50 protein-coding genes (1 of these 50 cut by a window edge) are annotated in these 57,127 nt (G+C 69.1%); 15 read left to right on the forward strand and 35 right to left on the reverse strand.

Annotated elements, in window-relative coordinates:
- Window positions 1-117: 117 nt before the first annotated feature.
- Genes AB0N89_RS27600 through kdpF form a run of 6 tightly spaced genes read right to left on the reverse strand, consistent with a single transcriptional unit; the run spans window position 118 to window position 7,875 of the window.
- On the reverse strand, window positions 118-819 hold the full coding sequence (locus AB0N89_RS27600; protein WP_364209866.1) for a response regulator: 702 nt from the start codon (window positions 817-819) through the stop codon (window positions 118-120).
- Window positions 816-3,401 carry a sensor histidine kinase KdpD gene (locus AB0N89_RS27605; protein WP_364209869.1) on the reverse strand — a complete coding sequence of 862 codons (2,586 nt, stop codon included), beginning with the start codon at window positions 3,399-3,401 and terminating at the stop codon, window positions 816-818. Before AB0N89_RS27605 ends, AB0N89_RS27600 begins: the two co-directional genes overlap by 4 nt.
- Before the next feature lie 5 nt (window positions 3,402-3,406).
- Complete coding sequence (locus AB0N89_RS27610; RefSeq protein ID WP_364209872.1) at window positions 3,407-4,018, reverse strand: potassium-transporting ATPase subunit C; 612 nt, start codon at window positions 4,016-4,018, stop codon at window positions 3,407-3,409.
- 4 nt (window positions 4,019-4,022) lie between these two features.
- Window positions 4,023-6,116, reverse strand: a complete 2,094-nt coding sequence (kdpB, locus tag AB0N89_RS27615) for a potassium-transporting ATPase subunit KdpB (RefSeq protein WP_364209875.1) — start codon at window positions 6,114-6,116, stop codon at window positions 4,023-4,025.
- Window positions 6,113-7,774: a potassium-transporting ATPase subunit KdpA gene (kdpA, locus tag AB0N89_RS27620; RefSeq protein ID WP_364209878.1), complete on the reverse strand. Its 1,662-nt coding sequence runs from the start codon at window positions 7,772-7,774 to the stop codon at window positions 6,113-6,115. Before kdpA ends, kdpB begins: the two co-directional genes overlap by 4 nt.
- Window positions 7,774-7,875: a K(+)-transporting ATPase subunit F gene (gene kdpF, locus AB0N89_RS27625; protein ID WP_364209881.1), complete on the reverse strand. Its 102-nt coding sequence runs from the start codon at window positions 7,873-7,875 to the stop codon at window positions 7,774-7,776. Before kdpF ends, kdpA begins: the two co-directional genes overlap by 1 nt.
- A gap of 344 nt (window positions 7,876-8,219) precedes the next feature.
- Here kdpF and asnB point away from each other — a divergent pair, with 344 nt between their 5' ends.
- Entirely contained in the window at window positions 8,220-10,052 is a 1,833-nt protein-coding gene (gene asnB, locus AB0N89_RS27630) for an asparagine synthase (glutamine-hydrolyzing) (RefSeq protein ID WP_364209884.1), read from the forward strand.
- Here asnB and AB0N89_RS27635 read toward each other — a convergent pair.
- Genes AB0N89_RS27635 through AB0N89_RS27650 form a run of 4 tightly spaced genes read right to left on the reverse strand, consistent with a single transcriptional unit; the run spans window position 10,007 to window position 13,067 of the window.
- Complete coding sequence (locus tag AB0N89_RS27635) at window positions 10,007-10,993, reverse strand: ABC transporter permease (RefSeq protein ID WP_364209887.1); 987 nt, start codon at window positions 10,991-10,993, stop codon at window positions 10,007-10,009. The two genes, asnB and AB0N89_RS27635, sit on opposite strands and share 46 nt — an antisense overlap.
- A 14-nt stretch (window positions 10,994-11,007) precedes the next feature.
- Window positions 11,008-11,802, reverse strand: coding sequence for an ABC transporter permease (locus AB0N89_RS27640; RefSeq protein ID WP_364209890.1), 795 nt, complete (start codon window positions 11,800-11,802; stop codon window positions 11,008-11,010).
- A 9-nt stretch (window positions 11,803-11,811) separates the two neighbouring features.
- Window positions 11,812-12,675 (reverse strand): ABC transporter ATP-binding protein, encoded by an 864-nt coding sequence (locus AB0N89_RS27645; RefSeq protein ID WP_364209893.1) that lies wholly within the window; start codon window positions 12,673-12,675, stop codon window positions 11,812-11,814.
- Window positions 12,672-13,067 (reverse strand): GntR family transcriptional regulator, encoded by a 396-nt coding sequence (locus AB0N89_RS27650; RefSeq protein WP_005154882.1) that lies wholly within the window; start codon window positions 13,065-13,067, stop codon window positions 12,672-12,674. Before AB0N89_RS27650 ends, AB0N89_RS27645 begins: the two co-directional genes overlap by 4 nt.
- Window positions 13,068-13,485: 418 nt before the next feature.
- Between AB0N89_RS27650 and AB0N89_RS27655 the strand changes: the two genes are divergently transcribed.
- Entirely contained in the window at window positions 13,486-16,473 is a 2,988-nt protein-coding gene (locus AB0N89_RS27655) for a BTAD domain-containing putative transcriptional regulator (protein ID WP_364209898.1), read from the forward strand.
- On the opposite strand, the gene AB0N89_RS27660 is transcribed toward AB0N89_RS27655, so the two are convergent.
- From AB0N89_RS27660 to AB0N89_RS27670, 3 genes are all read right to left on the reverse strand, one after another.
- Entirely contained in the window at window positions 16,470-17,003 is a 534-nt protein-coding gene (locus AB0N89_RS27660) for a hypothetical protein (RefSeq protein ID WP_364209901.1), read from the reverse strand. The two genes, AB0N89_RS27655 and AB0N89_RS27660, sit on opposite strands and share 4 nt — an antisense overlap.
- Before the next feature lie 350 nt (window positions 17,004-17,353).
- Window positions 17,354-18,355 (reverse strand): Gfo/Idh/MocA family oxidoreductase, encoded by a 1,002-nt coding sequence (locus tag AB0N89_RS27665; RefSeq protein ID WP_364209904.1) that lies wholly within the window; start codon window positions 18,353-18,355, stop codon window positions 17,354-17,356.
- A 4-nt stretch (window positions 18,356-18,359) separates the two neighbouring features.
- The gene (locus tag AB0N89_RS27670; protein WP_364209907.1) at window positions 18,360-19,364 is read right to left on the reverse strand and encodes a LacI family DNA-binding transcriptional regulator; all 1,005 of its coding nucleotides are present in this window, start codon (window positions 19,362-19,364) and stop codon (window positions 18,360-18,362) included.
- 113 nt (window positions 19,365-19,477) lie between these two features.
- Between AB0N89_RS27670 and AB0N89_RS27675 the strand changes: the two genes are divergently transcribed.
- The 7 genes from AB0N89_RS27675 to iolD are packed head-to-tail and all read left to right on the forward strand — an operon-like array spanning window position 19,478 to window position 26,867.
- Window positions 19,478-20,377: a sugar phosphate isomerase/epimerase gene (locus tag AB0N89_RS27675; RefSeq protein ID WP_364209910.1), complete on the forward strand. Its 900-nt coding sequence runs from the start codon at window positions 19,478-19,480 to the stop codon at window positions 20,375-20,377.
- Between the two features lie 24 nt (window positions 20,378-20,401).
- Window positions 20,402-21,388 carry a substrate-binding domain-containing protein gene (locus tag AB0N89_RS27680; protein ID WP_364209913.1) on the forward strand — a complete coding sequence of 329 codons (987 nt, stop codon included), beginning with the start codon at window positions 20,402-20,404 and terminating at the stop codon, window positions 21,386-21,388.
- Window positions 21,385-22,419, forward strand: a complete 1,035-nt coding sequence (locus AB0N89_RS27685) for an ABC transporter permease (protein WP_364209916.1) — start codon at window positions 21,385-21,387, stop codon at window positions 22,417-22,419. Before AB0N89_RS27680 ends, AB0N89_RS27685 begins: the two co-directional genes overlap by 4 nt.
- Window positions 22,416-23,201 (forward strand): ATP-binding cassette domain-containing protein, encoded by a 786-nt coding sequence (locus AB0N89_RS27690; RefSeq protein WP_364209919.1) that lies wholly within the window; start codon window positions 22,416-22,418, stop codon window positions 23,199-23,201. The genes AB0N89_RS27685 and AB0N89_RS27690 overlap by 4 nt, the downstream gene beginning before the upstream one ends.
- Window positions 23,198-24,130, forward strand: a complete 933-nt coding sequence (iolC, locus tag AB0N89_RS27695) for a 5-dehydro-2-deoxygluconokinase (RefSeq protein ID WP_364209922.1) — start codon at window positions 23,198-23,200, stop codon at window positions 24,128-24,130. Before AB0N89_RS27690 ends, iolC begins: the two co-directional genes overlap by 4 nt.
- Complete coding sequence (iolB, locus tag AB0N89_RS27700; protein ID WP_364209925.1) at window positions 24,127-25,017, forward strand: 5-deoxy-glucuronate isomerase; 891 nt, start codon at window positions 24,127-24,129, stop codon at window positions 25,015-25,017. The genes iolC and iolB overlap by 4 nt, the downstream gene beginning before the upstream one ends.
- Window positions 25,014-26,867 carry a 3D-(3,5/4)-trihydroxycyclohexane-1,2-dione acylhydrolase (decyclizing) gene (gene iolD, locus AB0N89_RS27705; protein ID WP_364209928.1) on the forward strand — a complete coding sequence of 618 codons (1,854 nt, stop codon included), beginning with the start codon at window positions 25,014-25,016 and terminating at the stop codon, window positions 26,865-26,867. The genes iolB and iolD overlap by 4 nt, the downstream gene beginning before the upstream one ends.
- 48 nt (window positions 26,868-26,915) lie before the next feature.
- Here the strand turns inward: iolD and AB0N89_RS27710 are convergent, their stop codons facing one another.
- The 4 genes from AB0N89_RS27710 to AB0N89_RS27725 form a co-directional block, all read right to left on the reverse strand.
- Window positions 26,916-27,776 (reverse strand): NAD(P)-dependent oxidoreductase, encoded by an 861-nt coding sequence (locus AB0N89_RS27710; RefSeq protein WP_364209931.1) that lies wholly within the window; start codon window positions 27,774-27,776, stop codon window positions 26,916-26,918.
- A gap of 103 nt (window positions 27,777-27,879) precedes the next feature.
- A complete protein-coding gene (locus tag AB0N89_RS27715) occupies window positions 27,880-28,458 on the reverse strand; it encodes a TetR/AcrR family transcriptional regulator (RefSeq protein WP_364209934.1) in 579 nt (192 codons plus the stop codon).
- A gap of 47 nt (window positions 28,459-28,505) precedes the next feature.
- Window positions 28,506-29,252: an arylmalonate decarboxylase gene (locus AB0N89_RS27720; RefSeq protein WP_364209937.1), complete on the reverse strand. Its 747-nt coding sequence runs from the start codon at window positions 29,250-29,252 to the stop codon at window positions 28,506-28,508.
- A gap of 17 nt (window positions 29,253-29,269) precedes the next feature.
- On the reverse strand, window positions 29,270-33,061 hold the full coding sequence (locus AB0N89_RS27725; protein WP_364209940.1) for an amino acid adenylation domain-containing protein: 3,792 nt from the start codon (window positions 33,059-33,061) through the stop codon (window positions 29,270-29,272).
- Between the two features lie 315 nt (window positions 33,062-33,376).
- On the opposite strand from AB0N89_RS27725, the gene AB0N89_RS27730 reads away from it, so the two are divergent.
- On the forward strand, window positions 33,377-34,243 hold the full coding sequence (locus AB0N89_RS27730) for an alpha/beta fold hydrolase (RefSeq protein WP_364209943.1): 867 nt from the start codon (window positions 33,377-33,379) through the stop codon (window positions 34,241-34,243).
- On the opposite strand, the gene AB0N89_RS27735 is transcribed toward AB0N89_RS27730, so the two are convergent.
- From AB0N89_RS27735 to AB0N89_RS27755, 5 genes are read right to left on the reverse strand one after another with little or no spacing between them, the layout of a single operon-like run.
- Window positions 34,212-35,270 carry an NAD(P)-binding domain-containing protein gene (locus AB0N89_RS27735; RefSeq protein ID WP_364209946.1) on the reverse strand — a complete coding sequence of 353 codons (1,059 nt, stop codon included), beginning with the start codon at window positions 35,268-35,270 and terminating at the stop codon, window positions 34,212-34,214. The genes AB0N89_RS27730 and AB0N89_RS27735 overlap by 32 nt on opposite strands.
- A gap of 42 nt (window positions 35,271-35,312) precedes the next feature.
- Window positions 35,313-35,954 (reverse strand): SRPBCC family protein, encoded by a 642-nt coding sequence (locus AB0N89_RS27740; RefSeq protein ID WP_364209949.1) that lies wholly within the window; start codon window positions 35,952-35,954, stop codon window positions 35,313-35,315.
- A gap of 18 nt (window positions 35,955-35,972) precedes the next feature.
- Window positions 35,973-36,827 carry a xanthine dehydrogenase family protein subunit M gene (locus AB0N89_RS27745; protein WP_364209951.1) on the reverse strand — a complete coding sequence of 285 codons (855 nt, stop codon included), beginning with the start codon at window positions 36,825-36,827 and terminating at the stop codon, window positions 35,973-35,975.
- On the reverse strand, window positions 36,824-39,262 hold the full coding sequence (locus AB0N89_RS27750) for a molybdopterin cofactor-binding domain-containing protein (protein ID WP_364209953.1): 2,439 nt from the start codon (window positions 39,260-39,262) through the stop codon (window positions 36,824-36,826). Before AB0N89_RS27750 ends, AB0N89_RS27745 begins: the two co-directional genes overlap by 4 nt.
- Window positions 39,262-39,792 carry a (2Fe-2S)-binding protein gene (locus tag AB0N89_RS27755; protein ID WP_364209955.1) on the reverse strand — a complete coding sequence of 177 codons (531 nt, stop codon included), beginning with the start codon at window positions 39,790-39,792 and terminating at the stop codon, window positions 39,262-39,264. The genes AB0N89_RS27750 and AB0N89_RS27755 overlap by 1 nt, the downstream gene beginning before the upstream one ends.
- Before the next feature lie 306 nt (window positions 39,793-40,098).
- Between AB0N89_RS27755 and AB0N89_RS27760 the strand changes: the two genes are divergently transcribed.
- Entirely contained in the window at window positions 40,099-41,652 is a 1,554-nt protein-coding gene (locus AB0N89_RS27760; protein ID WP_364209957.1) for a recombinase family protein, read from the forward strand.
- Between the two features lie 510 nt (window positions 41,653-42,162).
- Here the strand turns inward: AB0N89_RS27760 and AB0N89_RS27765 are convergent.
- Window positions 42,163-44,409 carry a hypothetical protein gene (locus AB0N89_RS27765; protein ID WP_364209960.1) on the reverse strand — a complete coding sequence of 749 codons (2,247 nt, stop codon included), beginning with the start codon at window positions 44,407-44,409 and terminating at the stop codon, window positions 42,163-42,165.
- Window positions 44,406-44,777, reverse strand: coding sequence for a hypothetical protein (locus AB0N89_RS27770; protein ID WP_364209963.1), 372 nt, complete (start codon window positions 44,775-44,777; stop codon window positions 44,406-44,408). The genes AB0N89_RS27765 and AB0N89_RS27770 overlap by 4 nt, the downstream gene beginning before the upstream one ends.
- 293 nt (window positions 44,778-45,070) lie before the next feature.
- Here AB0N89_RS27770 and AB0N89_RS27775 point away from each other — a divergent pair, with 293 nt between their 5' ends.
- Window positions 45,071-45,817, forward strand: a complete 747-nt coding sequence (locus AB0N89_RS27775; protein WP_364209966.1) for a GntR family transcriptional regulator — start codon at window positions 45,071-45,073, stop codon at window positions 45,815-45,817.
- A gap of 136 nt (window positions 45,818-45,953) precedes the next feature.
- Here AB0N89_RS27775 and AB0N89_RS27780 read toward each other — a convergent pair whose 3' ends face one another.
- The 5 genes from AB0N89_RS27780 to AB0N89_RS27800 form a co-directional block, all read right to left on the reverse strand.
- Window positions 45,954-46,292 (reverse strand): hypothetical protein, encoded by a 339-nt coding sequence (locus tag AB0N89_RS27780; RefSeq protein WP_364209969.1) that lies wholly within the window; start codon window positions 46,290-46,292, stop codon window positions 45,954-45,956.
- 326 nt (window positions 46,293-46,618) lie between these two features.
- Window positions 46,619-46,960, reverse strand: coding sequence for a hypothetical protein (locus tag AB0N89_RS27785; protein ID WP_364209972.1), 342 nt, complete (start codon window positions 46,958-46,960; stop codon window positions 46,619-46,621).
- Entirely contained in the window at window positions 46,957-47,292 is a 336-nt protein-coding gene (locus AB0N89_RS27790; protein ID WP_364209975.1) for a helix-turn-helix transcriptional regulator, read from the reverse strand. Before AB0N89_RS27790 ends, AB0N89_RS27785 begins: the two co-directional genes overlap by 4 nt.
- Window positions 47,282-47,524, reverse strand: coding sequence for a helix-turn-helix transcriptional regulator (locus tag AB0N89_RS27795; protein WP_364209978.1), 243 nt, complete (start codon window positions 47,522-47,524; stop codon window positions 47,282-47,284). Before AB0N89_RS27795 ends, AB0N89_RS27790 begins: the two co-directional genes overlap by 11 nt.
- Window positions 47,525-47,571: 47 nt before the next feature.
- Window positions 47,572-48,084, reverse strand: coding sequence for a helix-turn-helix transcriptional regulator (locus AB0N89_RS27800; protein WP_364209981.1), 513 nt, complete (start codon window positions 48,082-48,084; stop codon window positions 47,572-47,574).
- Between the two features lie 859 nt (window positions 48,085-48,943).
- On the opposite strand from AB0N89_RS27800, the gene AB0N89_RS27805 reads away from it, so the two are divergent.
- A complete protein-coding gene (locus AB0N89_RS27805) occupies window positions 48,944-50,146 on the forward strand; it encodes a twin-arginine translocation signal domain-containing protein (RefSeq protein ID WP_364209984.1) in 1,203 nt (400 codons plus the stop codon).
- A gap of 1 nt (window position 50,147) precedes the next feature.
- On the opposite strand, the gene AB0N89_RS27810 is transcribed toward AB0N89_RS27805, so the two are convergent.
- Window positions 50,148-50,708 (reverse strand): NUDIX hydrolase, encoded by a 561-nt coding sequence (locus tag AB0N89_RS27810; RefSeq protein ID WP_364209987.1) that lies wholly within the window; start codon window positions 50,706-50,708, stop codon window positions 50,148-50,150.
- Window positions 50,709-50,822: 114 nt separating this feature from the next.
- Window positions 50,823-51,749, reverse strand: coding sequence for a pyridoxal-phosphate dependent enzyme (locus AB0N89_RS27815; protein ID WP_364209990.1), 927 nt, complete (start codon window positions 51,747-51,749; stop codon window positions 50,823-50,825).
- A gap of 70 nt (window positions 51,750-51,819) precedes the next feature.
- On the opposite strand from AB0N89_RS27815, the gene AB0N89_RS27820 reads away from it, so the two are divergent.
- Entirely contained in the window at window positions 51,820-52,299 is a 480-nt protein-coding gene (locus AB0N89_RS27820; RefSeq protein ID WP_364209993.1) for an Lrp/AsnC family transcriptional regulator, read from the forward strand.
- On the opposite strand, the gene AB0N89_RS27825 is transcribed toward AB0N89_RS27820, so the two are convergent.
- From AB0N89_RS27825 to AB0N89_RS27835, 3 genes are read right to left on the reverse strand one after another with little or no spacing between them, the layout of a single operon-like run.
- A complete protein-coding gene (locus AB0N89_RS27825; RefSeq protein WP_364209996.1) occupies window positions 52,277-53,389 on the reverse strand; it encodes an XdhC/CoxI family protein in 1,113 nt (370 codons plus the stop codon). The two genes, AB0N89_RS27820 and AB0N89_RS27825, sit on opposite strands and share 23 nt — an antisense overlap.
- Window positions 53,382-54,485 (reverse strand): VWA domain-containing protein, encoded by a 1,104-nt coding sequence (locus tag AB0N89_RS27830; protein ID WP_364209999.1) that lies wholly within the window; start codon window positions 54,483-54,485, stop codon window positions 53,382-53,384. Before AB0N89_RS27830 ends, AB0N89_RS27825 begins: the two co-directional genes overlap by 8 nt.
- Window positions 54,486-54,510: 25 nt before the next feature.
- Entirely contained in the window at window positions 54,511-55,722 is a 1,212-nt protein-coding gene (locus tag AB0N89_RS27835; protein WP_364210002.1) for an FAD-dependent oxidoreductase, read from the reverse strand.
- Between the two features lie 93 nt (window positions 55,723-55,815).
- Between AB0N89_RS27835 and AB0N89_RS27840 the strand changes: the two genes are divergently transcribed.
- Window positions 55,816-56,850, forward strand: coding sequence for a nucleoside hydrolase (locus AB0N89_RS27840; protein WP_364210005.1), 1,035 nt, complete (start codon window positions 55,816-55,818; stop codon window positions 56,848-56,850).
- Here the strand turns inward: AB0N89_RS27840 and AB0N89_RS27845 are convergent.
- Window positions 56,847-57,127, reverse strand: the 3' portion of a protein-coding gene (locus AB0N89_RS27845) for a TetR/AcrR family transcriptional regulator (protein WP_364210008.1). 286 nt of this gene lie beyond the right edge of the window; only the last 281 of its 567 coding nucleotides appear in the window; its start codon lies off the right edge, out of view; its stop codon occupies window positions 56,847-56,849. The two genes, AB0N89_RS27840 and AB0N89_RS27845, sit on opposite strands and share 4 nt — an antisense overlap.

Below are 57,127 nucleotides of genomic sequence, written 5' to 3' on the forward strand. Positions count from 1 at the left end.
CCCCGGTGTCATTGTCTTGAAAGGGTCGTTCAGGACGAAAAACGTCCTGAACGACCCTTTCATGACACTCGAGGACGCCAGAGGAGCCGGACGGGCAGGAAGAGACGGACCGGCGGTTCACATTTCGAAGCGGTACCCCATACCCGGTTCCGTCAGCAGGTGCCGCGGCCGCGAGGGTTCCGGTTCCAGCTTCCGCCGCAGCTGCGCCAGGTACACCCGCAGGTAGTGCGACTCGGTCTCGTAGGTCGGCCCCCATACCTCGTGCAGCAGCTGCTTCTGCGCCACCAGACGGCCCCGGTTGCGCACCAGCAGTTCCAGCACGCCCCATTCGGTCTTGGTGAGGTGCACTTCCTTGCCGTCCCGGCGCACCTTCTTCGCCGCCAGGTCGATGCGGAAGGAGCCGGTGTCCACCACCGCGTCCGCACCGTCCACACTGGACGTCGCCGAACGCCGCACGGCGGCGCGGAGCCGCGCGAGGAGTTCGTCCATGCCGAAGGGTTTGGTGACGTAGTCGTCGGCGCCGGCGTCGAGGGCCTGCACCTTGTCGGCCGAGTCGCCGCGCGCGGACAGCACGATGATCGGCACCGTCGTCCAGCCGCGGAGCCCGGCGATCACCTCGGTGCCGTCGAGGTCGGGCAGGCCGAGGTCGAGTACGACGACGTCGGGTTTGGTCTCGGCGACGGCCTTCAGCGCGGCCGTCCCGTCGTGCGCGGTGATCACCTTGTAGCCGCGGGCGGACAGGTTGATCCGCAGGGCTCGCACGATCTGCGGTTCGTCGTCGACGACCAGAACGGTCGCCGACGCGGTCTCGGCGCTCATCGCACTCGCTCCTCCTCTTCGTTTTCCAGGCCCTCGTCATCGAAGGCGAGGAGGCTCTTTTCCGGATCCTGACCAACATATGCGGGCAGCGAGATGACGACGGTGAGCCCGCCGCCTGGCGTGTCCTCCGCCCGGATCCGCCCGCCCATCGCCTCGGTGAACCCCTTGGCGACCGACAGCCCCAGTCCCACGCCGGGCACGCTGTCCCGGTCTCCCCCGAGCCGCTGGAACGGCGCGAAGGCCGAGTCCGCGGTGCCCTTCTTGAGCCCGCGCCCGTGGTCGATGATGCGCAGTTCGACGTGGTCCGAATGCGTGCTGGCCCGCGCCGAGACCGCCTCGCCGGACGCCCCGTGCCGCAGCGCGTTGTCGACCACGTTCGCCACGACCCGTTCCAGCAGGCCGGGGTCGGCGCATACGGACGGCAGCCGCGAGTCGATCGCGACCACGACCGACTCCGAATTGTCCACATTGGACAGCGCGTGCGCGACAACCTCGTCGTAGCCGACCGGGCGCAGGAGCGGCCGGACGGCGCCGGTCGCCAGCCGCGACGAGTCGAGGAGGTTGTCGATCAGCCCGGCGAGCCGGTCCGCCGATTCCTCGATCGCTTCGAGCAGCTCTTCGGTGTCCTCTTCGGACAGGGAGATGTCGGTGGCGCGCAGGCTGCCGATGGACGCCTTGATGGACGTCAGCGGGGTCCGGAGGTCGTGTCCCACGGCCGAAAGCAGGGCCGTGCGGAGCTCGGTCGCCTCGGCCTTGCGCTCGGCGCGGACGGCCGCCTTCGCCGTCCGCTGCTGCCGCAGCGCGAGCAGGGCCTGCCCGGCGACGGCTTCCAGCACACCCCGGTCCGACGCGGGCAGCGCCCGGCCGCGCAAGGTCAGGTGGACGTCGGCGGTGACCGCGATGTCGGCGTCGGCCTGATCCGGGTCGGCGCAGGGATCCGTGCCGGCGTTCGCCACCCGTTTCCACTTCCCGTCGCGCTTTTCCAGCAGGGTCACCGAGGTCATCCCGAAGTTCTCGCGGACCTTCTCCAGCAGCCGCTCGATCGGGTTGGTGTGCGTGAGCACGGTTCGCGCGTAGGAGGCGAGCAAGGCCGCCTCGGTCCGCGCCCGCGCGGCCTGCGTCGCGCGCCGGGCGGCGGTGTCGACGACGGCGGCGACGAGGATCGCCACCAGCACCATCGCGACCAGCGTGATCACGTTGCGCGGTTCGTGGACGGTCAGGTTGTACAGCGGCGGGGTGAAGAAGAAGTTCAGCAGCCCGGCCGAGACCACCGCCGCGAGCAGCGCGGGCCCGAGCCCGCCGATGAGCGCGACCAGCACCGTCGCGAGGACGTAGTCGATCACGTCGGTGGAGAAGTCGAGCTGTTCCCTCAGCACGACGCCGAGCAACGTCGCCAGCGCGGGCAGCACCAGCGAGAGCGCCCAGCCGGTCAGCCGGCGGGACGGGGTGAGCGGGCTCCGGCTGAACCGGGCGCGCAGCCGTCCGCCCGCCTGGGCGTGCGTGACCATGTGGACGTCGATCGGGCCGGACCGCTGGACGACGGCCGCGCCGATGCCCTCGTCGAACAGCCGCGCCACCCGCGACCGCCGCGAGGTCCCGACGACCAGCTGGGTCGCGTTCACGCCCTGGGCGAAGTCGAGCAGCGCCGTCGGCACGTCGTCGCCGACGACCGTGTGGAAGGTCGCGCCGACCTCTTCGGTCAGCTTCCGGTACTTGCCGACCGCCGTCGGCCCCATCCCGGCCAGCCCGTCCCCGCGCAGGATGTGCAGCACCTGCAGTTCGGCGCCCGCGCGGTTCGCGATACGGCTCGCGCGGCGGATCAGCGTCTCGCTCTCCGGGCCGCCGGTGATGGAGACGACCACCCGTTCGCGTGCTTCCCACGTGTCGGTGATCTTCTGCTCGGCCCGGTACCGCTGCAGCGCCACGTCGACCTGGTCCGCGACCCACAGCAGCGCGAGCTCCCGCAGCGCGGTGAGGTTGCCGGGCCGGAAGTAGTTGCCCAGTGCGGCGTCGATGCGCTCGGCCGGGTAGACGTTGCCGTGCGCCAGGCGCCGCCGCAGCGCCTCGGGCGTGATGTCCACCAGCTCCAGCTGCCCGGCCCGTCGCACGACCTCGTCGGGCACCGTCTCCTGCTGGGTGACACCGGTGATCCGCTCGACGACGTCGTTGAGGCTCTGGAGATGCTGCACGTTGACCGTGGAGAGGACGTCGATCCCGGCGGCGAGCAGTTCGTCGATGTCCTGCCAGCGCTTCTCGTTGCGCGAACCCGGCACGTTGGTGTGCGCGAGTTCGTCGACCACCGCGACTTCCGGGGCACGGGCGAGCAGCGCGTCGAGGTCCATCTCCTCGAACTCGCGGTCGCGGTGCTCGGACCGGCGGCGTGGCACGGTTTCGAGCCCTTCGACGAGCTCCGCGGTCTTCTTGCGCCCGTGCGTCTCGACCAGGCCGATGACCACGTCGGTGCCCCGGTCGAGGCGGCGGCGCGCCTCGCCGAGCATCGCGTAGGTCTTGCCGACGCCCGGGGCCGCGCCGAGGTAGATCCTCAGCTCACCCCGGCGCGGCTTGGTCGTGTTCTCGTCCACGTCCGTCAGTGTGCTCCTCCGGCCGCTTCGCGCACGGCCAAGTTGACCTTCAGCACAGTGACGCCCGGCGCCCCGATCCCGGCGCCGCTCGTGTTCTCGGCCACGAGCTGCCGGACCTTCTCCTCGGACAGGCCGGTGTTCCGCGCCACACGCGGGATCTGCAGGTCCGCGTAGGCGACGCTGATCGCCGGATCCATCCCCGATCCCGACGTCGTCACCGCGTCGGCGGGCACCTGCGACTCCTGGACGCCCTCCCGGGCGGCGATGAGCTTCTTGCGTTCGCCGATCGCGGCGACCAGGTCCTCGTTGTACGGGCCCTTGTTCGACGCTCCGGACGACGACGGGTCACCGGGGCCGAGGACGTCCTTCGAACCCGCGGACGGGCGGTTGTGGAACCACGGGTCCTTGGCCGGGTCGGCCGCGACCGGGTCGACCCCGATCAGGGACGAGCCGACCGCCTGCCCGTTCTGGGTGATGATCGAACCTTCGGCGTTGCTCTGGAGGCCGGGGATCCGGGAGACCGCCCAGACGCCCAAGGGGTAGATCACACCCAGCAGGACCGTGAAGACGAGCAGGACACGCAGCCCGGCGAGGGTCTGCTTCAGCAGTGCGTTCATGGCGTTACCCGATTCCAGGGATGAGACGGACGAGCAGGTCGATCAGCCAGATCCCGAGGAACGGGCTGACGATCCCGCCGAGGCCGTAGACCAGCAGGTTCCGGCGCAGCAGCGCCGAGGCGGACGACGGCTTGTACCGGACGCCGCGCAGGGCGAGCGGGATCAGCCCGACGATGATCAGCGCGTTGAAGATGACCGCCGAGAGGATGGCCGACTTCGGCGTCGCGAGCTGCATGATGTTGAGCGCGCCGAGCTGGGCGAAGATGCCGGTGAACATCGCGGGCAGGATGGCGAAGTACTTCGCGAGGTCGTTGGCGACGCTGAACGTGGTCAGCGCGCCGCGGGTGATCAGCAGCTGCTTGCCGATCTCCACGATCTCGATCAGCTTCGTCGGGTCGGAGTCGAGGTCCACCATGTTCCCCGCCTCCTTGGCGGCGGAGGTCCCGGTGTTCATCGCGACGCCGACGTCGGACTGCGCCAGCGCGGGGGCGTCGTTGGTGCCGTCGCCGGTCATCGCGACCAGCCGCCCGCCCTCCTGCTCCTTCTTGATCAGCGCCATCTTGTCTTCGGGTTTGGCCTCGGCGAGGTAGTCGTCGACACCCGCGTCCTGAGCGATGGCCTTGGCCGTCAGCGGGTTGTCCCCGGTGATCATGACGGTCTTGATGCCCATCGACCGGAGCTGGACGAACCGTTCCTTCATCCCGGGTTTGACCACATCGGACAGCCGGATCACGCCGCGCACGAACGCTTGGGTGCCGTCGTACTCCGCGACCACCAGCGGGGTCCCGCCCTGCTGGCTGATCTCGTCGACGACGCGTTCGGTCTCGTCCGGCATGTCGCCGCCGCGTTCGCGGACCCATTCCCGGACCGCGGCGGTGGCCCCCTTGCGGACCTGGCGCTCGCCGATGTCGATGCCGCTCATCCGGGTCTGCGCGGTGAACTCGACGAAGTCCGCGAGTTTCTCGTCGGCGGACGCCGTCTCCGCGAGACCGTGCTCCCGCGCGACGAGCTCGACGATGCTGCGGCCTTCCGGGGTGCCGTCGGCGAGGCTGGACAGCCTGGCCGCCTTGGCGATGTCGTCCACAGTGGACAGCCCGACCGGGATCAGCTCGGTGGCCTTGCGGTTGCCGAAGGTGATCGTCCCGGTCTTGTCCAGCAGCAGCGTCGAGACGTCGCCTGCGGCCTCGACCGCGCGACCGCTCGTCGCGAGGACGTTGCGCTGAACCAGCCTGTCCATCCCGGCGATGCCGATCGCGGACAGCAGCGCGCCGATCGTCGTCGGGATCAGGCAGACCAGCAACGCGGTCAGCACGATCACGGACTGCTGGCTGCCGGAGTAGCCCGCCATCGGCTGCAGCGCCACGACGGCGAGCAGGAAGATGATCGTGAGCGTCGAGAGCAGGATCGTCAGCGCGATCTCGTTCGGCGTCTTCTGCCGGGAAGCGCCCTCCACCAAGGCGATCATGCGGTCCACGAAGGACTCGCCGGGTTTGGTGGTGATCTTCACGACGACGCGATCCGAGAGCACCGTCGTGCCGCCGGTGACCGCGCACCGGTCGCCGCCCGATTCACGGATGACCGGGGCCGACTCGCCGGTGATGGCCGATTCGTCGACGGTCGCGATGCCTTCGACGACGTCGCCGTCACCCGGGATGACCTGTCCGGCTTCTACGACCACGAGATCGCCGACGCGCAGGTCGGCGCCCGGCACGGTCTCCTCGTCGCCGTCCTCGGTGAGACGGCGCGCGACGGTCTCCTTTTTGCTGCGCCGCAGGGTTTCCGCCTGCGCCTTGCCCCGGCCCTCCGCGACGGCCTCGGCGAGGTTCGCGAACAGGACGGTGAACCACAGCCAGATGGTGATGAGGATGGTGAACACGCTCGGGTCGGTGATCGCGAAGACGGTGGTCAGCGCCGAGCCGATCCACACCACGAACATGACCGGGTTGGCCAGCTGGTGCTTGGGGTTGAGCTTGCGCAGTGCCTCCGGCAGCGAGGTCAGCAGCTGGCGCGGGCTGAAGATCCCGGCGCCGACCCGGCCCGCGTTCTCCACGTGGTGCTGGGATACCTCTTCCGGGGGACGTTCTTGTGTGACGGTCATGCGAGTGCCTCTGCGATGGGCCCGAGCGCGAGCGCCGGGATGAAGGTGAGGGCCGCGACGAGCACGATCGTGCCCGCGAGCATCGTGCCGAAGAGCGGTCCGGTGGTGGGCAGCGTGCCGGCGGTCTCCGGGACCTTCCTCTGGGAGGCAAGGGATCCGGCGAGGCACAGCACGGCGAGGATCGGGATGAACCGGCCGAGCAGCATGGCCACCGACAGCGACGACTGGAACCAGTCGTTCGTCACGGTGAGCCCGCCGAACGCGCTGCCGTTGTTGTTGCCCGCCGACGCGTAGGCGTAGAGGACCTCGGAAAGGCCGTGCGCGCCCGAGTTGGTCATGGCGGCCGGGGTGTCGGCCAGCATCAGCGCGATCCCGGAGCCGAGCAGCACCACGGTCGGCATCGCCAGCATGGCGACCGCCGCGCAGGTGACCTCGCGTTTGCCGAGCTTCTTGCCCAGGTACTCCGGTGTCCGGCCGACCATCAGCCCGGCGAGGAACATCGCGATCACGGCCATCACGAGGATGCCGTAAAGACCGGTGCCCACCCCGCCCGGCGAGATCTCGCCCAGCAGCATGTTGAGCAGGACGCCGCCGCCGCCGAGCCCGCTGTAGCTGTCGTGCGCGCCGTTGACCGCGCCGGTCGACGTGCCGGTGGTCGCGGTGGCGAACAGCGAGCTCAGGCCGATGCCGAACCGCTGTTCCTTGCCCTCCAGGTTCGCCCCGGCGGCCAGCGACGCGGGGCCGCTCGCGTGGGCTTCGGAAAGCCACGTCACCGCGAGCATGGCGGTGAACAGCGTGGCCATCACCGAGAGCAGGACGTAACCCTGTTTGGTGTTGCCGACGAGCTTGCCGAACGTGCGCGTGAGCGAGACGGGGATGACCAGGATCAGGAAGATCTCGATCAGGTTGGTCCAGGCGTTCGGGTTCTCGAACGGGTGGGCGGAGTTGGCGTTGAAGATGCCGCCGCCGTTGGTGCCGAGTTCCTTGATGGCTTCCTGGCTCGCGGCGGGCGCGAGCGCGATCCTGCTGGTGCTGCCGTCGGGATTGAGGACGTCGACGCCGCTCTTGAGGCTTTGGACGACGCCGAGCGCGATCAGGACGATCGCCGCCACGAACGCGATCGGCAGCAGGATCCGGATCGTGCCGCGCGTCAGGTCCACCCAGAAGTTGCCGAGGCGGTCGGTCTTCGCGCGCACGAAGCCGCGGACGACCGCGACGGCGACCGAAAGGCCGACTGCGGCGGACAGGAAGTTCTGCACCGTCAGGCCGGCCATCTGCACGAAGTGACCCATGGTCGCTTCGGGGCTGTAGGACTGCCAGTTCGTGTTGGTCACGAAGCTGACGGCGGTGTTGAAGGCGACCGCCGGCGAGACCGGTTCCTTGCCGAGGCTCCACGGCAAGATCGCCTGGAGCCGCTGAAGCAGGTACAGGAACACGACGGAGACGAACGAGAAGCCGATCACGGCGGACGCGTAGGTCTTCCAGTGCTGTTCCGATCCGGGGTTCACCCGGAACAGGCGGTACAGGCCGCGTTCGGCCTTGGTGTGTTTCTCGGTCGAGAAGACGCGCGCCATGTAGTCGCCCAGTGGCCGGTAGACCACGGCGAGCGCGACGAGGAGGAGGCCGGCCTGCAAGAGGCCGGCCATCGTGTCTGACATCAGAATTTCTCCGGCCTGACCAGTGCGATGAACAAATAGACGATCAGCCCCAGCGCCAGCAGTCCGCCGACGAAGTTGGCAAGAGTTCCCGTGCCGGTCACAGCTTTTCCAGACCGCGAAGGGTCAGGGCGAGAACCACGAATACGCCGATCAGGAGCACGGCGTAGAGCAAGTCGGCCACTAGGCACCTCTCAGGACAGGTCACCCCATCGGTGACCAGGACTCCGCAACACTGCGCCTGGTCAGACCGGTTCCGGTGATCGACTGACGGCCTCTTGATGCCCCGATCGGGTGCCTTTACGGGTTCTTGATGCCCGGTGATGTGCCCCACAGACGGTGACGCACCGAGGACGGAGCGTGCAATTCGGGCAGACAAGCCGCGTGAAGCGTGTTACACCGGTGTTACGGATAGTTGTATGTGCTAACTAATCACCAGGAGGTAGCGATGTGCGGAATCGCAGGGTGGGTCTCCTTCGGCACGGACCTGACACAACGCCGTGAGGTCATCGACGCGATGACCGCGACCATGGCGTGCCGCGGACCCGACGACTCGGGCACCTGGGTGCGGCCCCAGGTGGCGCTGGGTCACCGGCGGCTGGCGATCATCGACCTGCCGGGCGGCAGGCAGCCGATGTCCGAAGCCGGGCTGGCCACGATGGTCTACAGCGGCGAGGCGTACAACTTCACCGAGCTGCGCGAGGAACTTTCCCAGCGGGGCCACAAATTCGAGACCGACAGCGACACCGAGGTCGTGCTCCACGGCTACCTGGAGTGGGGCGACGAGGTCGTCGACCACCTCAACGGGATGTACGCCTTCGCGATCTGGGACGAGCGCGACGAGAAGCTCGTGATGATCCGCGACCGGATGGGCATCAAGCCGTTCTACTACTACCCGACCCCGGACGGCGTCCTCTTCGGCTCCGAACCGAAGGCGATCCTCGCGAATCCCTTGGCGCGCAAGGTGGTCGACACCGACGGCCTGCGTGAGCTGATGTCGATGACCAAGACCCCGGGCTGGTCCCTGTGGAAGGGCATGCACGAGGTCGAGCCCGGCACGATCGTCACCGTCGACCGCTCCGGGATCCGCACGCGGACGTACTGGAAGCTCGACGCGAAGCAGCACACGGACGACCAGGAGACCACGGTCGAGCGGGTCCGCGAGCTGATGACCGACATCGTGCACCGCCAGCTGATCGCCGACGTGCCCCGCTGCGTCCTGCTGTCCGGCGGGCTCGACTCCAGCGCCGTCACCGGCCTCGCCGCCGCGAGGCTGGCCGAACAGGGCGAACGGCTGCGCACCTTCTCGGTCGATTTCCAAGGCCAGGAAGAGAACTTCACCCCGGACGAGATGCGGGACACCCCGGACTCGCCCTTCATCCGCGACGTCGCTCAGCTCGTGGGCTCCGATCACAAGGACGTCGTGCTGAACCCGGCCGAGCTCAGCGACCCGGAGGTCCGCCGCAAGGTGCTGACCGCCCGGGACATCCCGGCCGGGCTCGGCGACATGGACACCTCGTTGTACCTGCTGTTCAAGGCGATCCGCGCGGAATCCACGGTGGCGCTGTCCGGCGAGTCCGCCGACGAGGTCTTCGGCGGGTACCGCTGGTTCCACGACGAAGGCGCGGTGAACTCGGGAACCTTCCCCTGGCTCGCCTTCCGGACGGGGCTCACCAGCGAACGCGGCGCCCTGCTGCGCGGCGAGGTCCGGGAGAAGCTCGACCTGCCCGGGTACATCGCCGACCAGTACGCCACCGCGGCCGCCCAGGTCGAGCACCTCGACGGCGAAAGCGAGCAGGACCGGAAGATGCGGACGGTCTGCAACCTCCACCTGAGCCGGTTCGTGCGGATGCTGCTGGACCGCAAGGACCGGGCGTCGATGGCCGTCGGGCTCGAGGTGCGCGTGCCGTTCTGCGACCACCGATTGGTCGAGTACGTCTACAACACGCCTTGGTCGCTGAAGACGTTCGACAGCAGGGAAAAGAGCCTGCTGCGGCACGCCACGAAGCATGTGCTGCCGGCCTCGGTGCGCGACCGGGTCAAGAGCCCGTATCCGTCCACTCAGGACCCCGGCTACGCGGCGGCGTTGCAGCAGCAGGCCAAGGAAGCCCTGAGCGAACGGGACAACCCGGTGTTCTCACTGGTGGACCGGGACTGGCTGCACCGCGCGACCGAGGTGGACCCGGCGACGATGCCGTCGATCCAGCGCACCGGGATCGACCGGGCGCTGGACCTCTACCACTGGTTCGACCTGTACCGGCCCGAACTGCAGCTCGACTGAGCCCCTGGTCCGCCGCCGTCTCCGCGACGGCGGCGGACCGTTCCCCCTACCGCGATCCCCCCGAGGACCGCGGTCGCCGCGAGCAGGATTCCCGCCTCGGTCCACTGGAATCGCCAGAACCGCCCGACGGGCTGGTAAACCGTGAAGTCCCGATAGCCCGCGGCCTCGGCGCACGCGTTCTTCCCCAGCCCCCTCGGGCACCCGGGCACCTCGTCCAGTGAATTCATCTCGCGGCCGTCCGGCGCGACTCGGCCCACCTTCACGATCAGCGCCCCCACCGTCGCCGCATCAGGGCCGGTCGTACGCACCGGCTCGGCGTAGTGCGGCCTCATCAGCAGCAAGGCGATCGAAGCCGCGAGGAACACCGCGACCGTGATCGCGATGGCGGGCAAGGTCTTGCGCACCAGCGCTCCGGCCGCCGCACCGAGCACGAAGGCGAACAGCCACCACGCGGCGGGCGCGACCCCGACCGCGCCGAAGTAGGACGTCTCGGCGAAGGACTCCGCCTTGCCGGGGAACATTTCCAGCCACCCGCCGAACATCTGCCCGGAAGCGAGTCCGGCCAGGACCGCGCATCCGGCGAGGACGCCGAACTTGACGCCCAGCCAGCGGCCGCGGCTCACCGACTGCGTCCACGCGAGCTGATGGGTGTTGCGCTCGTATTCCCTGGCCAGCAGCGGCGCACCCCAGAAGACGCCTGCCAGCAAGGGAATGAACGGCACCATCACGACCAGTGGGTAGATCCGCTGATAGAGGTCCTCCAGCCCCGCGTCGTACTCACGGCACGGGATGCCGCCTCCATGGCAATACATGGAGGTCCTGCCGTTCGCGGCGTCGATGGCGGCCTGCCCGGACAGGAGCAGGATCCCGCCGAGCACGGCCAGGAACCCCAGGGTGACGAGCAGCTGCGTGCGATGCTGCCGCCAGGTGAGCCAGAACAAGAACGTTTCCCTTCCTAGGAGCGACGTCGGATGGCGAAGGTCGCGGAGACGGCGAGCAGGAGCGAGACGCCCGCCAGGATCGCGGCTTCGGTCCATTGGAAACGCCAGTACCAGTCGTGCGGCAGGACCTTGAGCGCGGTGATCTCCCCGGTGGCGTCCCTGATCATTTCGAGGACCCGCCCGGCCGGCTCCCTGCCCGTGCCCAGGGTGACGAGTTCCGGTTCGGCGTAGCGGTCACGGAAGTTGACCACGCCGATCATCAGGCCGACCGTCACCGCGATGGTGACGGCGATGGCGGGCAGGGTCTTGCGGACGATCGCGCCCGCGGCGGTGCCGAGCACGAAGCCGAAGAGCCACCACGCGCCGGGCGCGACACCGGTCATCGCGAAGAGGACCGGATTGTCGAAACGGCTGGTGAAGGCGGTGTCGCCGCGATCGGTCGGGAAGACCTCGATCCAGCGCTGCGTCATCGTGCCGAACGCGAGCCCCCCGAGGGTGGCGAGGACGGCGAGGAACCCCACTTTGACGCCGAGCCAGCGGAACCGCGAGATCGACTGGGTCCAGACGAGTTTCGTCGTACCGCGTTCGTATTCCGCCGCGACCAGCGGCGCGCCCCAGAAGACGCCGATCGCCACGGGGACGACCTGGAGCCAGGAGAGATACGTGTACAGATCAGAGAACAGCTTCGCCGGATCGGGACTGCCCACCACGGCGTTTCCGTTGACCAGCAGGACGATCCCGACGACGACGAGCAGCCCGGCGGTGATCAGCAGCTGTGTCCGGTGCTGGCGGTAAGTGAGCCAGAACATCGTTCCCCCTTACGCCGAGGCCAGTGTCGGGCGAGGCAGGCTCGCGGATTCGGGCCGCCGCAGGTAGGCGAGCACGAGCTCCTCCAGGTTCACCGGCCGCTCGGTCCACTGTGGACCCAGTGGGACCGGTTCGGTCCGGGCGAAGACGGTCGCCTGCCTTCCCGCCCTGGCCTCGTCGACGACCGCGACGCGGTTGGCCAGCGCGTCGGCCTCCTCGACGGGTCCCGAAAGAATGCGGTGCCCGGCGACGAGGTCGTCGATGTCGCCGCTGACCTGCACGCGGCCGCCGTTGAGGACGATCAGCCAGTCGCAGGTGTTCTCCAGGTCGGAGACGACGTGCGAGGAGAGCAGGACGGTCATGCCGGTCTCCGCGACCGCCTCCATCAGCCCGCGCATGACCTCGTGCCGGGCCAGCGGGTCGAGGTTCGCGAGCGGCTCGTCCAGCACCAGGAGGTCCGGGCGTTTGGCGAGCGCGAGGGTGAGCGCGACCTGTGCTCGCTGGCCTCCGGACAGCTTGCCGACCTTGTGTTTCAAGGGGAGCCCGAGTGATTCGATGCGCTTGAGCGCGAACTCGTCGTCCCAGCCGGGGTTGAGACGCCTGCCGAACTTGAGCATCTCGGCGATGCTGAAGCCGGGATACAGCGGCTTGTCCTGGGCGAGGAACGCGGCGGTCCCCCGGATCGAGACGGCGCCGAGGGTCGCGTCGAGCAGCCCGACGGCCAGGTGCAGGAAGGTCGTCTTGCCCGCGCCGTTGGGTCCGACGAGGGCGACGACGCGTCCTTTCGGGACGGACAAGGAGCAGTCTCGCAGTGCCCACTTGCGGCGGTAACGCTTGCCGAGGCCGGTCGCCTCGATCACGGATTCATCGGTCATGCCGTTCGCTCCCCTCGAAAGCCATCGACCACCACCGAGGTGAACAGCGCCTCGACGTCTTCCTGGTCCAGTCCCGATTCGCGCGCGTCGCGGACCCAGACCCCCAGGCTCTTCCGCAACCGCGTGCGTTCGGCGAACGAAGCTCCTCCGAGCGTCTTCTGGACGAAGGTGCCGAGGCCGGGCCGTCCCTCGACGAGCCCTTCGCGCTCCAGCTCGCGGTACGCCTTGAGGACGGTGTTGGGGTTGATCGCCAGCTCGGCGACCACTTCCTTCGCCGTCGGCAGCCTGTCCCCCGGCTCCAGCAATCCCAGCCGGAGGGCGTTCTTGACCTGCTGGACGAGCTGGACGTACGTCGCGACGCCCGAACCCTTGTCCAGGTGGAAGGTGACCACTGGCAACACCCTTTCACTAATTAAGTAGTGAAAGGGTGCAGGCAGACGTCCGCGCCTGTCAAGTGATCACGCGGAAAAGCCGTGAAGGCCCCCTTGAGGGACTCTGAGTCCCTCAAGGGGGCCTTCACGGAAGAACCCCAGCCCCAGTCAAGAAGAAGCGCCAGTTCGACGACACGGGGGAAGACGTCGAGCTGGCACTACCCCCAACCCCCACCGCCGTCAGAAGGCGGTGCCTGTGCAAGGTGAAGGTGCCCACCGTCGTACCGGAACCGAATGGGGGGTCCTGCCCGTCTTGTTGGTTGGGCACGGTTCCGGCGACGGGTCCTCGGTGGACACGTGGGCAAGCATCGCGCCGTCCGGATGCAAGGCGCTTGCACTACGCTTGCAGGCTCTGACGAGGGTGAGCGGAGGTGGCCGCGTGGAGTTCCGCGTCCTCGGCGCCGTCGAGGCGTGGGCCGGTGGCGATCCGGTCGATCTCGGCTCGCCCAAACAACGGCTCGTGCTGGCGGTTCTGCTGCTGGAGGCGGGCAAACCGGTGCCCCGCGACCGGATCATCGACCTGCTCTGGCCCGAGGAACCGCCGGCGAGTGCCCGGAACACCGTTCAAGCGCTCGTGTCCAGGCTACGCGCGGTGTTCCGCGGCGCGGGAGGGCCGGAGATCGTCTCCGAGGGGACCCGGTACCTGCTCAGGGTCGACCCACGCCAGGTCGACCTGCACCGCTTCACCGAACTGACCGCGCAAGCCCGCGAAGCCGACGACGAAACCGCCGTGGAACTCCTCGACGAGGCGCTCGGCCTGTGGCGGGGCGAGGCGTTGTCCGACGTCGTGAGCGGCGAGGTCGCCCAGCGGCTCCGCGGGGGCATGAACGAGGAACGCTGGACCGCGCTGGAGGATCGCGCCGACGCGCAGTTGCGGCTCGGGCGGGGCAGGCAGGTCCTCGCGGAACTGACCGAGCTGGTCGCCGCGCATCCCCTGCGGCAGCGGTTCGTCGGGCAGCTCATGCTCGCGCTGCATCGCGAGGGCCGCACCGACGACGCGCTCGAAGCCTTCCGCGCTTTGCGGGACCGTCTCGGCACCGAGCTGGGGCTCGACCCCTCGCCCGAGCTGCGACGGCTGGAAGCCGCCATCCTCGCCGCCGATCCCGCCCTGGAACCCGCGGCGGCCATGACCAAGCCCGCCCCGATCCGCCCCGCGCAGTTGCCGCACGACGTCCGCGGGTTCGCCGGGCGCGCGTCCGAGCTGGAGCGGCTCGACGAGGGGACCCGGCAGGCGGTCGAAGGCACCGACATCTGGGTCATCAGCGGGACCGCGGGCGTCGGCAAGACCGCGCTCGCTGTCCGCTGGGCGCACCGGGTCCGCGACGCGTTCCCCGACGGTCAGCTCTACCTGGACCTGCGTGGTTTCGATCCCGATCACGAACCGCTCACCCCGGCCGTCGCGCTCACGCAGCTCTTGCAAGCCCTCGGCACCGCGCCCAAGGCCATCCCGCCGGACACCGACACGCGGGCCGCGCTCCTGCGGTCCCTCCTCGCCGACCGCCGGGTGCTCCTGGTCCTCGACAACGTGCGCGACACCGGCCAGGTGCTGCCCTTGCTGCCACCGTCGGGCACGGTCCTGGTCACCAGCCGCCAGCGGCTCGGCGACCTCATCGCGCGCACCGGCGCCCGCGCGCTCCCGCTGTCCGTGCTGCCCGCCGAAGACGCGCGGCATCTGCTGGAAGCCGTGCTCGGCAGCGAGACCGTCGCCGCCGAAGCCGTCGCGGCCGCGGAGCTGGCCCGGCTGTGCGGGCACCTCCCGCTCGCCCTCCGGATCGCGGCGGCGAACCTCGGCGCGAGCGGCGAGCCCGAGATCGCCGAACTCGCGCGCGAGCTCGCCGGTGGCGACCCGCTGACGGAACTGACCGTCGACGGCGCCGAGGAAAGCGCCGTGACCACGGCGTTCGGCGTCTCCTATCGCGCGCTTCCCGAGGAACACCGGCTGCTGTTCCGGCGGCTCGCGCTCGTCCCCGGCCAGACGTTCACCGCCCCCGCCGCGCAGGCGCTGACCGGCGCCCCGCACTCGAAGGCGAACCAGCAGCTCAAAGCGCTCGCGGCGGCGCACCTGGTCGAGCGCTACACCCCGGGGCGTTACCGGTTCCACGACCTTCTCCGCAGTTTCGCGGCGGGGCGCACGTTGTCGGAGGACGCGAAGCCCGAACGCGACACGGCGGAGAGGCGGCTTTTCGAGAGTTACCTGACCACCGCCGACGCCGCGGGCCGCGTCCTCATCCCGCACTTCCTGCGCCTGCCACGCGAAGAGCCGGAGGACAAACCCTTCGGCGACACCGAAGAGGCGTTGGCCTGGCTCGACGCCGAGTGGCCGAACCTCGCCTCGGCGGTCGAGCACAGCGCCGAACACGGTCCGCCGGAGTTCTCCTGGCACCTGGCCGACGCGCTCCGCGCCTTCTTCCACCAGCGCGGTCATCACGCGGAATGGATCGACACCGCGTCGACGGCGCTCAAGGCCGCCCGCCGCAGTGGCGCCGGACAGGCGCAGGCCGCGATGCATCTGAGCATCGCGCTCGCGTGCGTCAACAGCGGCCGCTACGACGAGGCCCGCGAACACCTGACGAGCGCCTTGCGCGGGGACCTCCTCGACGGCTGGGACGCCGGTCGCGCAGCCGTGCTCAACAATCTGAGCGCCGTGCACCAGCGCCTCGGCGACCCGCAGGAGGCGATCCGCTGCGGGCTGGAATCCCTGCGGCTGTGCGAAGAACTGAACATGCCGGGGATCTCGATGGCGTTGGCGAACCTCGGCTTCCCGTACTGGCAGACCGGTCAGCTCGACGAGGCGCTCGCGAACTTCACCCGCGCGCTGGCCGTCGCCGAACGGGACGGCGCCCGGTTCAGCGTCGCGGTGCTGCTGGTCGATCTCGGCAACGTGCACCGCGATCTCGGTCTTCCCGACGACGCCTACGACTTCTACACCCGCGCGCTCGCGGCCAACCGCGAACTCGGCTACACCTACGGCGAGGCGACGGCGCTTTCCGGTCGGGCGGTGCTCGAAAGCAGGCGCGATCCGAGCGAGCAGAACCGTGTGGACGCTCTCGAAGCCGTCGAACTCACCCGCAAGATCGGCGACCGGGGCACCGAAGCCTGGACGCTCGTCGGGCTCGGCGAGGTCTGCCTGCGGCTCGGCCTGCCCGAGGAGGCCGCCGAGCATCACCGGCTCGCGTTGTCGATCGCGCGGACGACCAGCTTCTTCTGGTGCGAGGCCGCCGCGCGGACCGGGCTCGCGGAAACCTTGCTGCAACTGGGAAAGCGCGCGGAAGCCCGGACACACGGCGAACTGGCACTGGAACTCGCCGCACGCTCCGGCTACCGGCTCGTCGAGGAACGCGCGAAGCTGATCCTGGACGAGCTTTAGCCGCGTGCCTTCACGCTGCCGGCGATGGCGGCCATGATCGTCGTCAGGACGGCGAAAATGACCGCCAGCGCGATGGCGATACCGTTGCTCTTGCCGAAGCCGAAGATCCACTTGAGCTGAGCGTCGAGGGGTGTGCCCCACAGCAGTGGCGCCGCGAAAAGCATCGCCACCGCGAAAACCGCGCAGAGCCCGAACAATGTCCACGCGCCGGGAATCCTGCGGGCGAACGTGAATCCCGCCGCGACCACCAGCGCCCCGACGCTGAGGACGCCGAAGCCCACGTTCTGCACCTCCACGCCGGACCAGCGACCTGCCGGCCCGCTGGCGTGGACGACGTTGTAGAGCGCGAACCAGACGAGCATGGCGGCGGTGAGCAGTGCCAGGATGCCCGCGGTCATCGCCGCCCCGGCGTTCGCCCTCGGCTTGGGCGGCGCCACCGGGCTCGGTCCGCCAACCCCTTGCGCGGACGCGCCCGCCATCGGCGGCGGGCCGTACTGAGGAAACCCGGGCTGCGGTGGATTCGGGTGCATCCGGGCTCCTCGCACGTTCCGGCGACAGGCGGCGGCCGCCCGTCATGGTCGGCGATCACCGTAGCGAGGGTCTCCCGGTCGGTGGCTCGTCATGGCAGGAACCTGCCTCCGCAGCGCGGCCATTCGGTCCGCGAAGGCGTAACTCGGGTGATCAGACGGCGAACTCGCGTGACTGGAGGGACGACACCTGTGACTGGAGGGACGACACGTGTGGTCCGGCGGACGACTCACGGCAGGGCCGGGCAGCTATCGTGTCGTCTCTCCAGACACGCGTGTCGTCCGTCTGATCACGCGAGTTCCGTCTCTGATCACGCGAGATCGCCGCCTGAGCACGAGTGATCGCCCTGGCGTCAGGCGCGGACCTCGTCCACCCGGACCGGGCGGCGTGCACGCCGGGAGACCTCGCACGCCTCAGCGATGTAGAACGCCTCCAGGGCGTCCGCCGCGCCGCACGGGCTCGGCGCGCGACCGGCGGCGACGTCGAGGAACGCCTTCAGCTCACTGATGTACGCGGGGCGGAAGCGTTCCATGAACCCGGGATAGGCCGGGCCGGGCAGGGGCTGGACGCCGGGTTCCACCGAGGTCAGCGGCGCGCGATCGTCCAGGCCCACCACGGCGTTCCCCGCCGAACCGAGGACTTCCAGGCGGACGTCATACCCCGCGCCGTTGTAGCGCGTCAACGAGACCACCGCGAGCGTTCCGTCGTCGAGGGTGAGGGTCGCGGCCGCGGTGTCGACGTCACCGGCGTCGACGAAGAACCGCTCGCCCTTGTTCGCCCCGACGGCGTAGACCTCGACGACCTCGCGGCCACTGACGAAGCGGACGACGTCGAAGTCGTGCACCCCGCAGTCACGGAACAGACCGCCGGAATGCGCGACGTACCCGGCGGGTGGCGGCGCCGGGTCCAGCGTGGTCGCGCGCAGGGTGTGCAGCCAGCCGAGCTCGCCGGAGGCCACCGCCGCTTGGGCCGCCGCGTAGCCCGCGTCGAACCTGCGCTGGAAACCGATCTGCACCGGGACGTCCGAACCGGAGATCTTGTCGATCACCGCGAGGGTACCCGGGATGTCGGCGGCGACCGGCTTCTCGCAGAACACCGGGATCCCCGCGTCGACGGCCTTGAGGATCAGCTCCGGATGGGCGTCCGTCGCCGCCGTGATCACCAGACCATCCAAAGAGGACGCGAAGAGCGCGGGGATGTCCGCTGCCGCCTCGACGCCGATCTTGGCCGCGGCCGCCTCCGCGCGAACGGCGTCGACGTCGGCGACGACCACGGACGAAACCTCGTCGAAGCTCTTCAAGGTTTCGGCGTGCGAAGTGCCGATCCGGCCGGTGCCGGCGAGTCCCAACCTCATGTCGTTACCTTTCCAGAGCGGCGGTGGTCGAACGGACCACCAGCGACGGATGCAGCAGATGCCGGACCGGTTCGGCGCGTTCACCCCGGACCCGTTCGAGCAGTGCTTCGACGGCCAGCCTGCCCATTTCCGTACGCGGCTGGTCCACAGTGGTCAGTGAGATGTGCTTCAGCGCGGCCAACGAGGTGTTGTCGTAGCCGACGACGGAGACGTCTTCGGGGACCCGCAGGCCCGCCTCTTCCAACGCGGAGATCGCGCCGACGGCGTTGAAGTCGTTGCCCGCCAGCAACGCCGTCGGCAATCCCCCCAGAGGAGGGTCGCCGAGGAGTTCGTGCACGGCCTTCTCACCGGCGGTGTCGGTGTGCTCGCTGCGCACGATGTGCGGGTGCAGCAGATGCCGCCGCATGGCCTGCTGATACCCCCGGCGCCGGGCCGCCGCACCGGCGGCGACCCCGCCGTCCAGATGGGCGATCCTTCGATGCCCCAAGGAGACCAGGTGATCGACGGCGAGCGCGGAGCCCGCTTCGCCGTCGTCGTTCACCGTGTCCACTCCCTGCACGCGCGAAGTACGCGACACCAGGACGACGGGCCCTTGGGCGGCCGCCTCCTCGATCGCTGACGCGGGCACCACCGGCGACAGCAGGATCACCCCGGCGGGCCGGAAGGACAGCAGGCTCTTCAGCGCCGAACGCTCGCGCGCGGGGCTGCGGCCGCCGGTGTTGAGGATCAGATGGAATCCGGCCGCTTCCGCCGCCGCGTCGAGACCTTCGACGACATCGGCGAAGAACGCGTTACGAAGGTCGGAGACCATCACGCCGAGGACGGTCGACGTCCGGCTGGCCAGCGACCTGGCCATCGCGTGCGGCTCGTAGCCCAGTTCGTGCGCCGCGCACAGTACCCGCGTCCGCCGTTCGTCCGAGACGTTCGGTGCGTTCCGCATCACCAGGGACACGAGCGCACGGGACACCCCCGCTTTCGCGGCGACGTCCTCCATGGTCGGTCGTGCCATTTCCGGTTACCCCCTGCCCTTGACTTTGCTGTGACGGACGCTACATGATTGGAGCGCTCTAATCAATAGAGCGCTCTAACCCAGATCCCCGCACCCGCCGCAGGAGGCCGCCGATGACAGTGACGACGTCCCGGATCCGAATCGCCGCCGCCCCGATCTCCTGGGGTGTGTGCGAAGTCCCCGGCTGGGGCCGCGTACTCGACGCGGGGACCGTACTGGGCGAGATGGCGGGGCTGGGGGTCCGAGCGACCGAGCTCGGACCGCCCGGATATCTGCCGCGAGACCCGGCGGAGCTGCGTCAGCTGCTCGGTGGCCACGGACTCGACCTGGTCGGCGGCTTCCTCGCCGTCGTCCTGCACGAGAACCCCGAGGCCGCACTGAAGGCGGCGGAAGAGTCCTCCGCCTTGTTCGCCGCCTGCGGTGGCGACATGCTCGTGCTCGCCGCCGCGACCGGGCTCGACGGCTACGACGACCGTCCCGGGCTGAGCGACGCCGAATGGACGAACCTGATCGAAACCTCAAGGGAGATCAGGGAAATCGCCGCACGCCACGGACTTCGCACGGTGCTGCACCCGCACGTCGGGACGCACGTGGAGACCGGGGAAGAGGTCGAGCGCTTCCTCGCCGATTCCGACCTCCCGCTGTGCCTGGACACCGGGCACCTCCTGATCGGCGGGACCGATCCGGTCGCACTGGCCCAGCGCCATCCCGAACGGGTCGGGCACCTGCACCTCAAGGACGTGCGCGGCGAACTCGCCGAAGACGTCCGCGCCGGGAGGCTTCCCTACGCCGAAGCAGTGGGCAAAGGTCTGTATGTCCCGCTCGGTGACGGGGACGTCGACATCGAAGCGATGGTCAGGTTCGTCGACGCGGCGGGCTACGACGGGTGGTACGTACTGGAACAGGACACCGCGCTGAGCGAGGGGAGCCCGGAGGATCTGCCCAAGCGGGATGTGGCCAGGAGCCTGGCGCATCTCGGCGGAATCGTCAGCCGGCTCCCGGCTGCCAGGTAACGGAAGAAGCGAGGAGAGACGACGATGTCCCATCGCTTGAAGGCGGCTTTGGCGGTCGCGGCGGGGTTTTTGCTCCTGTCCGCGTGCACCGGGCCGAAGGCCGAGGAGAAACCCGCCGCGGGCGCGGGCCCGGCGACGACCCAGCCCAGCGGGCCGCTGCGGGTCGCGGTCATCTCGCACGGCACCGCGGGTGACGCGTTCTGGAACGTGGTCAAGAACGGCGCCGAGGAGGCGGGCAAGCAGCTCGGCGTCCAGGTCGAGTACAACTCCGACGGAGACCCCGGCAACCAGGCCAAGCTGATCGACAACGCGGTCGCCCAGCGGGTCGGCGGGCTGGTGGTGTCGATGGCGAACCCGGAGGCGCTCAAGACCTCGATCGAGAACGCGGTCCGCGCGGGGATCCCGGTCATCACCATCAACTCCGGTGAGGACAAGAGCGCGGGCTACGGCGCGCTCACCCACGTCGGGCAGAACGAGACCATCGCCGGCGAGGAGGCCGGGAAGAAGTTCAAGGAGCTGGGCAAGAAGAAGCTGCTCTGCGTGGTCCACGAAGCGGGCAACGTCGGGCAGGCCCAGCGCTGCGACGGCGCCAAGACCGGTTTCGCGGGCGACGTGCAGACCCTGCAGGTCGACATCAGCAACCCCACCGACGCCGAATCCCGGATCAGGGGCGCGGTGCAGACCGACTCGTCGGTCGACGCCGTTCTGACGCTGAACTCGCAGGTCGCGGCGCGGGCGGTGAGCGCGATCAAGGCGGTCGGGTCGCGGGCGCAGGTCGGCACGTTCGACCTCAACACCGACGTGGTCGGCGCGATCAAGGCGGGCGACGTGGTCTTCGCGGTCGACCAGCAGCAGTACGAGCAGGGCTACCTGCCGGTGCAGTTCCTCAAGCTCTACCGGGACAACGCGAACGTCGTCGGCGGCGGGAAGCCGGTGCTCACCGGACCCGACCTGGTCGACAAATCCACTGTGGACACCGTCGGCCAGTACGTGCAAAGGGGCACGCGATGACAACCACCACCCTCGACGAACGGATCGCGAAACCGCGGCTGCTCGACCGGCTGGTCGTCCGGCCCGAGATCGGCGCGCTGCTCGGCGCCGTCGTCGTCTTCCTGTTCTTCACCGTCGTCACCGACCAGTTCTTCAGCGGCAGCGGCGTGGCGACCTGGCTGGACGACGCCTCGACGCTCGGGATCATGGCGGTCGCCGTGTCCCTGCTGATGATCGGCGGCGAGTTCGACCTGTCCGCGGGCGTGATGACGGCGTCCACCGCGCTCGTCACCGCGACGCTGGCGACGCAGGCGGGCTGGAACGTCTGGCTCGCGCTGTTCGCGTCACTGGTCTTCGCCCTCGCGGTCGGCGCGTTCAACGGCTGGCTGGTGATGCGCACCGGACTGCCCAGCTTCATCGTCACGCTGGGCACGTTCCTGGCGCTGCAAGGCCTCAACCTCGGCGTCACCCGGCTGGTCACCGGCACCGTCCAGGTCTCCGGGATGCGCTCGACCGACGGCTACGAGTCCGCCGGTTTCGTCTTCGCGTCCACGGTGGACGTCGGCGGGACGGCCTTCCAGATCTCCATCGTCTGGTGGATCGGGTTCGCGGTGCTGGCGGCCTGGCTGCTGGTCCGGACCCGGCTCGGCAACTGGATCTTCGCCGTCGGCGGCTCCGCGCAGAGTTCGCGCGCGGTCGGCGTGCCGGTGGTGCGCACCAAGATCATGTTGTTCATGACCACCGCGCTCGCCGCGTGGCTGGTCGGCTCGATCAACATCCTGCGGTTCGCGAGCGTCCAGGCGAACCAGGGCATCGGGCTGGAGTTCCAGTACATCATCGCGGCCGTGATCGGCGGCTGCCTGCTGACCGGCGGCTTCGGTTCGGCGATCGGCGCCGCGATCGGCGCGCTGATCTTCGGCATGGCACGGCAGGGCATCGTGTTCGCCCGCTGGGACAGCGACTGGTTCATGCTGTTCCTCGGCGTGATGCTGCTGTCCGCGGTCCTGGTCAACAACGCCTTCCGGCGGCGCGCGGAAAGGGTCCGGCGATGAACCATCTCCTGGAAGTCAAAGACGTCGGCAAGACCTACGGCAGCGTGATCGCGCTGCGTGACGTCTCCACGGTGGTCAACGCGGGCGAGGTGACCTGCGTGCTCGGCGACAACGGCGCCGGCAAGTCCACGCTGATCAAGATCCTGGCCGGGGTCCACCAGCACGACCGGGGCGAGTTCCTCGTCGAGGGCGAGCCGGTCAAGTTCGCGTCGCCCCGCGAGGCGCTCGATCGCGGGATCGCGACGGTGTACCAGGACCTGGCGGTCGTCCCGCTGATGAGCGTGTGGCGGAACTTCTTCCTCGGCTCCGAACCGACCGTCGGCTTCGGTCCGTTCCGCGCGCTGGACCGGAAGAAGGGCCGCGAGACGACCAAGAAGGCGTTGTCCGACATGGGCATCGACCTCCGTGACGTCGAACAGCCGGTCGGCACGCTGTCCGGCGGCGAACGGCAGTGCGTCGCCATCGCGCGGGCGGTGCACTTCGGGGCGAAGGTGCTGATCCTCGACGAGCCGACCGCAGCGCTGGGCGTGAAGCAGGCCGGTGTCGTGCTCAAGTACGTCGCGCAGGCCCGTGATCGCGGGCTCGGCGTCGTGCTGATCACGCACAACCCGCATCACGCCTATCCGGTGGCCGATCGCTTCCTGTTGCTCAAACGGGGCGCGCCGCTCGGCGCCTACGAGAAGTCCGGGATCGACCTGGCCGAATTGACCCGGCAGATGGCGGGCGGCGCGGAACTGGAAGCCCTCGAACACGAATTGCGAGCCGCGGAGTCCCCTTCATGACCGCTCTCGAAGCACTGACCGTCGGCCGGGTCGGGGTGGACCTCTACCCCGAACAGAGCGGCGTGCCGCTGGCCGGGGTCAGCACCTTCGCCAAATCGCTCGGCGGCACCGCGACCAACGTCGCGGTCGCCGCCGCGCGGCTCGGCCGCTCGACCTCGGTGCTGACGAAGGTCGGCCCGGACGGCTTCGGGGACTACGTGCGGCAGGCCCTGCGAGACTTCGGCGTCTCCCCCGATCACGTCGGGACGTCGGCCGGCCTGCTGACACCGGTGGTGTTCTGCGCGCTGGACCCGCCCGCGGATCCGCCGCTGCTGTTCTACCGCTCCCCCATCGCGCCGGACCTGACCCTCGACGAGGCCGACGTGCCCTGGGACGTCGTGAAAACGGTGCCGCTGCTGTGGGTCACCGGGACCGGGGTCTCCGCCGAACCGGCCCGCGCCACCCAGCGCGAGATGCTCCGGCGGCGCGGACGCCGGGCACACACCGTGCTGGACCTCGACTTCCGGCCGATGTTCTGGCCCGACACCGAGACCGCGCGCGAAGAGATCGGCTGGATGCTCGACCACGTCACGGTCGCGGTCGGCAACCGCGCCGAGGCGGAGGTCGCCGTCGGCACGGCGGACCCCGACGAGGCCGCGTCGCGGATGCTGGCCAGGGGCGTCGGGCTGGCGGTGATCAAGAAGGGCGCCGAAGGGGTGCTCGTGGCCACCGCCGAAGGCCGCTGGACCGTGCCGCCCCAGCGGGTCGACGTCGTCTGCGGGCTCGGCGCCGGGGACGGTTTCGGCGGCGCGCTGATCCACGGTCTGCTCTCCGGCTGGGATCCGGTGCGCATCGCCACCTACGCCAACGCGGCGGGCGCGCTCGTCGCTTCCCGGCTCGCCTGCGCCGACGCCATGCCCACCGCCGACGAGATCGAGGAGTTGCTGTGAGCAAGCTGCACCGTCCACTCGGGACGCTTTCGGACGAGCGGGACCCGGTCCGGCTCACCCCGGATTCGGCGGGCTGGACCTACAGCGGCCTGAGGGTTCTCTCGCTGGCCCCCAGCGAGTCCAGGATCGTGCGCACCGGCGAGTACGAAGCGTTCGTCCTGCCGTTGGCCGGCGCGTGCACCGTCCGGGTCGACGGCCACGTCTTCGCGCTCGCCGGCCGCGATTCGGTGTTCACCCGGGTCACGGACTTCGCCTACGTCCCGCGCGACGCCGAAGTCGAGTTGTCGACAGTCGAGGGGATCGAGGTCGCGCTGCCGATGGCGCGCTGCGGACGTCGTCTCGAACCGCGCTACGGACCGGCCGAGAACGTGCCGGTGGAGGTGCGCGGAGCGGGGCAGGCCACGCGGCAGGTCACCAACTTCGGCGTACCCGGCGTCTGGGACCACGCGGACAAGCTGAACGCGTGCGAGCTGATCACGCCCGGCGGCAACTGGTCGTCGTACCCGCCGCACAAGCACGACGAGGCGTCGGAATGCGAGGTCGTCAACGAGGAGATCTACTACTTCCGCGTCGCCGGGCGCGACGGCGTGACGACGTCGCGCGAAGGGTTCGGCCTCCATCGGACGTACACCTCGGACGGTGAGCTGGACGAGGACGTCGCGGTCCGGGACGGGGACGTCTTCCTGATCCCGCGCGGCTATCACGGTCCGTGCGTCGCCGCGCCGGGCTACCCGATGTACTACCTGAACGTCCTGGCTGGCCCCGCCGAGGAGCGGTCGATGGCCTTCTGCGACGACCCCGCGCACGGGTGGATCCGCGAGACCTGGGAAGGCCAGGAACTCGACCCGCGCTGCCCGGTCACGACCCACGAAGGGCGGGTCTCATGAAGCTGACCACGGCACAGGCGCTGGTGCGCTGGCTGCTCGCGCAGCGGTCGGAAACCCTGGACGGGCGGGAAGTCCCACTGTTCCCGGGGGTGTTCGCGATCTTCGGGCACGGCAACGTCCTCGGTCTCGGCACCGCGCTGGAGGAGCGGCGCGACGAACTCCCCCTGTGGCGAGGGCAGACCGAACAGGGCATGGCGCTCGCGGCGGTCGGCTACGCGAAAGCGACGCATCGGCGGCAGGTCGGCGTGGTGACGTCGTCGATCGGGCCCGGCGCGCTGAACATGGTCACCGCGGCCGGGGTCGCGCACGCCAACCGGCTGCCGGTGCTGCTGCTCCCCGGGGACACCTTCACCAGCCGCGCCCCGGATCCGGTGCTGCAGCAGGTGGAGCACTTCGGCGATCCGACGGCCACGGTCAACGACGCCTTCCGCGCGGTGAGCCGGTACTTCGACCGGATCACCCGGCCCGAACAACTGCTTTCGACGTTGCCGCAGGTCGCCAGGGTGCTCACCGATCCGGCGGACGCGGGCCCGGTGACACTGGCGCTGCCGCAGGACGTCCAGGTGGAGACCTACGACTTCCCCGACTCGCTCTTCGAACCGGTGACCCATCGCCCGCCGTGCCCGCGGCCCGATCGCCGGGCGCTCACCGAAGCGGCGGGCGCGCTCCGGTCGGCACGGAAGCCGTTGCTGGTGCTCGGCGGCGGCGTCCGGTACTCCGGCGCGGGCGAGCGCGCGCTGGCCTTCGCCGAACGCCACGGGATCCCGGTCACGGAAACGACGGCGGGGCGCACGCTGGTCCCGCACGGGCATCCGCTGCACGCCGGTCCGCTCGGCGTCACCGGCTCGGCGTCCGCGAACGTCCTGGCCGCCGAGGCGGACGTGGTGCTGGCCGTCGGCACCCGCTTGCAGGACTTCACCACGGCGTCCTGGACGGTGTTCTCGCCCGCCGTCCGGCTGGTCACGCTCAACGCCGCCCGGTTCGACGCGGTGAAGCACGGCGCGCTTGCCGTCGTCGCCGACGCCGACGCGGGTCTCGCGGATCTGGCCGCTCAGCTGGAGAGCTGGCAGGTCGATCCTTTGTGGACGGAGCGTGCGACGGCGGAACGCGGCCGGTGGGACGCGCACATCGACACCCTGCGCGCCGCTTCCGGCCCCGAGAAGTCGTTGACCGTACCGACCTACGCCCAGGTCGTCGGCGCGGTCAACGACCTCTCCGAGCCGCACGACTATGTGATGACCGCGTCCGGCGGGATGCCGGGCGAGCTGATCGGCGGCTGGCGTGGATCGGGCTCGGTGAGCATGGACGTCGAGTACGGGTTCTCGTGCATGGGGTACGAACTCGCGGGCGCGTGGGGCGCGGCGATGGCGCACACCGGCGGCCTGGTCACCACGATGCTCGGCGACGGCTCGTACCTGATGCTGAACTCGGAACTGTTCTCCGCCGCCTTCGCCGGGCATCCCTTCGTCGCGGTGGTCTGCGACAACGACGGTTACGCGGTCATCGCCCGCCTCCAGGAGGGCCAGGGCGGCAAGCCGTTCAACAACTTCCTCGCCGACTGCCGGACCGAGCACGCCTCACCGCCTCGGGTCGACTTCGCGAAGCACGCGGAGTCGCTGGGGTGCGCGGTGTTCACGGCGTCCTCTTCGGACGATGTGCGAGCCGCTTACGCGAAGGCACGGGAAGCGGCGGTGGCCGGGAAACGACCGGCGGTGGTCGTGGTGCGGACCCAGCCGGACTCCTGGACCGAGGCCGGTGCCTGGTGGGAGGTCGGCGTCCCGGAGCACCTTTCCGGCAGGGAAGGCTTCGAGCACGGGAAGTCCGGGCAGGTGCGCTATGTGACGAGCTAGGGCGCGGCCGCGTCCGGTGAGCCGGACGCGGCCGCGCCGACCCCCGCCCTAGTTGTCGAAGCTGGCGAAGTACCCCGCCGCCATGTCCTCGTCGCCGTGCCCGGCTTCGGAAGCGCGGGTGAAGCGGGCCCGCCCGGCCTCGACGGCGTCCATCCGGACACCCACGCGGGCCGCGGCCGCCAGCACCAGCCGGGAGTCCTTCTCCGCGTTGTCGACCGAGAAGGCGGTGGTGTAGTCGTTCTTGAGGATCGCGGCGGATTTCGCCTGGAAGTAGCCGTTGTCCATCGGGCCGCCGGTGACGACGTCGACGAAATGCCGCGGGTCGACGCCGAGCCCCTCGGCCAGCGCCAGCGCCTCGCCGACGCCGTGGGTCAGCGCGATCACCCAGGTGTTCAGCACCAGTTTGAGCCGGCTCGCCGCGCCGGAGCGGCCGTCCTCGCCGACCCACAGGGTGCGCTTGCCGATCGCGTCGAACAGCGGCTGGACGGTCTCGCGCGCGTCCGCGGCGCCCGCGGCCAGCACGATGAGCTGGCCCTGTTCCGCGGGCTGGCGGGTGCCCTGCACCGGCGCGTCGACGAAGACGAGACCTTGCTCGTCGGCGTAGGCGATCAGGTCGTCGACGGCGTCCCCGACGGTTCTGAGCTGCACCCAGATCGTGCCGGCGGCGGGGGCGGCCGCGCGGATCGCCGCCAGCACCGCGGCGCCGTCCGTCAGGACCGTGATCACGACCGGCGCGCCCTTGGCGGCCTCGGCCGCGCTCGACGCGACCTCGACACCGTCCCCGGTGAGGGCTTCGGCCTTGGCCGCGGTGCGGTTCCAGGCCCGGACCGCGAACCCGGCCTTGCTCAGGTTGCGGGCGACCGGGGCGCCGATGATCCCGGTGCCGAGCACCGCGACGGTTTCCGTCATGACTTGCCTTCACTCCTCGTCTCGGTTGTGGAATGGTCGTTAAAGAACGAGCGCCGGAGAAAACCGGCTCTTACGCCGGGGGTGTGTTACGAAACCTGGAACATCAGAACGCCTCGATGGTGGTTTCGACGACTTGGGTGAGTGCTTGCCGGTCCGCGGTCTTGCCCAGTACCCGCAGGCCGTACATCGCGGCGAGGGTGAACCTCGCCAGCGCCCGCGGATCCCTGCCCGCGCCGATCTCGCCCGCCTGCCGGGCGGCGGCGAACTCGGCGTGGAACGCGTTCTCCACGCGTTCGAAGTTGTGGCGGACGCCGGCGGTGATCTCGTCGTCGACGCCGCCGAGTTCCAGGGCGGCGTTGACGGCCAGGCAACCGCGATGCGTGGCCGAGGCGTCCATCTCGTCGTGGACCACGTCCATCAGCACACGCCGGACCCGCTCCCGGATGGTTCCCGGGGCGACCAGCATCTCCTCCACCCGGGTGGCGGACGTTTCCTCGTAGCGGCGCAGCGACTCCTTGAACAGCTGCTGCTTGCTCGAGAACGTGTTGTACAGGCTTCCCCGTCCCAGGCCGGTGCGGTCGACCAGGTCCTGGGCCGACGTCGCCGCGTATCCCTTTTGCCAGAACGTGCCGACCGCGGCGTCGAGCACCTCGGTGGGATCGAATCCCTTCGGACGGGGCATGCCGTCCAGCATCCCACGTTCTGTAACGATCAGTCAAATACCGGTGTTCAATGCTCGGCCAACAGCGAGCCGAAGCCGCGTACGCGGTCGGTGACGCCGTTCCGGCGCAGGGCGTGCCAGTACAGGACGACGTTGTTCGAAATGACCGGTTTGCCGAGCCAGAACTCGGCGGCCGCCGCGACGCGTGCCATGGCGACGTTGGTGCCGACCTGGACGATGGCCTCGACGTCGGCGGTGTCGATCTCCTTGATCGCGTCCCTGAGTTCGGCCTCGGAGACGTGGGAGATCCGGGCCGGGCTCGGTATGCCGAGGCCGTGGAGGCTCAGCAGGTCGTAGCCGCTGTCGGCGAAGAACCGGCTCACCGCGTCGTCGCCGACCGGCAGGTACGGCGTGATGACCGCGATCCGGCGGGCGTCGTGCGCCGCGAGCGCGGCGTTGATCGCGTCCGGGCTCATCGTCACCGGCAGGCCGCCCGCGGCCTCCCGCATCGAATCGAGCACACGACCGTGCGAATCCTTTCCCTCCCAATAGCTTTCCGGTGACACGCCGACGATCACGCAGTCGGGCCCGCAGCCGGTGACACTGCGGATCGCCGGATGCGTCGACAGCCGGATGCTGTGCATGACCTGACCGAAACCGGGTTCGTCGACCATCGGATCGTCGCCGATGACCATCCGTCCGGTGTGGTTGGTGACGCCGTCGGGGCGCAGCGCGTCCAGTTCCGGCTGGGCCGAGGTGTTGGTGGACGGGACGACGACGCCGACCTTGAGGCGGGGACCGAGGGAGTCGGGCACTACTGGATCTCCTTAGCTCAGGGGGATTCGAGCCGGGCGCGGATCGCCGAAACCAGTTCGGCGACCCCGTTCTCCTTGAGGACGCTGTAGTGATCGCCTTCGAGCTCGACCACCTCCGGCGGCGTGGCCGAGTATCCGGAGCTGTTCTCGACGAACGAGTAGTCGTCGCCCGTGGCCTTGAACAGGGTCACTCGCGCCGCGATCCGCCGCCGCGCGAGTTCACGGAAGGTGTAGTCGAACTCGTAGGTCTCCTCGACGATCCGGACGACGCGCCGGATCAGCTGTTCGCCGAGGGCGGGCCGCAGCTCCGCCACGAAAGCCACGAACCCGTCTTCGTCGCGGACGGTTTCCTCGCAGGCCAGAGGTTCCGGCCCGGAGATCGACCCGAGGAAGACCGACAGAAGGATCGTCAGGTACGCCGGGTCGCGGTAGCTCGCTACCCGCTCCCCGCCGCCGACCTCGGGGTTTCCCGGGCAGATCAGCAGCAGGTCGTCCACCCGCTCACTCCGTTGTTCCAGCTGCCACGCCGTTTCGAACGCGACCCGCGCGCCGAACGAGTAACCCCACAGCGTGTACGGGCCCTCCGGCTGGACACGCAGGATCTCCTCGACGTCGGCTCTCGCCATTTCCTCGACGCTCGCGTACGGCGTTTCACCCGCGTTGATCCCGTGGGCCTGGACCCCGTAGAACGGCCGTCCCAGAGCGCTTTCCGAAGCCAGCAGCCGCAGGTTCATCGGATACCCGCCGAGTCCGGGCCAGCAGAACACCGGGTCGCCGCCACCGGTCGCCAACGGGACCAGCCGCGACGACGGCCGGGCGGAATCCTCGCCGACGCGGGCGGCCAGATCGGCCAGCTTCGGGCACTCGAAGACGACCTGCAACGGCAGCCGGGTGCCGTACTCGCGGTTGATCCGGTTCACCAGGGAGACCGCCGTCAGCGAGTTGCCGCCGGAGGCGAAGAAGTCGTCCCGCGCCGAGACGTCGTCGTACTTCAGCGCCTTGCCCCACACCCCGGCCAGCCACCGCTCGTGGCTCGTCGACGGCGCGACATACGGCGCGCCGCTCGTGGCGAGGACGGCGTCGGTCCGGGCCAGCGCGTGCGCGTCGACCTTTCCGTTGGCGGTCAACGGCAACTCGTCCAGCACCAGCACCCGGTTGGGGATCATGTAGTCGGGCAGGGTGGACGCGAGTTCGTCACGGATGAGCTCCGCCGGCCCCTTCATGTGCACGGCGTCTTCGCGCATCCCCTCGCTGCGCGTCTGCTCCCGGCTCACCTTGCCGCCGACGAAGAAGTACGACGGACCGGGCGCGATCCCCTGTCCGGCGAGGATGTCGTCGATCCGCCGGGCGGCGGGCAGCGGGTTGCCGCTCCTCGAGCTGTAGCCCGACGACATGAGGCCGAACCCCAGGCCGTTGCGCTGCAGGTGATGCAGCTTCGTGCCGAGCCCGATGTACTCCAGCCACTCGTCGGCCGTCCGGCTGACGGCGGTCACGCCGAAGGCCGCGCGTCCGTACACCTGCTGGTTGATCGCGATCACGTGTTTGGCCTCGATCAGCTTGCCGGAGACGCGCTCGAAATCCCCGTCCCGCCAGCGGTAGGTGCCAGCGGCGAGGCCTTCGACCCGGTCCGGATGGGCCTGGACGAACAGCTCGACGTCGTCCCGGCGCGGCTCGCCGTCGTTGGCGTGCAAGGAGAACGTGCCGAGGTAGTGGTCATCGGCGGCGGCACCGGCTCGGACGGCTACCGCGGGATCGAACTCCGCCGGGCTGATCGTGAGGCCGTACCGGGGCAGGTTCTCCTCGAACACGCCGACCATGTGCCCCGCCTCGAATTCGAGGACCTCGCGGATGTTGTTCTTGTAGACCGGTTCGATGACCCCGGTTCGGCCGATGAAGTGCACCGAATGCCCGGTCCCCGTGCCCGCGCCGATCAGGACCAGCGTGTGGTCGAGCGGGTGGTAGTAGTACATCCCGGCGCCGAGACCGTCGAGACCGCTGGTCTCCAGGTACAACTGCGTCGCGTACAACGCGCCGGGCGAGGCGTAGGAGTACTTCGGCAGCAGCCGCTCAGCACTGCGGAACCGGCCGAACCAGCGCAGGAGCTCACCCAGTTCGGCGAACGCGAGCTCACCGGGTTCGCGCGAGTACGTGCTGACCGGACGCGGTGCCAGGAGCGCGATGAGGTCACCGCGGCTGACGTCACCGCCCTCGTAATAGCGATATGTCTTGCGTGCGAAGACTTCCCGCCGCTGATGACCGGTTTCCCGTCCGCCCTCCAGCGCGACGACGGGGCGGCCCGCGAGATCGACGCGCACCCCCGGCTCGGACAGCTGTGCCTTGACCTGCAGCTTGCTTGCCTTCGACTGGTGGTGCCCGCCGTGGTTGCCCTGATCCATCAGCGCGGCTTCGCGCGGGTTCAGCTCCACGCACGCGACGAGCGACTTCGAGCCGGTCCGCGCGTCGTCGGTCACCACCGCGGCCGCCCGGCGCACCCAGGTGTGCTCCTCGATCGCCACCGCGATCTCGTCCAGCTCGACGCGGTAGCCGCGCAGCTTGACCTGGTTGTCGGCGCGGCCGACGAACTGGAGGGTGCCGTCCGGGTTCCAGTAGGCGAGATCCCCGGTGCGGTACAGCAGCTCGGTCGGGACGAACGGGTTCGGGACGAACTTCTCGCTCGTCTGCTCCGGCCGGTTCAGGTAGCCGCGGGCCAGCTGGACCCCGCCGATGTACAGTTCGCCCGGCTCCCCGATGTCGACCGGGGCGAGCTCGGCGTCGAGCACGAAGCACTGCGTGTTGTCGACCGGCACGCCGATCGGGACCGTCCCGGCGGTCTCGCCGATCGTGTCCGGGTCGACGACGTGGGCGGTCGCGTTGATCGTGCATTCGGTCGGCCCGTACAGGTTGACCAGCCGCGCCGACGGCAGTTCACGGGCGAGTTCCCCGGCCAGCTGACGCGAGAGCGCCTCACCGCCGGAGAACAGTTTCCGCAACGAGGCGCAGGCCCCGAAGCGTTCCGTGTCGAGCAACGCCTGCAGCAGCGTCGGAACGCACTGCAGGGTGGTGACGTCGTGCTTGATCACCGTGTCGATCAGGACCTCGGGATCGCGGAAACTCCCCGGCGCGCTCATCACCACACGGGCGCCCGCGGCGGGCGCCAGGATCTCCCATTGCGCGGCGTCGAAACTCATCGGCGTCTTCTGCAACACCGTGACGCCCGCGTCCAGGTGACCGCAAACCTGCAGCCAGCGCATCTGGGACACGACGCTGTGCTGCTCGATCATCACGCCCTTCGGCTTGCCGGTGCTGCCGGAGGTGTAGATGACGTACGCGAGCGAGTCCGGCCGAGGCCCGCACGGGACGTCGCCTGCCGGACCGTGGACGTCGGCCACGGACACGATCCAGGTCCCGGCGGGCACCAGCCCGGCCAGCCGTCCGGCGAGGTGCGGCTGGGTGACGACGACGCCGGCGCCGCTGTCTTCGAGCATGTACCGCAGCCGGTCCTCCGGATATTCCGGCGACAACGGCAGATAAGCGGCACCGGAGGCGAGAACGCCCCACGCGCCGACCAGCAAATCCGCGGAAGGCTCGACGTGCAGCCCGACGAGGTCGTCCGTGCCGATCCCCAGACCGGCGAGATGGGCGGCGAGATCCGCGCTCGCGGCTTCGAGTCCGCGAAAGGTCAATTCGCGGTCGCCGTCGACGACGGCGACCGCTTCCGGCCGGGTCCTCGCCCAGTGCCCGAGCAGATCCGGCAGGCAGGTAGTGGAACGGAAACGATGAAGCGGTGTGACGTTCGCGGCGGACGTCATGATCTTTTCCCCTGGCAAAGCCATCCCCCATTACGAATTCCGTGGACGCGCGCCGTTTCGGCGCACTGCTCGTGAACCACACAGCACAGGAGTGACCCTGACGGCCCGAGATACCGGCGGAGGCGGGAACGGCCCGAAAGTTTCCCCGACTGGAATATGCTTGACAAACGGGAGAACCGTATTCACCGGACGGAAATCGTTTCTCGTGGGACGAGAATCGAAAGGGTCTTCACCCGGCGCCCCGCAGACCATTTTCCTCTTCCCTTTGGGGCCGGGTTTCCTTCCCTGCCCGCCGTATCCGCCACACTCGAAGGCATGATTCCCACTTTCGTCTTCGTGCACGGTTCGGGAAGTTCGGCACACGCCTGGTCAGCCACCCAGCGGGAGATGGCGGCACGCGGGCACCGGACGCTCGCGCTCGATCTCCCCGGCCGGGGCGCGGGGTTCACCCAGGCCTACTACGAACAGGACCTCGAAACCTTCGCGGCCGAGCCGTCACCCGTGAGAGACGTGACCCTGGAGACTCAGACCCGGCTGGTCGTCGACGCCGTCCAGCGGATGCGTCACCACGGGCCGGTCGTCCTGGTCGCGCACAGCTTCGGCGGGCTCCCGGTCACCGCCGCCGCCAACGCGATCCCCGAACTGATCGACCGGATCGTCTACGTCGCCGCCCAGTGCCCGGTGGAACGAGCCCCTGGCGAGTACCCGGCGCTGCCCGCGTGGTCGTCCGCCGATCTCTTCACCGCGACGGCGCCGCTCATGATCGGGGACCCGGCGAGCCAGGGCTTCATCCGGATCAACTGGCGCGCCGCCGACCGCGCGCAACGGGCCGCGCTGCGGGAGGCCATCTCCGGGGAACTCACCGAGGACGAGTTCCTCCAGGTCGTCCTCACGAGCCAGCCGGACGAGGTGTTCTGGCTGACCGGACCCGAATGGGACGTGCGCGCGGACAAGGACTCCTGGGGCCGGATCCCGCGCACCTTCGTCAAACTGACCAAGGACCGCTCCATGCCGCTCGCCGTCCAGGAGCTCTACGTCGCCGAGGGCGACGCGCTCACCCCGGACAACCCGTTCGACGTCCGCGAGCTCGAAAGCAGTCACGCCGGGTTCCTCCGGAGGCCCGCTCCGCTGGCCGCGATCCTCGACGACCTCAGCGTCCGAGCAGGCGCCGGATCTCGGTGACCGCGGCGCGGCCCGCGCGGTTCGCGCCGACGGTGCTGGCGGACGGGCCGTAGCCGACCAGGTGCAGCCGCGGTTCGGCGACGACGCGGGTGCCGTCCATCCGGATCCCGCCACCGGACGACCGCAGGCGCAGCGGCGCGAGATGGTCTATGGCGGCGCGGAAACCGGTGGCCCACAGGATGATGTCGGCGGGCTCGAAGGTGCCGTCCGCCCACTGGACGCCGTCCGGGGTGAGCCGCTCGAACATCGGGTGACGGTCGAGGATGCCCGCGTCCAGCCCGGCCCGCACCTCGGGCGTCACCGCCAGATCGGTCACACTGACGACGCTCTTCGGCGGCAGGCCCTCCCGGACCCGCCGGTCGACCTTGGCGACGGCCTCGCGGCCCCAGTCCTCGCTGAACGGCGCGTCGCGCCAGACCGGCGGGCGCCGCGTCACCCAGCGCGTCGAGCGCGCGAAGGGCGCGATCTCCAGCAGCAGCTGGACGGCCGACGCGCCCCCGCCGACCACGACCACACGCTTGCCGCGGAAGTCTCCGGCGCCGGTGTAATCGGCCGTGTGCAGCTGGCGGCCGCGGAAGGTCTCCTGCCCCGGGTAGTACGGCCAGAACGGCCGGTCCCAGGTGCCGGTCGCGCTGATCACCGCGCGGGCGGCCCACGTCTCCGCCGCGCTCGCGACGACCAGCCTGTCGTCCTCGGCGCTCACCGACAGGACGTCGACGGGGCGATGGACCGGGAGGTCGTATGTGCGCTCGAAGCGGCCGAAGTACTCGGACACGACGTCGGCGGCGGGCAGTTTCGGATCCGGGGTGCCGAAGGCCATCCCGGGGAGGTCGTAGATGCCGTGGACCTTCTCCACGACCAGCGAAGGCCAGCGGTACTGCCACGCGCCCCCGGGCCGTTTGCCGTGGTCGAGCACGACGAAACCCGCCTCGTTGGCGAATCCCGCGCGGCGCAGGTGATACGCCGCCGACAGACCGGCCTGCCCCGCCCCGATCACCGCCACGTCGACTTCGTGATCCGCCTTCATACCGGGTTCAACGGCTGACGGGAGCCTCTATTTCCTTCTACGTCACTGTGTCCGCTGCGTCACAGCCCGCACGATCGCGACGACCAGGAGGATCCCGGCGAGGGCGACCAGCACCGGCGCCACCCGTTTGACCACGGATTCGCCCGCGTACTCCATCAGATCGATGGCCTCACCCTCCGCCACGGGCTTGACCGCTTTCAACGGCGGACGCTCCGCCGGCTCTTCGGGTTCCGGCTCTGCCGTGGTGGCGAGCTTCCCGGACAGGCAGTCCGCGAACGAGTCGAGGATCTTGCCGCCGACCTCGGAGATCATCCCGCGCCCGAACTGCGCCGGCTTGCCGGTGACCGCCATTTCCGTGGCGACGGCGCCGTGGGTGACGCCGTTCTTCTCGGACAGGGTGAGCGTCACCGTCGCCGACGCCGTGCCCGCTCCCCTGGCGTCCTTGCCGGAGGCCTTGATCACCACCTTCTTCGCCTCGGCGTCCTTCTCGACGAAATGGCCGGATCCCTTGTAGAGCAGGGAGATCGGCCCGAGCTTGACCTTCACCGTGCCTTTGAAGGCGTCCCCGTCGACTTCGGTGACGGTGGCGCCGGGCATGCACGGCGCCACCCGTTCCGGGTCGACGACGGCCTTCCAGACCTCCTCGACCGGGGCGGGAACGGTGAATTCGTGGTCGAGCCGCACGGGCCGACCTCCCTTCTCTCAGCTACCCGCGGCGGCGAGGACCGCCCGGCCGGTCAGCACCCGCGCGAGGTGCTGCCGGTATTCGACATCGGAGTTGCCGTCGGCCGTCGGGTTCGTGCCTTCGGCCGCGTGTTCGGCCGCTCCGCGGATCGCCTCGGCGGTGGCCGCGCAGCCGACCAGCGCCGCCTCGACCGCGGCCGCCCGCACCGGCGTCGAGCCCATGTTGGTCAGCGCGACCCGCGCCTCCTCGATGGTGCCCACCTCGGTGCGGACGCAGGCGGCGACCGCGACCATCGACCACGCCTGCGCGACCCGGTTGAACTTCTCGTAGTGGGCGCGCCAGCCGGTGTGCTTCGGCACGCGGACCTCGACCAGGAGCTCGTCCGCGGCGAGCGCGGTGGTGAACATGTCCTGGAAGAAGTCCGCCGCGGCGACCGTCCGCCGCCCGCCCGGTCCGGCGACGACGAGTTCGCAGCCGAGCGCGAGGACGGGGGCCAGCAGGTCACCGGCGGGATCGGCGTGCGCGATGGCGCCGCCGAACGTGCCGCGGTGGCGGATCTGCGGATCGGCGACCGTATCGGTGGCGGCCTTGAGCAGCGCGGCGTGCTCGGCGACCAGCGCGTCCCGCTGGACGTCGTAATGCGTGGTCATCGAGCCGATGACCAGCGCGTCGCCGTCCTCGCGGACCCCGCGCAGTTCGCCGACCTTCCCGAGGTCGACCAGCGTGGTCGGCGTGGCGAGCCGCATCCGCAGCACCGGCAGCAGGCTTTGCCCGCCGGCCAGCACCTTCGCGTCCTCACCCGCTTCGGCGAGGGCGGCGATCGCTTCGTCCACTGTGGACGGAGCGACGTAGTCGAACGGGGCCGGGATCACTGGGCACCTCCGGTGGCGTCGATCGAACCGAGACCGCCACCGGATTCGGAGCCCAGCCCGCCCGCGGCGGACGACCCGTGCCGGATGGCGTGCCAGACCCGCATCGGGGTCAACGGCATTTCGATGTCGTTCACCCCGAAGTGCCGGACGGCGTCGACCACGGCGTTGACCACCGCCGGGGTCGAGGCGATCGTGCCCGCCTCGCCGACTCCCTTGGCGCCCAAGGGGTTCGTCGTCGACGGGGTCTCGGTGCGGTCGGTGGTGAAACTGGGCAGATCCGCCGCCGACGGCAGCAGGTAGTCGGCGAACGTGCCGGTGGTCAGCGTGCCGCCTTCGTCGTGGACGGCCTCTTCGAACAACGCCTGCGCGATGCCCTGCGCGAGCCCGCCGTGCACCTGGCCCTCGACGATCAGCGGGTTGACCACCACGCCGACGTCGTCGACGCAGACGTAGGAACGCAGCTTCACGCGTCCGGTCTCGGTGTCGACCTCGGCCGCGCACAGATGGGTGCCGTGCGGGAAGGAGAAGTTCTCCGGATCGAACGTGTCCGCCGAATCCAGCGAGGGCTCGACGCCGTCCGGCAGGTTGTGCGCCGAGAACACGGCCCACGCGATGTCCTGGATGGACGTCGCGGAATCCGTGCCCTTGACCGAGAACTTGCCCGCCTCGAATTCGAGGTCGTCCTCGGCGCATTCCATCAGATGCGCCGCGATCGGCTTGGCCTTGGCGAGCACCTTGTCCGCGGCCTTGACCACCGCGATCCCGCCGACCACCAGCGACCGGGAGCCGTAGGTGTCCATGCCCTTGTGCGAGGACTGGGTGTCGCCGTGGATGACCTCGATGTCCTCGAACGGGACGCCGAGTTTGTCGGCGACGATCTGGCTCCACGCCGTCTCGTGCCCCTGGCCGTGCGCGGAGGCGCCGGTGATCACCTCGATCTTGCCGGTGGGCAGCACCCGGATCTCCGCGTGCTCCCAGCCGCCGGCCGCGTAGTCCAGCGAGCCGAGCACCCGCGACGGCGCGAGGCCGCACATCTCGGTGAACGTCGAGATGCCGATGCCGAGCTGGACCGGGTCGCCCGAATCCCGTCGTTCCTTCTGCTCGCGGCGGAGGCCGTCGTAGTCGAAGAGTTCCTTGGCCTTGTCGGTGGCGGCCTCGTAGTTGCCCGAGTCGTAGGTCAGCCCGGCCACCGTGGTGAACGGGAACTCCTCGTGCTTGATCCAGTTCTTCTCACGGACCTCCATCGGGTCCATGCCGAGTTCGACGGCGAGCTCGTCCATGATCCGCTCGATCCCGAACGTGGCCTCCGGCCGCCCGGCGCCGCGATAGGCGTCGGTGAGCGTGGTGTTGGTGAACACGTTGGTGCAGGCGAAGTGGTACGCCGGGAACTTGTAGATCGCGTTGAACATGAACGCGCCCAGGATCGGCACGCCGGGGCCGACGAGGCCGAGGTACGCGCCCATGTCGGCGAGCAGTTCGACCTTGAGGCCGGTCACCGTGCCGTCGCGGTTCGCGGTGATGGTGAGGTCCTGGATCTGGTCGCGGCCGTGATGCGCGGCGACCATCGTCTCCGAGCGGGACTCGGTCCACTTGACCGGTTTGCCGAGCCGCCGCGCGATCAGCGTCGCCATCATCTCTTCGGGCAGGACGGCGATCTTGCCGCCGAAGCCGCCGCCGACGTCCGGCGCGATCACCCGCACCTTGTGCTCGGGCAGGCCGAGCGTGGCCGCGGTCATCGTCTTGAGGATGTGCGGGACCTGCGTGGCCGACCACATGACCAGCTGGCTGCCGGTCGGGTCGACGACGCACGCCCGCGGTTCCATGAACGCCGGCACCAGCCGCTGCTGGCGGAACCGTCGTTTGAGGACGACCTCGGAGTTCGCGATCGCGTCCTCGACGTCGGATCCCGTCCCGGCTCCCGCGGAATCGAAGACCCACACGGCGTTCTCGTTGGTGCCGAGTTCCTCGTGCACCAGCGGCGCGCCCTCGGCGAGCGCGTTCTCGAGGCCGAGGACGACCGGCAGTTCGTCGTAGTCGACGTCGATCGCTTCGAGCGCGTCGTGCGCTTCGGCCGACGTCCTGGCGACGACCACCGCGACGCCTTCACCGGCGAAGTTCACCGTGTCCGAGGCGAGAATGGGACGCCTCGGCGATTTCATGTCCGGGGTGATCGGCCACGCGCACGGCATGCCGATGGCGCTTTCCGGGTCGAGGTCCTTCCCGGTGAGCACCGCGACGACACCCGGCGCGGACTTCGCCTCGGTGACGTCGATCGAGACGATCTTGGCGTGCGCGAAAGGACTGCGGAGCACCGCGAGGTGCAGCATGCCGGGCAGGCTCAGGTTGTCGGTCCAACGGGTGCGGCCGGTGATGAGGCGCTCGTCCTCCTTGCGGCGACGGGCCTTCCCGACCTCCGGTTCGATCGTGGAGGTCATCACTCACCACCCGCGCCGACACGGGAAGCGGTGTCCGAGGCGAGCCGCTCGGCTTCGGGACCGGCGCCGGGCCTCATCTGATGGGCGGCGTCGCGCACCGCGCGGACGATGTTCTGGTAACCCGTGCAGCGGCAGAGGTTTCCTTCGAGTCCTTCCCGGACCGCCTGCTCGTCCGGATCGGGATTGTCGGCGAGCAGATCGATCGACTGCATGATCATTCCGGGCGTGCAGAAACCGCACTGGAGCGCGTGGTTCTCGTGGAAGGCCTGCTGCACCGGATGCAGTTCGCCGTCGCGGGCCAGTCCCTCGATCGTGGTGACCTCGCAGCCGTCGGCCTGGACCGCGAGGACCGAGCAGGATTTCACGCTGTGCCCGTCGAGATGGACGGTGCAGGCCCCGCAGTTGCTGGTGTCGCAACCGACCACGGTGCCTACCTTCCCGACCCGTTCGCGGAGATGGTGCACGAGGAGGGTCCGGGGTTCGACGTCGTCTGTGTAGGGGGTGCCGTCGACGGTGACGGTGATGCGCATCAGGCCTCCAAAAGCAAGAGAAACCCCGCGCTGGTCCGGGGTCGTTCGGGAGCGGCCGGTCATTGCGGTTGTCACGGACCGACCCCGGAGCGACCGTGATCGGACTCACAGCCGAGCGTGCTACTTCTGATCGGCGGGGACAACCCCCGACAGGGGGTGACTCGACCGTTGGTCCGCAGATGCGTTGCGAAGGAAGGGAAAGGGGCGCAGATGCGGAAACGGGGCGAGTGTCCATTCGGTACAGGTGGTCGTGAGTGGCGATTCGGGTTCTAGCTGAACCTGTCTTATGTACCTACTGTGGATCTCATGGGATTCAGCCATCAGGTTAGTGCAGGTCAGGGCGGGCGTCAGCCGGTGTTTGATTCGTATGCGCGCCTGTCGCGGAATCAGGCGGGGAAGCTGGAGAAGTGCGAGACCCAGCACGCCGACAACCGGGATGTGATCGCCCGGTTGGGCGGCGTGCTGGGTGAGGAGATCTCGGACCCGAAGCTGTCCGCGTGGAACCCGAAGGTGCATCGTCCGGGCTGGGAACGGATCATGAAGCGGGTCGCGGCGCGGGCTTCGGATGGGGTGGTGTTGTGGAACACCGACCGTGGTTGGAGGCGGTCGCTGGATCTTGAGGACCTGTTCCAGTTGATCGAGGGCACGGGCTATGACTCGTACACGGTGGCGTCCTCACACGGCCGCTACGACCTCACCGACTACAACGACCGGTATCAGCTACGGCAGGAGGTCGCGCACAATCAGCGCAACTCCGATGAGGCGTCTCAGCGGATCTCGCGGCGGTTCGAGGTGCTGCGCAAGCGCGGTGTGCCGCATCACCAGGGCCGCCGCTTCGGGTTCCCTGGTCTGGATCGGACCGTGCCACGTGAGGAGTGGTTGGACGCGGAGGGGAAGGACACCCGTAAGCCGGTTCCGGCGGAGTTGGTGGAGCGGGAACGCAGGGCGTTGCGCGAGGCCACGGATGCGGTGTTGGCGGGGGTGTTCCAGTCCACGATCGCGGAGGAGTGGAACGCGGAGGGATTGCGCACGATCACGGGTAAGACGTGGCTGCCGCGTCAGGTCGGGGAGGTACTGTTGCGGCCGATCAACGCTGGTCTGATCGAGCATGACGGCGTGGTGGTGGGCACGGTGCCGGGTGAGCCGATCGTGAAGCCGGAGACGTTCGCCAAGCTGCGCGCGTTGTGTGCGGGGCGGACGCAAGGGCAGAACCCGAGCGGGGTGTATGTGGGGTCGGGGATCTTGCGGTGCCCGTTGTGCGGGCGGGGTGTGAGCGGGCGTCCGCATTCGGGGACCTATCCGGATGGTGAGCGGCGGCGGCAGTACGGGTGCTCGAAGAGTTCGGGCGGGTGCGGCAAGGTCGGCGCCGATATGCGGCGGGTGGATCGTGAGTTGCGCGGGCTGGTGATTTCGCGTCTGTCGGACGCCAAGCACGCGGCGGCGATCCGGGCCGCGCGTGCGCGTGTCTCGGAACGGCTGGCGGAGATCCATACCGAACTTGGCGAGTGTGAGCGCTTATTGAAGTCGATCGCGGCGAAACTCGGGGCGGGGAAGATGACCGAGGACACTTACGACGCGGCCAATGAACCGCTCATGGCCACACACGCACGGTTGGAAGCCGAGCGGGACGACTTGACCGGCGGGAACCCGGACGGCCCTACCGAAGCGATGAGCAGTGAGGACGCGGCGGCGCAGTGGGACGCGGCCGAGTTCGACGAACGCCGCGCGATGCTCACCGACGCACTCAGCGGCGACACCCTCTATTTGGACCCTGCCGCCAAGAACGGGAAACGCCAGTTCGACCCCAAACGGGTCCGCATCGAACCCCGGATGCCGAAGCGCCGCAAAGGTGCGGCCTGATAGAGCAACGACCGAGGCCACACCCGTCCCGGAACAGGGGTGGGTGTGGCCTCGGTTGTTGGTGTGTCTGGCCACGCGCACGTCACTCCTTTTTGGCGTTGCGTCGGCGTTTGTCGATGCGGTTAAGGATCACCGCGAGTGACAGTATTCGTTCCTCGGTCAGTGGCGGGAGGTCTGCGACCTTCACCGCCCACCGATCGACTGCTTCGGCGTCGAGCCGGGCCTGTTCTTCGGCGTAGGTTTCCTTCCTGCGCGTGGTTGCTGGTCGTGCCTTGCGATCGGTCAGGGTGTCGTCTCACCTCCTCTCGGTCGGGGCCGTGCCCGGTAGAGCCGGGCGGCGGCGGGTGTTGGTGTGTCGGTGGAAATTCCCGGCGCAGTGCCGGAAACGGGTGTGTCGCGCGCACGAGGGTCTACCTGCCTACCGTGCTGGTCAGGACCGGTTTTGCGGGGTCTACCGAGGCCCTACCGGCCTCTACCCGGTAGCGACCCGGTAGAGCCCGCACGGTGCGATCAGGTGCGGCCCCGGTAGGTGTCCCAGGCGTGGCGGACGGCGCGGAGGTCGTAGCCGTTGCGGTTACGGCCCTCGCGTTTGATCTGCCCCGGGGACACCCCGAGCGGGCGGAGCAGGGCGGCGAGATCTTCGGCGTCCCAGCCGGTGTAGCGGTCGTCCATCGTGGACAGCCGCGACAGGATCTCTTCCGTCCACAACCGGTCTTGTCCGTCACACGCGGCGAACAGATCGACGATCCCGGCCCGGTCGATTCCGTCACCGGGCGTGCCCGCCGTATCGGCGGCGGCGCGGCGTCGTGCGCGGGCGGCGTCCCAGGATTCGGTGTCGATACGGGGCAGTCCTTGCGCGGCGCGGTGGCTGCCCATCTCGCGGGCACGCTCGGCGGGCACGGGCCGGAACTTCACCACCACGGGTTCGCGTGATCCGGCGGCGTAGACGTACGCCTTGCCCGCGTCCTCTCCGGACTCACCGGTGGCGGGGTTGAGGCGGTCGGGCCGCCATCCTTCCGCGATCATGTTCGGCCCGAGCACCAACCGCACATCGGCGTGACGGCACGGCATCAGGATCTTGCACGCCACCGAATCCGCGATCGCCGCGCCCAGCACGTCCGAGGTCGCGTCCGCCGACGCGAGCACGAGCGTCACGCGTGCCTTGCGCCCGAGCCGCAGCAGCGACACGGCCAGTTCCTTCGCTTTCGCCGTGAGGTGCGGGTATTCGTCCACGAACACGACAACGCCCGGACGCCCGGGGGAGACGTCCCACGCGTCGCCCATTCCGAACTGTGTGAGCATTTTCGGGCGTGCTTCGGCCAGCGCGACGGCGTCGGCTAGCGCGTCCTCGATCCCGGCGTGATCGCGTTCGCGGCGGGCGACGCCGTCGCCGAGTGCTTCCAGCCCGTTCCCGGACGGGTCCAGATCCCACACCAGCCCGTCCGCGCACGCCGACACGGCGTCGGCCAGTGCCCGCAGGGTTTGTGACTTCCCGGAGCCGGGGTTGCCGATCACCACGATGTGCGTGCCGAGGAAGGTCAGCGCGAGGTCGGTCCCGTCCATGCGGCGCGCCACGATCTGGGAGTCGGCCAGCGACCCTGACAGCGGAGCACGGGACGGCGCGGGCAGCAGTGAGCCGAACGGATCACGTTCGGCCAACCTGAGCACCACCCGCGCCCGCCGCGCGCGGTCCGGGGCGGCCAGCAGGCCACCCGAGGGGAGATCGAGGGTGGTTTCCAGTTCGCCGAGTTTCGCCACCACCGCCGCCGGGGTGCCCCGGCGGAGGATGACCGGGACTTCCCAGCCCCAGGGTTGCCGTTTCGCGTCGCCTGCCATCCGCAGGTCTATGCCTTCCGCGCGCACGGCGCGGGCGACACAGTCGGCGGCTTCGGCGCGGGTGTGCGCGTCAGCGATCGGATACGGCTCCCCGTCGGCTTTCTCTTCCTCCTCGGGAGTGGGCTTTTCTTTGGGGCCACGGAGTTTCCGGCCGATCAGCGCGGTCACTCCGATGTAGACACCACCGAGAATCCAGTACACGACCGGGCCGTGAGCATCGGCCAGCAGCGCCACCGTGATCAGGGTGGCGATCGTGATCACCACGGTGACCGCGAGGCGGGTCCAGAACGTGTCCCGCCACTTCTTGCGCAACCGGGCCTCCACCCGCGCCCGTGCCTCGTCCTGAGCGAGCGCGACGAGCCCGGCGTAGTCGGTGTACCCGGAGATGTGCCGTGCCAGCTTGGACACCAGCCACACCGTCGCCACGCAGGAGTGCAGCAGCAGCCACCACACCACGCGCGGGGTCCGCGTCACCACCAGCACCACCGACCGCCACACCAAGCGCAGCGCGAGGCGCGGGGCGGTGTGGATCAGCCATCCCCGGGCGTCCAGCAGCAGAGGCCGCAGCCACCGCCACAGCGCCCGCAGCAGCCACCACCCGGCCCGGCCCGCAGCGCGGGACGCCGCGACAACGATCCGGCCCGACAGTGCCGCCAGGGTGCGCAGCACGCGCCCGAGCACGGGCCAGACTCCCCAGCCCGCCACGATCCGCGCCATCCGGGCCAGCCACGCCGCAGCGCGCCCGGTCCGGTAGATCGCGTAGGCCAGCCACGGGAAGAAGGCCACCTGCCGCGCCACCCACCCGGAGACCGGCCGAGCAACCTTCTCAGCCAGCCACCCGCAGGCCGCCCGCAGCACCGCCACCAGCCAATGCCGTGCCGCCGCCGCACACGTGGACGCCTGTGTCAGGAGGTTGTTCAAAGGGCATCACCGCCCCGGACTCCGGCGCGCAGATCCCGTGCCCCGCAGGTGAGCACCGCCGCGACGATCGCGACCACATCGGCGGACAGGTCCGCGTCGTCGGCCGTGTCGGCGTCGGGGCGAGAGTCGGCGGCAATCCGCCACGCGGGCGGGGCGGGGGTGGTGCCGTTCGGGCCGGAGATCCCGGCCCGTTCACATTCGGCCACATAGGTGGCGGCGATCTCCGCCACGGTGGTGGCCTCCGCCGCGATCTGCCGGAACAGCCACGCCCCACCCGGGGCGTCACCCCCGGCCGCGACGAACGCGGGCAACTCTTCACCGAGCCACCCCAGGTGGAACAGTTTCGCCTGGAGAGTTTCCCAGGTCACGAGCGTATTCATAGTGGGTAGAACCTTTCGTCGTGGTGCGGGCCGGTTGCCCGCACTACCGTGGTAACGAACAACCTATCGAATAGGTTGCCGACGAGACGGTACGCTACCCGAATGGCGTACGCAACACCTCGCACACATCCGATTGCCAAGATGTGGACAACCTGTGCGATAGGTGCGACACTGGCGACACGGGCAACGCCCAGCGACGCAGGCCAACCACCGGACAACGACCACTGACGAACAGGCCCCGCAGGTCGCGGAGAAGACGACGAGACCCAAGGTGAGATGCCATGGCCAAGACAGCCACCGCGAAAGACAAGACCAACCACGCAGCCCAAGCCCTGCGCGACCAGATCGCAGACGGCACCCTCGGCGCGGGTGACTGGCTGCCCTCGGAAAGCCAGCTGATCGCCGAATACGGCATCTCCCGCTACGCCGCCCGCCAAGCCGTCGCGCGGCTGGTCGCCGAAGGGCTGGTGACCTCGGTGGACGGGAAAGGCACCTATGTGCGGCCCCGTCGTGAACGCGCCCGCCACGCCGACACCCGCACCCTCACCCGCAGCCCCGGCGGGTTCGCCGACGCCGACACCGACACGTGGGACCAGGTCGAGGACCCCGCCACGTACCGCACCACCGCGACCGAAGATCTCGCGCTTGCCCTCGGTGTCCCGGAACACACGCCGGTGTTCGTCACCGACCGACTGTTGTCGCGGGGAGAGCGGCGGATGGTGCAGCGGCTCTGTGTGCCGTTCCCGACCGTGACCCAGGTCCCCGCGCTGGAAACCGACCCGTTCCGCACCCCCGGCGACACCTATACCGAACTCGCCGCCGCAGGACTCGACCTCACCTGGTCCGAAAGCGTGCAAGCCGTCATCGCGTCACCGGACGACGCGGCCAGCCTGCACAGCGCCCCCGGGACCCCGGTCCTGATCACCCGCCGCACCGCCACCGATCCCACCGGCCGTGTCCTGGTGATGGAGGAAACCCGCCGCAGCGCGGACGGAACCCAGATCACTTACCGGATTACCCCCGTCTGAACGACCCCGGATATCGGCGGCGACCTGCCGGAATACCTGGTCGTCAGGCCATTCCGCGGGAAGGCGTACGGACGGCCGCGGGGCCGCCGCCGGCCAGGCCCGGAGGGCCTGTGGCCGGCGGCGGCCCCGCTCGTTTTCAGGCCGCTCTCTCCCAGTCTGGTGGCGGTGTCCCCGACGCGATCAGGGCGTCGATCCGCCGCACCGCACCCGGGGACAGCGTCAGCACCGCCACCGGCGTGCCGTCCTCGGTCAGCGAGGGCACCACCAGCACCGCCGGATCGGTCAGCCCCGCCCGGTCCATCGCCCGCCGCAGCGCGTCGGCCATCACGACCGCTTCCCGGTACGCCGTCACCAGCGCGGGGACCTCCGCCACTGTGGTGGCCGCAATCGTGATCTGTCCATCCCAGCCGCTCCCCTCATCACCGGACGCGGGAAGGCCGTGACCGTCGTCGGTCGTGTTGTCAGCGTCGTTCATGACGTGTGTTCCCTTCCGGCGCGCGTCCGCGTGCCTGACGAAGGGCGTCCCGCACCCCGGCCGGTGATCCATCCCCAGCGCAGTACGAAACACCCCGATACTCTCGGTATCGGGGTTGCTCCGGCTTCCCCAGCCGGGCCACCCGCGCATCTTTGCCGGATTACGGGTGGCCCGGCCTTCCATCACCCCTAGCTCCCCCGGAACAGGCGGGCGTGCCCTCCCGCCCGCTCCAGGGCTCACCGCGCGCTTGCAGTCACGCGGCAAGATCGTGGGTTCTTACGTCGAGTCCTCCGCCTCGGTCATTTCTTTGTGTCGTGCGTGTCGTCTTATCGGGGCAGGAGGAGCCGGTGCCGTGTCTTGGCGGCCATCTCCGAGGGGATCGGTCGCCCGGTGAACCGATGCCGCAGCATCGCCTGCACCGATTCCTCCACCTGCGCGGCGGACGGCTTTCTGCGTGGGTTCATCACCACTGTCAAGTCATGACGCGCGATGGTGAGGAACGAGACCGGAACACCCTCGGTCTCACACGCCGCCCGCACGATCGCCACCCACATCCCCGGGTCCGTTCCGGTGCGGCCCCACTGGTGGTCGAAGACCATCCAGTGACCCAGCAGGAGTTTCGCGACCACGTCTTTGGCCGACCCGGCCATATAGGGATTCACGCTCATACCGGCTCCACTTCTGGGGCCTCCGCGCGCTGGTTTCCCGCCAGGTCGCCGATCGCGCGCATCATGAACGAAACGGCATCCTGCCCCAGCGCGTCAGCGAGACGGATCGACAACTCCACCGAGGTCAACGGCCGGTACCCCATCTCTATGTAGGTCAGGTGCGACGCCGAGAGGTCCGCCCGCTTCGCAAGCCCCTCGATCGACATGTTCCGCACCACCCGCGAATACCGAATCCAGCCACCGATCCGCGACGTGTCCGGACAGGGCCGCCGGTTCGAGTTGAGATTCCACGACAGTCGTTCCGCCTCCCGCGCCACTTCACTAGCGGCCATCCCAGCCCCCCTTCTTGCCCCGGTAATCGCCGACCAGGACTATCAGCAGATCCTTGACGTCGATCTGAAATCCCTGCCCCAGCCGCATCGCCGTCACCAGCGACACCACCGGATGGCGCTCGCGCTCGATCCGGTTAATCGCTGAGACCGACACACCAGTCCGTGCCGCCAGGACTTTCTGCGTCCACCCGCGCTTCTCCCGCTCCAGCCGCACAAACTCCGGAACATCCATCTCCCGCAGGTCCCCGTCCCGCCGCCACACCGTTTTTGAAGCTCTCATCACGCCCCACCCACCGGCACCGGCTCCGGGCACACCATCGCGACGTCGTCAGCATCAGTGACCAGCGTCAGCCGCAGCACGTACCCCAGCGCCCCCGCATACGCCGCCAGGTGCCGCAGCAGGGAGTGCGAGAAGTAGCCCGTATTGGTTTCCAGCCGCGACACCACCGCCTGCGACAACCCCGACTCCGCGCACACCTCTTCCTGCGAGACTTCCCGCTCCAGCCGGTCGGTGTGCAGCCACACCACCACCTCCGACACCGCAGCGGCGGCCACATCACCCCGCCCACCCGCGCCACCCTCAGGCTCCGCGACCAGCACCAACCGCAGCGCGTACCCCAGCGCCGCCGCATACTCCGCCAGATTCATCACCAGCCGATGCGAGTAATAGCCCACATCCGTCTCCACCCGCCTCACCGTCAACAACGGCAACCCCGACCTCATCGCGACCGACGCTTGCCCAACCTCGCGCGCCACCCGCGCCGACCGCAGCTCCTCCACCACGTTCGCCACCTCGGTCACCACAGCCCAACGCGGCCGCACCGCCCCCGTCACCACTGCTCACCGCCCGCAGAATGGACACGGCGAGACCGGACGGCGGACACACCGCACACCCCCCGGCCCCGCCGCGAGAACACGCCCGCCCACCGCCCGCCCCTCCGGCGATGACGCGGCCCCACCCCCATCCGCTCCTCCGCCGACCGCAACGACCGACGCGCCCTCGTGAACAACACACACGCCCCACACACAGGACCCGGGTCACACGTCATCGGAGCCGAGAAGAACCGGATACCACACAACCCCACGTAGCTGCCCCCGTCGGCCATCCCCGCCACCATGGCCGCATCCGTCACCGCGTGATCCGTCAACCCTTCGGCCGACGTCACCCACGTCAAGTGATCACCCACCGCCATAGTCATGGGGCCTCATTCCCTTCGCCTCGGTAGTGCCGTGATCAAAGGTCCCCCGAAAAGGCGAAGATCCCCATCGAGCGCATACATATCGCGTCACGCCACATGCATGGCACGCATATCCGCAGGTGAGCGCGCCCCGTTTGACCTATACTGGAGCGCTCAGCAATCCGAGGAGCGCCCACATGACCCGCCCGAGGGAAGTCCGAGCCTGTGTCGGCTGCGGTGCAAGACTTGCGTCTGACAACCGCGCCGACCGGTGCCGACCTTGCGCGCGTAAGGTGCTCGACGCGCCAGACCTAGCACCCCTTCAAGCAGGCGATTTTTGGAACGCGTCCGCGCTAGCTGAGGCATTCCGGAACAAGCACATGGGCCAGGTCTTCCGTGCTTATCGGAAAGCTCACGATCCAGAGGTCAGGCAAGCAGATCTCGCGCGGTGGCTTGGACTCACCCAGGGACAGGTGAGCCGAATCGAGCGGTCTACAACGCGGGTTCGTGACCTGGAAAAGCTGGAGCGCTGGTCATACGCATTACATGTTCCTGACCGTTGCTTGTGGTTCGAGCGCACTCCACAAGCCCCCAACGCATACCGCCCCACCTCCGACAGTTCTAGGCTGCAATCGTCAGCGATCGATGATGGGAGCGACGTGCAGCGGCGAGATTTCCTTAAAAAAGCTGGAACCGGCGCTTTAGTGCTAGGTTCGTCACTTTTTCAAGCCCAAGGCAGGGTGTGCGAAATAGGTAAGATTCCCGCCGGGAATCCCGACGTTGAAACTATCAAAGAAATGACGAAGACCTTTCGTCGCTTGGATAATCTTTACGGCGGGGGTCGCAATCGATCAGCTCTCGAATCTTTCTTAACTTCCAGTGTTTCACGAATGCTCAAAGAGTCCGGGAGGCCAGAGCGAACTAAGTTTGAACTTTTTGGTGCCGCAGCCGAGATGCATCAGTTGGCTGGATGGATGGCTCACGATGTTGGGCAGGCAAAAGAGGGTCGGCGACACCTTCGGGAAGCACTTCGACTGACTCAAGAATCCGGGAATGACGCACTTTCAGGCGAGATGCTCGCCGGAATGAGTCATCATGCCGCCTTTTATGGTTCGGCGGAGTCGGCGGTAGATCTGGCCCTGGCGGCGCGTCAAGATGCTAAACGCTCCGGCCTTCCGGCGCTAATCGCAGAGTCGGCCGTAATGGAAGCGCATGGGCTCGCAATGCAGGGCGACAAACCCGGCGCACTTGCGGCGCTTAGGACAGCGGAGCAAGTATTCGACAGGGCAAGCAAGGAAGAACAACCTGCATGGTTGAGCTACTTCGATGAAGCCTACATGGCTGCCAAGTTCGCTCACACCTTCCGAGATCTCGACATGCCACAAGAAGCTGAGTTATTCGCACATCGCTCTCTTGAAATGAGTGAAGGGTATGAACGTGGGCGCTTGTTCAATACGGCGCTACTAGCCTCAATTCTTGCCGATCAGCGGCGCATTGAAGAGGCGTGCAGGACCGGCGGAATAGCGTTAGATATGACTCTAAACGTTCGATCAACAAGAAGTTCGGCATATCTCGCGAGAATTGGGCAACGCCTTGCTCCTTTCAGGTCCCATGCAACCGTTCAGGGCTTTTATGAAAAAATGGAATCTGTTGGCTTGCCGACGCCGTCAGTCTGACTTACTGCGAAGGAAAAGCGAGAACGTGCATTAGAGCGACCTGTGACGCGGCACCAATGATCTCGCCTTTCTCGATCTTCTCCCTGACGTCAGCAAGGGGAATCCAAGCGACTCGTTCAGCTTCGTTGATATCTGGCGGCGCACCGATGTAGTCAGCGCCACGCGCGACGAAAAGCAAGGCTTCGGCATCGGTGGTACCGACACTCGGTTGCATCACGAACAGTGGCGCTACATCACGAGGTCGCCACCCGGTCTCCTCTTCGATTTCGCGCGCCGCAGTGACGGCGGGAGCCTCATCAGGCTCGACGTAGCCGCCGGGCAGTTCCCAGACCCACCGATCGATGATGAACCGGTGCCGCCACAGCATGAGGACCCGCTCTTGATCGTCAAGGACCGCCATGATTGCCGCTTTCGGCATACGCAACACGTACTGCTCAAACTGGACACCGTCCGGCAACTCAACCGAGGCGACACTCAACCGCAGGTGACGAGTGTCGTCGACCAATCGCTCCCCGTGGATAGTCCAGCGTGTTGTCTCCCGTGGGCGATCTTCGGCCGTCATAGTTCGGACGCTACCGCACGAGACCCATGGGCGGGCAGCATCGAGCACCGAGCACGAAACCGCAGGTCACAAGTAGGTAACTTAAACAGGGTTAGCTCTAGCCCGAATCGCCACTCACGACCAACTCGGCCGATCCGCGTTCGCGCCCGTGATCACCGTGGCGACCCGATCCCCCGGGAGATCGTGCACGGTCAGCGCGGCCAGACCGGCGGCGCCCGCGGGTTCCGGGAGGACGCCGAGGGTTTCCGCGCCCAGCCGCATGGCCGCGCGGAGATCGTCGTCGCTCACCAGCACGAAGTCGTCGACCAGCGACCGCAGCCGCCGCACGGATTCCGGCTCCGGGGACCTGATCGTGATGCCGGCCGCGAACGAACCGGTCCGGTCGACGGTGATCGGCTCGCCCGCCCGCCAGCTCTTCGCCATCGCCTGCGCCGACTCGGTCCCGACGCCGACGATCCGGACGTCCGGCGAATGCGCCTTGAGCCAGAGCGCTACGCCGGCGATCAGCGCGCCGTCGCCGACCGGAAGCACGACCGTGTCGATCCCGCGCTCCTCCGCCAGCTCCAGGCCGATCGTGCCCGCGCCCTCGGAGATCGCGGGCTCCCGGCCGTCGACGACGAAGACGCGATCCGGGGCTTCGGCGGCGAAGGCGGCAGCGGCGTCTTTCGCCTCGCCTTCGACCCGGCGCACCCGCGCGCCCAGTGCCTTCATCCGCCGCAGTTTGACCGGCGAGATGTGGTCGGGGACGAACACTTCGGCCCGCAGACCGTGCTTGCGGGCGGCGAACGCGAGGGCCTGCCCGAAGTTGCCGCTGGTCCCGCACACCATGGTGGTACCCGGCTCCAGCCCGGCGGCGAAATAGTCCGCGCCGCGGCCTTTGAAGCTGCGCAACGGATTCAGCGTCTCGACCTTCACCAGGACACGCCGTCCGAGCCGTTCGTTCAGCTGTCCGTCCTCGTACTGCGGGGAGTTCAGGAAGACGGGGTCGATCATCTTCGCCGCCTCGGCGACGTGGTCCAACTGCAGGTCGATGTCGGTCATGAGCCCCAAGTTAGAACGGAAGACGATCACGCCGATTGTAAATTTTCCCGTCCACGTGCAATATTCTTGCGTGCCCTTGGACGAGATCGACCATCTGCTGCTCGACCTGGTCCAGGCCGACGCGGCCCGTCCGCTGCACGATCTGGGTGACGCCGTCGGTCTTTCGCCGAGCGCGGTCCAGCGGCGGCTGACCCGGTTGCGCGCCGACGGCGTGATCCGCGCCCAGGTCGCGGTGCTCGACCCGGAGGCGTTGAGCGCCGCGATGACGTCGGTCATCCTGGTCGTGCTGACCGACGACAGCGAGAAGAGCCATCAGGCGTTCCGCGAGCGCATGCTGGCCGAGCCCCGGGTCCAGCACTGCTACAGCATCGTCGGGCAGTGGGACTACGTCGTCGTCCTGCTCACCGCGGATCTCAAGGCGAGCCGGTACCTGGCCCGGAAGCTGTTCGACGAGCGCGTCAAACGCTTCGAGACCCTGCCCACCTTCGAGGTGGTCAAGTCCAGCCAGGCCGTGCCGGTGCCCGGTGTCAGCCGTGGATCCGGCCGCTGAGTTCGGCCAGCCGCGACCCCGATCCGCTCCAGCGCAGCGCGATGATCTCCGCCGCGATCGACACCGCGGTCTCCTCCGGCGTCCGCGCGCCGAGATCGAGGCCGATCGGCGAGGACAGCCGTTCGAGTTCCGCTTCGGTAACCCCGGCTTCGCGCAGCCGCGAGAACCGGTCGTCGTGGGTCTTGCGCGAGCCCATCGCGCCGACGTAGCCGACGTCGAGCCGCAGCGCGACCTCCAGCAGCGGCACGTCGAACTTCGGGTCGTGGGTGAGCACGGCGATCGCGGTCCGGCCGTCGATCCGGCCCGCGTCGGCCTCACCCTTGAGATAGCGGTGCGGCCAGTCGACGACGACCTCGTGCGCGTCCGGGAAGCGGCTCTTCGTCGCGAACACGGGCCTCGCGTCGCAGACCGTCACCTGGTAGCCGAGGTACGCGCCCATCTTCGCCATCGCGGCGGCGAAGTCGATCGCGCCGAAGACCAGCAGTCGCGCGGGCGGCTCGAAGGAGTTGACGAAGACCGTCATGCCCTCGCCGCGGCGCTGCCCGTCCGGCCCGTAGTGGAGCGTGCCGGTGCGGCCGGCGACGAGCATGCCGCGCGCGTCGTCGACGACGGCGTCGTCCATCCGTGACGAACCGAGCGAACCGGAGATCCGGTCCGGCCAGACGATCAGATGCTCGCCGACGAGGCCTTCCCGTTCGTGCTCGATCACCGTGACCACGGCGACCGGCTCTCCACTGTGGACCGATGCGACGACGTCGCCGAGTTCCGGCATCGAGTCGCGGTCGACGTGCTGGACGTAGATGTCGATGATCCCGCCGCAGGTCAGCCCGACGGCGAACGCGTCGTCGTCGCTCACGCCGTAGCGCTGGAGCACGGGCGCGCGATCGCCGACCACCTGCTGTGCGAGTTCGTAGACCGCGCCCTCGACGCAGCCGCCGGAGACGCTGCCGGTGACCGTGCCGTCCGGGGCGACGAGCATCGCCGCGCCGGGGCTGCGCGGCGCCGACGAGAACGTCGCCACCACCGTGCCGACCCCCACCGTCTCGCCTGCCGCCCAGCGGCGGTGCAGTTCGTCCAGTACGTCACGCATCCGCGATCTCCACCAGCAGTCGTTCCAATGTGGCCATGCTGTGCCCGGCGAGCAGCCGATCGAGGTACGGGAGCGCGGCCACGATGCCGGACTGCACGGGAGCGTAACCTGCCCGCCCCGCGTGCGGATTCACCCAGAATACGACGTGCGCGAGCCGTCGCAGCCTGGCGAGCTGTTCGCCGAGCAGGCCGGGATCGCCCCGTTCCCAGCCGTCGGAGAAGACGGTGACCACGGATCGCCTGGCCACGCCGCGTTGTCCCCAGCGGTCGAGGAAGGCCCGCAGGGTCTCGCCGAGCCGGGTCCCGCCCGCGAAATCGGGGACCGCGGCGGCCGCGGCGAGCATCGCGTGCTCGGGATCGCGCAGCCGGAGCTGGCGGGAAACCCTGGTGAGCCGGGTACCGAGGGTGAACACCTCGACGCGGCCCGGAGCGCGCCGGGCGACGACATGCGCGAACCGCAGCAAGGCGTCGGCGTACGGCCCCATCGAGCCCGAGACGTCGATCAGGAGGACCAGGCGACGGGGTTTGGTGCCTTTTCGCCGGTACGCCAGGCGCACGGGCTCACCGCCGCCCGCCAGCATCGCGCGGAGCGTGCGCGACGGATCGAGGGTGCCTCGCCCAGCCGCACGACGTCGCGGCGACGATCGCGGCGGAAGGGACGGACGCAGTTTCGCGAGCAATTCCCGCAGGTGAGCGCGTTCGGCGACGCTCAGTTCGGCGAGATCGCGGTGCCGCAGGATCTCGTCCTCGCTCGCCGCCACGCGGAGCTGATCGGGCTCCGTGCCGGACTCGCCCTGCCTCGGCGCTTGCGCGAGCGAGGCGATCTTCGCGCGCTTCGGAGGCGTCTGCCGCGCTTGCCGTCGTGGCCCGGCCTTCTTTTCGGCGAACCAGCTGTCGAACGCGGCGTCGTAGTGCGGGAGGTCGTCGGGATCGGCGCACAGCGTCAGCCGGCCTGCCCAGTAGAGCTGCTCGGGGTCGGCGAGATCGACCTCGCCGACGGCCGCGAGGTACGCCTGGACGCGGTGCGCGTCGCACGGCAAACCGGCTTCGCGCAATGCCTCCGCGAAGCCGACGAACCCGGCGAGTGGATCGCTCACCCCTCCATTGTGCGCGCATTTCGGGTCACCGGCGGGCGAAGGCCGGGGTCTTCTCGCGCAGCGGACCGATGCCGCCCAGGACGGCCGCAGCGGCGGTGAGCTGCGGAAAGCGGTCGGAAAGCCGGAGTGGGAGCGGGATGGTCCGCTCGGTCAAAGTGCCGTCCAGGGCGGGCTCGATGAGCATCTTGTGCTCCGCCAGTTGCTGCTTCTGGACGAGCGAAACGATCGCGGCGCGCCGTCGCTGCACCCGCGCGAGGTCCCGCGCGGTCAGCGTGCCGCGCCGCAGCGGGGCGGCGAGGATCCGCGCGGCCGCCACGGCGTCCTGGACCGCGATGTTGACACCCATCCCGCCCGCCGGTGACATCGCGTGCGCGGCGTCGCCGATGCAGAGCACCCTGTCGGAGTACCAGTGCGCGAGCCTGGACATCCGGACGTTCAGCAGTTTGACGTCGTCCCAGCCGCCGATCTCGTCGAGCTGCTCGTCGTTCCAGCCGAACAGGCCGCCGATCCGTTCCCGGAACTTCTCGATCCCCTCGGCCCGGCCTTCGGCGTCCCGTCCTTTGCGGATCAGGTACGAGGTCTGGAAATAGTCGCCGCGGTCCATGGTCATACCGGCGAGCCCGTTCGCGAAACAGCCGAACACCTGGGCCTCTTTGCCGGTGTCTTCGAGTTTGGGCACCCGGACCCACCAGACGTCCATCGGCACGTCGTACTCGCGCGGAACGAGGCCCGCTCCGGCCCGGATCACCGAATCCCGGCCGTCGCAGCCGACCACGAGCGTCGCGGCCAGTTCCCGTTCGGCGCCGTCGGCATCGCGATAGAGCACGCCGCCGCCCTCGCGCAGTCCGGTCACTTTCGCGCCCATGCGCAGGGTGAAGGTCGGTTCGGCGGCCGCGGCCTCGGCGAGCAGATTCAGGAAGTCCCACTGCGGGACCATCGCGATGTACTTGTGCGGCCCGGGAATCCGGCTGAAGTCGGCGGCGACGATCGTCTTGCCGCCGATCACCATCCGCATCTTCTCCAGCCTGCGCGAAGGCAGTTCCGCGAACCGTTCGCCGAGCCCGAGGTCGTCGAGCAGCATCAGCGTCGGCGGATGCACCGTGTCGCCGCGGAAATCGCGGAAGAAGTCCTTGTGCTTTTCGAGAACGGTGACCTCGACCCCGGCCCGTGCCAACAGGAGCCCGAGCACCATCCCCGCCGGACCGCCCCCCACCACACAACACCGTGTACGTTCCATATCCGAGTTGTAGCGCGCCCGGTGAGCGGTCGCCAGGCATTCGGCACCGAAGAGGACCTAGGTCCTGCCGGAGATCCTCGCTACGGTGACGCCATGTTCTCGTCCCGTGCCGTGCTGGCCGCCCTGCTCGCTTGCGTCGTCGGCGCTGCGGCCGCCCCCGCCGCCTCGGCGGCTCCCTCCTCTTCGCCGATTCCGGTCGTGTACGACGGCGACTCCGACTTCGCGGACATCGCGACGCTCGCGTATCTCTGCCAGGCGCACAAACAGCGCCGCATCGACCTGCGCGCGGTCACCGTCACCAACAACGGCGCGGGAACGCCGGGGCGCGGGCTGACCCACGTGCGGACGACGCTCGAAAAGTGCGGTCTCTCCGGCATTCCGGTCGCCGACGGTTCCGACACCGGTGTGAACCCGATGCCCGCCGACAGTCGCGCCTGGACCGAAAGCATCCTCAACGGCGCGCTCGGCGACGCCGGTGTACCGGACCGGCCGTCACGGATCCGGGCGTCGACGCTGCTCGCGGCGACGGTCCTCAAATCGGCCGGGCCGGTGGTCGTGATCGCGACCGGACCGCTCACGAATGTCGCGAAGGCGATGGACGTTCCCGGTGTGGCGCACCGGATTTCGCGGCTCGCGGTGATGGGCGGCGCGTTCGACGTCCCGGGCAACGTGTTCGGGCCCGACGCGGCGAAGTTCGACGGCACGCAAGAGGTCAACATGTGGCTCGACCCCGCTTCGGCGGACAAGGTCTTCGCCGGGATCCGCCGTGTCGACATCGTCCCCCTGGACGCCACGAACGACGTCCCCATCACACCGTCCTATGTGGAGCGTCTGGGGCGGGAAGGCCGGACGGCGGAAGCGAAACTGGTGCACGCGATCGTCACGCAGCCCGATCTCGCGCCGTACGTGCGGGACGGGTCGGCGTTCTGGTGGGACACGCTCGCCTCGTCCGAGGTGCTCGATACCGTGAGCCCGGTGAAGCTGCGGCGGGCGAAGGTCGACGTGCGGCAGGACGGCGCCGCCGCGGGCCGTACTTACGTCACGCCACGAGGAACTTCGCAGTACGTCGGCTACGACGCGGACCCGGCGAAGTGGGAGAACGGCTTCCTGAAGATGCTCAACGGCTAGGTTTTCAGGCCCGCGACGAGGACGCCGACCATGCGGCGCGCGTTGTAGCGGGGATCGCTGTCGGCCCCGATGCAGAGATTCCCGACGCCGCGCATGACTTCGAGCGCCTCCAGATCGGAGCGGATCTCACCGGCCTTCGCCGCGGCTTCGAGCAGCCGGGCGCACACCGGCAGGAGGGTGTCGAGGAAGTAGGTGTGCAGCGTCTCGAACCCGGCGTTGTCCGATTGCAGGACCGCGGCCAGACCGTGTTTGGTGACCAGGAAGTCGACGAAGAGGT

The sequence above is a fragment of the Amycolatopsis sp. NPDC089917 genome, from assembly GCF_040684635.1.
Classification (GTDB): domain Bacteria; phylum Actinomycetota; class Actinomycetes; order Mycobacteriales; family Pseudonocardiaceae; genus Amycolatopsis.

Excerpts from the sequence above, each read along its gene's own strand:
- AB0N89_RS27710 (WP_364209931.1), bottom strand. The coding sequence starts at position 27,776 with ATGACGGAAACCGTCGCGGTGCTCGGCACCGGGATCATCGGCGCCCCG.
- AB0N89_RS27690 (WP_364209919.1), top strand. The coding sequence starts at position 22,416 with ATGAACCATCTCCTGGAAGTCAAAGACGTCGGCAAGACCTACGGCAGC.
- kdpA (WP_364209878.1), bottom strand. The coding sequence starts at position 7,774 with ATGTCAGACACGATGGCCGGCCTCTTGCAGGCCGGCCTCCTCCTCGTC.
- iolD (WP_364209928.1), top strand. The coding sequence starts at position 25,014 with ATGAAGCTGACCACGGCACAGGCGCTGGTGCGCTGGCTGCTCGCGCAG.
- AB0N89_RS27750 (WP_364209953.1), bottom strand. The coding sequence starts at position 39,262 with ATGACCTCCACGATCGAACCGGAGGTCGGGAAGGCCCGTCGCCGCAAG.
- AB0N89_RS27825 (WP_364209996.1), bottom strand. The coding sequence starts at position 53,389 with ATGCGTGACGTACTGGACGAACTGCACCGCCGCTGGGCGGCAGGCGAG.
- asnB (WP_364209884.1), top strand. The coding sequence starts at position 8,220 with ATGTGCGGAATCGCAGGGTGGGTCTCCTTCGGCACGGACCTGACACAA.
- AB0N89_RS27600 (WP_364209866.1), bottom strand. The coding sequence starts at position 819 with ATGAGCGCCGAGACCGCGTCGGCGACCGTTCTGGTCGTCGACGACGAA.
- AB0N89_RS27645 (WP_364209893.1), bottom strand. The coding sequence starts at position 12,675 with ATGACCGATGAATCCGTGATCGAGGCGACCGGCCTCGGCAAGCGTTAC.
- AB0N89_RS27835 (WP_364210002.1), bottom strand. The coding sequence starts at position 55,722 with ATGGAACGTACACGGTGTTGTGTGGTGGGGGGCGGTCCGGCGGGGATG.
- AB0N89_RS27775 (WP_364209966.1), top strand. The coding sequence starts at position 45,071 with ATGGCCAAGACAGCCACCGCGAAAGACAAGACCAACCACGCAGCCCAA.
- AB0N89_RS27680 (WP_364209913.1), top strand. The coding sequence starts at position 20,402 with ATGTCCCATCGCTTGAAGGCGGCTTTGGCGGTCGCGGCGGGGTTTTTG.
- AB0N89_RS27670 (WP_364209907.1), bottom strand. The coding sequence starts at position 19,364 with ATGGCACGACCGACCATGGAGGACGTCGCCGCGAAAGCGGGGGTGTCC.
- AB0N89_RS27685 (WP_364209916.1), top strand. The coding sequence starts at position 21,385 with ATGACAACCACCACCCTCGACGAACGGATCGCGAAACCGCGGCTGCTC.
- AB0N89_RS27810 (WP_364209987.1), bottom strand. The coding sequence starts at position 50,708 with ATGACGGCCGAAGATCGCCCACGGGAGACAACACGCTGGACTATCCAC.
- AB0N89_RS27840 (WP_364210005.1), top strand. The coding sequence starts at position 55,816 with ATGTTCTCGTCCCGTGCCGTGCTGGCCGCCCTGCTCGCTTGCGTCGTC.
- AB0N89_RS27735 (WP_364209946.1), bottom strand. The coding sequence starts at position 35,270 with ATGAAGGCGGATCACGAAGTCGACGTGGCGGTGATCGGGGCGGGGCAG.
- AB0N89_RS27730 (WP_364209943.1), top strand. The coding sequence starts at position 33,377 with ATGATTCCCACTTTCGTCTTCGTGCACGGTTCGGGAAGTTCGGCACAC.
- AB0N89_RS27640 (WP_364209890.1), bottom strand. The coding sequence starts at position 11,802 with ATGTTCTGGCTCACTTACCGCCAGCACCGGACACAGCTGCTGATCACC.
- AB0N89_RS27610 (WP_364209872.1), bottom strand. The coding sequence starts at position 4,018 with ATGAACGCACTGCTGAAGCAGACCCTCGCCGGGCTGCGTGTCCTGCTC.
- AB0N89_RS27665 (WP_364209904.1), bottom strand. The coding sequence starts at position 18,355 with ATGAGGTTGGGACTCGCCGGCACCGGCCGGATCGGCACTTCGCACGCC.
- AB0N89_RS27675 (WP_364209910.1), top strand. The coding sequence starts at position 19,478 with ATGACAGTGACGACGTCCCGGATCCGAATCGCCGCCGCCCCGATCTCC.
- AB0N89_RS27790 (WP_364209975.1), bottom strand. The coding sequence starts at position 47,292 with ATGGCCGCTAGTGAAGTGGCGCGGGAGGCGGAACGACTGTCGTGGAAT.
- AB0N89_RS27815 (WP_364209990.1), bottom strand. The coding sequence starts at position 51,749 with ATGACCGACATCGACCTGCAGTTGGACCACGTCGCCGAGGCGGCGAAG.
- AB0N89_RS27780 (WP_364209969.1), bottom strand. The coding sequence starts at position 46,292 with ATGAACGACGCTGACAACACGACCGACGACGGTCACGGCCTTCCCGCG.
- AB0N89_RS27785 (WP_364209972.1), bottom strand. The coding sequence starts at position 46,960 with ATGAGCGTGAATCCCTATATGGCCGGGTCGGCCAAAGACGTGGTCGCG.
- AB0N89_RS27660 (WP_364209901.1), bottom strand. The coding sequence starts at position 17,003 with ATGCACCCGAATCCACCGCAGCCCGGGTTTCCTCAGTACGGCCCGCCG.
- AB0N89_RS27755 (WP_364209955.1), bottom strand. The coding sequence starts at position 39,792 with ATGCGCATCACCGTCACCGTCGACGGCACCCCCTACACAGACGACGTC.
- kdpB (WP_364209875.1), bottom strand. The coding sequence starts at position 6,116 with ATGACCGTCACACAAGAACGTCCCCCGGAAGAGGTATCCCAGCACCAC.
- iolC (WP_364209922.1), top strand. The coding sequence starts at position 23,198 with ATGACCGCTCTCGAAGCACTGACCGTCGGCCGGGTCGGGGTGGACCTC.
- AB0N89_RS27715 (WP_364209934.1), bottom strand. The coding sequence starts at position 28,458 with ATGCCCCGTCCGAAGGGATTCGATCCCACCGAGGTGCTCGACGCCGCG.
- AB0N89_RS27760 (WP_364209957.1), top strand. The coding sequence starts at position 40,099 with ATGGGATTCAGCCATCAGGTTAGTGCAGGTCAGGGCGGGCGTCAGCCG.
- AB0N89_RS27795 (WP_364209978.1), bottom strand. The coding sequence starts at position 47,524 with ATGGATGTTCCGGAGTTTGTGCGGCTGGAGCGGGAGAAGCGCGGGTGG.
- AB0N89_RS27725 (WP_364209940.1), bottom strand. The coding sequence starts at position 33,061 with ATGACGTCCGCCGCGAACGTCACACCGCTTCATCGTTTCCGTTCCACT.